Origin of the sequence: Halorhodospira halochloris (assembly GCF_002356555.2) — a bacterium.
GTDB lineage: Bacteria > Pseudomonadota > Gammaproteobacteria > Nitrococcales > Halorhodospiraceae > Halorhodospira > Halorhodospira halochloris.
The window spans coordinates 1,496,519-1,554,189 of record NZ_AP017372.2; the positions used below are offsets into that span (position 1 = coordinate 1,496,519).

The 57,671-nt window shown below is 52.8% G+C and carries 53 protein-coding genes and 3 pseudogenes; 26 read left to right on the plus strand and 30 right to left on the minus strand.

Going from position 1 to position 57,671, the window contains the following annotated elements; genetic code table 11:
• Positions 1-10 precede the first annotated feature (10 nt).
• From HH1059_RS06835 to HH1059_RS06860, 5 genes are all read right to left on the minus strand, one after another.
• Positions 11-1,969 (minus strand): diguanylate cyclase domain-containing protein, encoded by a 1,959-nt coding sequence (locus tag HH1059_RS06835; RefSeq protein WP_096409471.1) that lies wholly within the window; start codon positions 1,967-1,969, stop codon positions 11-13.
• A gap of 263 nt (positions 1,970-2,232) precedes the next feature.
• Positions 2,233-2,637, minus strand: coding sequence for a type II toxin-antitoxin system VapC family toxin (gene vapC / locus HH1059_RS06840; protein WP_096409472.1), 405 nt, complete (start codon positions 2,635-2,637; stop codon positions 2,233-2,235).
• The gene (locus HH1059_RS06845; RefSeq protein WP_096409474.1) at positions 2,634-2,828 is read right to left on the minus strand and encodes a type II toxin-antitoxin system VapB family antitoxin; all 195 of its coding nucleotides are present in this window, start codon (positions 2,826-2,828) and stop codon (positions 2,634-2,636) included. Before HH1059_RS06845 ends, vapC begins: the two co-directional genes overlap by 4 nt.
• 364 nt (positions 2,829-3,192) lie before the next feature.
• A complete protein-coding gene (locus HH1059_RS06855) occupies positions 3,193-4,419 on the minus strand; it encodes a BaiN/RdsA family NAD(P)/FAD-dependent oxidoreductase (protein ID WP_096409475.1) in 1,227 nt (408 codons plus the stop codon).
• A gap of 431 nt (positions 4,420-4,850) precedes the next feature.
• Positions 4,851-4,955 carry an AbrB/MazE/SpoVT family DNA-binding domain-containing protein gene (locus HH1059_RS06860; RefSeq protein ID WP_231901896.1) on the minus strand — a complete coding sequence of 35 codons (105 nt, stop codon included), beginning with the start codon at positions 4,953-4,955 and terminating at the stop codon, positions 4,851-4,853.
• 937 nt (positions 4,956-5,892) lie between these two features.
• On the opposite strand from HH1059_RS06860, the gene HH1059_RS14145 reads away from it, so the two are divergent.
• Together HH1059_RS14145 and HH1059_RS06875 are read left to right on the plus strand one after the other, a co-directional pair.
• Positions 5,893-6,513 (plus strand): hypothetical protein, encoded by a 621-nt coding sequence (locus tag HH1059_RS14145; RefSeq protein WP_096409478.1) that lies wholly within the window; start codon positions 5,893-5,895, stop codon positions 6,511-6,513.
• A gap of 26 nt (positions 6,514-6,539) precedes the next feature.
• Positions 6,540-7,307 (plus strand): hypothetical protein, encoded by a 768-nt coding sequence (locus HH1059_RS06875; protein WP_162549416.1) that lies wholly within the window; start codon positions 6,540-6,542, stop codon positions 7,305-7,307.
• Between the two features lie 341 nt (positions 7,308-7,648).
• Here the strand turns inward: HH1059_RS06875 and HH1059_RS06880 are convergent, their stop codons facing one another.
• The 7 genes from HH1059_RS06880 to HH1059_RS06905 all read right to left on the minus strand — a co-directional run bounded on the left by HH1059_RS06880 (position 7,649) and on the right by HH1059_RS06905 (position 14,959).
• Positions 7,649-9,781: a WD40 repeat domain-containing protein gene (locus HH1059_RS06880; RefSeq protein ID WP_162549417.1), complete on the minus strand. Its 2,133-nt coding sequence runs from the start codon at positions 9,779-9,781 to the stop codon at positions 7,649-7,651.
• 622 nt (positions 9,782-10,403) lie between these two features.
• Positions 10,404-12,530 carry a WD40 repeat domain-containing protein gene (locus HH1059_RS06885; protein WP_162549418.1) on the minus strand — a complete coding sequence of 709 codons (2,127 nt, stop codon included), beginning with the start codon at positions 12,528-12,530 and terminating at the stop codon, positions 10,404-10,406.
• Positions 12,531-12,682: 152 nt separating this feature from the next.
• Positions 12,683-12,976, minus strand: coding sequence for a CRISPR-associated endonuclease Cas1 (locus HH1059_RS06890; protein WP_096409485.1), 294 nt, complete (start codon positions 12,974-12,976; stop codon positions 12,683-12,685).
• Positions 12,977-13,006: 30 nt separating this feature from the next.
• Complete coding sequence (locus HH1059_RS06895) at positions 13,007-13,759, minus strand: SapC family protein (protein ID WP_096409486.1); 753 nt, start codon at positions 13,757-13,759, stop codon at positions 13,007-13,009.
• A 130-nt stretch (positions 13,760-13,889) separates the two neighbouring features.
• Positions 13,890-14,102: a DUF6447 family protein gene (locus tag HH1059_RS06900; protein WP_096409488.1), complete on the minus strand. Its 213-nt coding sequence runs from the start codon at positions 14,100-14,102 to the stop codon at positions 13,890-13,892.
• Positions 14,103-14,191: 89 nt separating this feature from the next.
• Positions 14,192-14,344: a hypothetical protein gene (locus HH1059_RS13300; protein ID WP_162549248.1), complete on the minus strand. Its 153-nt coding sequence runs from the start codon at positions 14,342-14,344 to the stop codon at positions 14,192-14,194.
• Positions 14,345-14,500: 156 nt separating this feature from the next.
• Positions 14,501-14,959: a helix-turn-helix transcriptional regulator gene (locus HH1059_RS06905; protein WP_162549419.1), complete on the minus strand. Its 459-nt coding sequence runs from the start codon at positions 14,957-14,959 to the stop codon at positions 14,501-14,503.
• Between the two features lie 293 nt (positions 14,960-15,252).
• Here HH1059_RS06905 and HH1059_RS14095 point away from each other — a divergent pair, with 293 nt between their 5' ends.
• The 4 genes from HH1059_RS14095 to HH1059_RS06925 all read left to right on the plus strand — a co-directional run bounded on the left by HH1059_RS14095 (position 15,253) and on the right by HH1059_RS06925 (position 17,803).
• A complete protein-coding gene (locus HH1059_RS14095) occupies positions 15,253-15,447 on the plus strand; it encodes a DUF4224 domain-containing protein (RefSeq protein WP_162549420.1) in 195 nt (64 codons plus the stop codon).
• On the plus strand, positions 15,404-15,697 hold the full coding sequence (locus HH1059_RS06915) for a tyrosine-type recombinase/integrase (RefSeq protein ID WP_096409492.1): 294 nt from the start codon (positions 15,404-15,406) through the stop codon (positions 15,695-15,697). The genes HH1059_RS14095 and HH1059_RS06915 overlap by 44 nt, the downstream gene beginning before the upstream one ends.
• Before the next feature lie 598 nt (positions 15,698-16,295).
• The gene (locus tag HH1059_RS13810) at positions 16,296-16,868 is read left to right on the plus strand and encodes a DUF6932 family protein (RefSeq protein WP_096409494.1); all 573 of its coding nucleotides are present in this window, start codon (positions 16,296-16,298) and stop codon (positions 16,866-16,868) included.
• The gene (locus HH1059_RS06925; protein WP_096409495.1) at positions 16,868-17,803 is read left to right on the plus strand and encodes a hypothetical protein; all 936 of its coding nucleotides are present in this window, start codon (positions 16,868-16,870) and stop codon (positions 17,801-17,803) included. The genes HH1059_RS13810 and HH1059_RS06925 overlap by 1 nt, the downstream gene beginning before the upstream one ends.
• A gap of 707 nt (positions 17,804-18,510) precedes the next feature.
• Here HH1059_RS06925 and HH1059_RS14100 read toward each other — a convergent pair.
• Positions 18,511-18,762 (minus strand): annotated as a pseudogene (locus HH1059_RS14100) (hypothetical protein); the annotation flags it as partial.
• Positions 18,763-18,865: 103 nt separating this feature from the next.
• Here HH1059_RS14100 and HH1059_RS06935 point away from each other — a divergent pair.
• Positions 18,866-20,236 (plus strand): IS1380 family transposase, encoded by a 1,371-nt coding sequence (locus HH1059_RS06935; protein ID WP_096409498.1) that lies wholly within the window; start codon positions 18,866-18,868, stop codon positions 20,234-20,236.
• 1,174 nt (positions 20,237-21,410) lie between these two features.
• Here HH1059_RS06935 and HH1059_RS13950 read toward each other — a convergent pair.
• Complete coding sequence (locus HH1059_RS13950; RefSeq protein WP_276309268.1) at positions 21,411-21,542, minus strand: hypothetical protein; 132 nt, start codon at positions 21,540-21,542, stop codon at positions 21,411-21,413.
• Between the two features lie 142 nt (positions 21,543-21,684).
• Here HH1059_RS13950 and HH1059_RS06940 point away from each other — a divergent pair, with 142 nt between their 5' ends.
• The 3 genes from HH1059_RS06940 (at position 21,685) to HH1059_RS13305 (ending at position 22,613) form a co-directional block, all read left to right on the plus strand.
• Positions 21,685-21,969, plus strand: coding sequence for a hypothetical protein (locus HH1059_RS06940; RefSeq protein ID WP_096409500.1), 285 nt, complete (start codon positions 21,685-21,687; stop codon positions 21,967-21,969).
• A 161-nt stretch (positions 21,970-22,130) separates the two neighbouring features.
• Positions 22,131-22,262: a hypothetical protein gene (locus HH1059_RS13955; RefSeq protein ID WP_275951856.1), complete on the plus strand. Its 132-nt coding sequence runs from the start codon at positions 22,131-22,133 to the stop codon at positions 22,260-22,262.
• A gap of 24 nt (positions 22,263-22,286) precedes the next feature.
• Positions 22,287-22,613, plus strand: coding sequence for a hypothetical protein (locus tag HH1059_RS13305; protein WP_162549421.1), 327 nt, complete (start codon positions 22,287-22,289; stop codon positions 22,611-22,613).
• Here HH1059_RS13305 and HH1059_RS06945 read toward each other — a convergent pair.
• Positions 22,540-22,848 (minus strand): annotated as a pseudogene (locus HH1059_RS06945) (integrase core domain-containing protein); the annotation flags it as partial. The gene HH1059_RS13305 and the pseudogene HH1059_RS06945 sit on opposite strands and share 74 nt — an antisense overlap.
• Before the next feature lie 239 nt (positions 22,849-23,087).
• On the opposite strand from HH1059_RS06945, the gene HH1059_RS06950 reads away from it, so the two are divergent.
• On the plus strand, positions 23,088-23,459 hold the full coding sequence (locus HH1059_RS06950; RefSeq protein WP_096409503.1) for a hypothetical protein: 372 nt from the start codon (positions 23,088-23,090) through the stop codon (positions 23,457-23,459).
• Positions 23,460-23,820: 361 nt separating this feature from the next.
• Here HH1059_RS06950 and HH1059_RS06955 read toward each other — a convergent pair whose 3' ends face one another.
• The 7 genes from HH1059_RS06955 to HH1059_RS13310 form a co-directional block, all read right to left on the minus strand.
• Positions 23,821-24,318 (minus strand): JAB domain-containing protein, encoded by a 498-nt coding sequence (locus HH1059_RS06955; RefSeq protein WP_096409505.1) that lies wholly within the window; start codon positions 24,316-24,318, stop codon positions 23,821-23,823.
• A gap of 122 nt (positions 24,319-24,440) precedes the next feature.
• A complete protein-coding gene (locus tag HH1059_RS06960) occupies positions 24,441-26,213 on the minus strand; it encodes a VWA domain-containing protein (protein WP_096409506.1) in 1,773 nt (590 codons plus the stop codon).
• Between the two features lie 89 nt (positions 26,214-26,302).
• Positions 26,303-27,310, minus strand: coding sequence for a DUF3150 domain-containing protein (locus HH1059_RS06965; protein WP_096409508.1), 1,008 nt, complete (start codon positions 27,308-27,310; stop codon positions 26,303-26,305).
• Between the two features lie 137 nt (positions 27,311-27,447).
• On the minus strand, positions 27,448-28,407 hold the full coding sequence (locus tag HH1059_RS06970) for an AAA family ATPase (RefSeq protein ID WP_096409509.1): 960 nt from the start codon (positions 28,405-28,407) through the stop codon (positions 27,448-27,450).
• A gap of 87 nt (positions 28,408-28,494) precedes the next feature.
• Positions 28,495-29,448, minus strand: a complete 954-nt coding sequence (locus HH1059_RS06975; protein WP_179948759.1) for a recombination directionality factor — start codon at positions 29,446-29,448, stop codon at positions 28,495-28,497.
• 97 nt (positions 29,449-29,545) lie between these two features.
• Positions 29,546-30,580 (minus strand): YqaJ viral recombinase family nuclease, encoded by a 1,035-nt coding sequence (locus HH1059_RS06980; protein ID WP_096409511.1) that lies wholly within the window; start codon positions 30,578-30,580, stop codon positions 29,546-29,548.
• Entirely contained in the window at positions 30,564-30,923 is a 360-nt protein-coding gene (locus HH1059_RS13310; RefSeq protein WP_162549422.1) for a hypothetical protein, read from the minus strand. The genes HH1059_RS06980 and HH1059_RS13310 overlap by 17 nt, the downstream gene beginning before the upstream one ends.
• Positions 30,924-31,688: 765 nt before the next feature.
• Between HH1059_RS13310 and HH1059_RS06985 the strand changes: the two genes are divergently transcribed.
• Entirely contained in the window at positions 31,689-32,402 is a 714-nt protein-coding gene (locus HH1059_RS06985; protein ID WP_162549423.1) for a YagK/YfjJ domain-containing protein, read from the plus strand.
• 812 nt (positions 32,403-33,214) lie between these two features.
• Here the strand turns inward: HH1059_RS06985 and HH1059_RS06990 are convergent.
• Entirely contained in the window at positions 33,215-34,141 is a 927-nt protein-coding gene (locus tag HH1059_RS06990) for a phospholipase D-like domain-containing protein (protein ID WP_096409514.1), read from the minus strand.
• Between the two features lie 979 nt (positions 34,142-35,120).
• Here HH1059_RS06990 and HH1059_RS06995 point away from each other — a divergent pair.
• The 3 genes from HH1059_RS06995 to HH1059_RS07005 all read left to right on the plus strand — a co-directional run bounded on the left by HH1059_RS06995 (position 35,121) and on the right by HH1059_RS07005 (position 38,670).
• Positions 35,121-35,804 (plus strand): YagK/YfjJ domain-containing protein, encoded by a 684-nt coding sequence (locus HH1059_RS06995; protein ID WP_162549425.1) that lies wholly within the window; start codon positions 35,121-35,123, stop codon positions 35,802-35,804.
• A gap of 214 nt (positions 35,805-36,018) precedes the next feature.
• On the plus strand, positions 36,019-36,426 hold the full coding sequence (locus HH1059_RS07000; protein WP_197710719.1) for a helix-turn-helix domain-containing protein: 408 nt from the start codon (positions 36,019-36,021) through the stop codon (positions 36,424-36,426).
• 885 nt (positions 36,427-37,311) lie between these two features.
• Entirely contained in the window at positions 37,312-38,670 is a 1,359-nt protein-coding gene (locus tag HH1059_RS07005; RefSeq protein WP_096409517.1) for a hypothetical protein, read from the plus strand.
• A gap of 88 nt (positions 38,671-38,758) precedes the next feature.
• Here HH1059_RS07005 and HH1059_RS07010 read toward each other — a convergent pair whose 3' ends face one another.
• The 3 genes from HH1059_RS07010 to HH1059_RS07020 form a co-directional block, all read right to left on the minus strand.
• The gene (locus tag HH1059_RS07010) at positions 38,759-39,016 is read right to left on the minus strand and encodes a hypothetical protein (protein WP_096409518.1); all 258 of its coding nucleotides are present in this window, start codon (positions 39,014-39,016) and stop codon (positions 38,759-38,761) included.
• A 248-nt stretch (positions 39,017-39,264) separates the two neighbouring features.
• Positions 39,265-39,858, minus strand: coding sequence for a type I secretion system permease/ATPase (locus tag HH1059_RS07015; protein WP_096409520.1), 594 nt, complete (start codon positions 39,856-39,858; stop codon positions 39,265-39,267).
• Between the two features lie 160 nt (positions 39,859-40,018).
• The gene (locus HH1059_RS07020) at positions 40,019-40,387 is read right to left on the minus strand and encodes a hypothetical protein (protein WP_096409522.1); all 369 of its coding nucleotides are present in this window, start codon (positions 40,385-40,387) and stop codon (positions 40,019-40,021) included.
• An 821-nt stretch (positions 40,388-41,208) separates the two neighbouring features.
• Here HH1059_RS07020 and HH1059_RS07025 point away from each other — a divergent pair.
• From HH1059_RS07025 to HH1059_RS07040, 4 genes are all read left to right on the plus strand, one after another.
• Positions 41,209-41,970, plus strand: a complete 762-nt coding sequence (locus tag HH1059_RS07025) for an outer membrane protein (RefSeq protein ID WP_162549427.1) — start codon at positions 41,209-41,211, stop codon at positions 41,968-41,970.
• Between the two features lie 261 nt (positions 41,971-42,231).
• Positions 42,232-42,603, plus strand: coding sequence for a hypothetical protein (locus tag HH1059_RS07030; RefSeq protein ID WP_096409525.1), 372 nt, complete (start codon positions 42,232-42,234; stop codon positions 42,601-42,603).
• A gap of 164 nt (positions 42,604-42,767) precedes the next feature.
• Positions 42,768-43,844 (plus strand): IS3 family transposase, encoded by a 1,077-nt coding sequence (locus tag HH1059_RS07035; protein WP_096409526.1) that lies wholly within the window; start codon positions 42,768-42,770, stop codon positions 43,842-43,844.
• A gap of 204 nt (positions 43,845-44,048) precedes the next feature.
• Entirely contained in the window at positions 44,049-44,345 is a 297-nt protein-coding gene (locus tag HH1059_RS07040; protein ID WP_096409527.1) for a WGR domain-containing protein, read from the plus strand.
• On the opposite strand, the gene HH1059_RS07045 is transcribed toward HH1059_RS07040, so the two are convergent.
• The 3 genes from HH1059_RS07045 to HH1059_RS07050 form a co-directional block, all read right to left on the minus strand.
• A complete protein-coding gene (locus tag HH1059_RS07045) occupies positions 44,342-44,542 on the minus strand; it encodes a DUF6447 family protein (protein ID WP_096409528.1) in 201 nt (66 codons plus the stop codon). The two genes, HH1059_RS07040 and HH1059_RS07045, sit on opposite strands and share 4 nt — an antisense overlap.
• An 89-nt stretch (positions 44,543-44,631) precedes the next feature.
• Positions 44,632-44,784, minus strand: coding sequence for a hypothetical protein (locus tag HH1059_RS13315; protein ID WP_162549248.1), 153 nt, complete (start codon positions 44,782-44,784; stop codon positions 44,632-44,634).
• Positions 44,785-44,940: 156 nt separating this feature from the next.
• Positions 44,941-45,399, minus strand: a complete 459-nt coding sequence (locus HH1059_RS07050; protein ID WP_162549419.1) for a helix-turn-helix transcriptional regulator — start codon at positions 45,397-45,399, stop codon at positions 44,941-44,943.
• A 293-nt stretch (positions 45,400-45,692) separates the two neighbouring features.
• On the opposite strand from HH1059_RS07050, the gene HH1059_RS14105 reads away from it, so the two are divergent.
• From HH1059_RS14105 to HH1059_RS07070, 5 genes and pseudogenes are all read left to right on the plus strand, one after another.
• Positions 45,693-45,887 (plus strand): DUF4224 domain-containing protein, encoded by a 195-nt coding sequence (locus HH1059_RS14105; RefSeq protein ID WP_162549420.1) that lies wholly within the window; start codon positions 45,693-45,695, stop codon positions 45,885-45,887.
• Positions 45,844-46,137: a tyrosine-type recombinase/integrase gene (locus tag HH1059_RS07060; RefSeq protein WP_096409492.1), complete on the plus strand. Its 294-nt coding sequence runs from the start codon at positions 45,844-45,846 to the stop codon at positions 46,135-46,137. Before HH1059_RS14105 ends, HH1059_RS07060 begins: the two co-directional genes overlap by 44 nt.
• A 598-nt stretch (positions 46,138-46,735) precedes the next feature.
• Positions 46,736-47,095: a DUF6932 family protein gene (locus HH1059_RS13815; RefSeq protein WP_096409529.1), complete on the plus strand. Its 360-nt coding sequence runs from the start codon at positions 46,736-46,738 to the stop codon at positions 47,093-47,095.
• Between the two features lie 44 nt (positions 47,096-47,139).
• Positions 47,140-47,307, plus strand: a pseudogene (locus HH1059_RS14110) (hypothetical protein); the annotation flags it as partial.
• Positions 47,307-48,242 (plus strand): hypothetical protein, encoded by a 936-nt coding sequence (locus HH1059_RS07070; protein ID WP_096409530.1) that lies wholly within the window; start codon positions 47,307-47,309, stop codon positions 48,240-48,242. The pseudogene HH1059_RS14110 and the gene HH1059_RS07070, both read left to right, overlap by 1 nt.
• Positions 48,243-48,949: 707 nt before the next feature.
• On the opposite strand, the gene HH1059_RS07080 is transcribed toward HH1059_RS07070, so the two are convergent.
• Positions 48,950-52,042: a TrlF family AAA-like ATPase gene (locus tag HH1059_RS07080; RefSeq protein ID WP_096409531.1), complete on the minus strand. Its 3,093-nt coding sequence runs from the start codon at positions 52,040-52,042 to the stop codon at positions 48,950-48,952.
• Between the two features lie 845 nt (positions 52,043-52,887).
• On the opposite strand from HH1059_RS07080, the gene HH1059_RS07090 reads away from it, so the two are divergent.
• Positions 52,888-56,361 (plus strand): class I SAM-dependent DNA methyltransferase, encoded by a 3,474-nt coding sequence (locus HH1059_RS07090; protein WP_096409533.1) that lies wholly within the window; start codon positions 52,888-52,890, stop codon positions 56,359-56,361.
• A gap of 42 nt (positions 56,362-56,403) precedes the next feature.
• Positions 56,404-56,700 (plus strand): winged helix-turn-helix domain-containing protein, encoded by a 297-nt coding sequence (locus HH1059_RS07095; RefSeq protein ID WP_096409534.1) that lies wholly within the window; start codon positions 56,404-56,406, stop codon positions 56,698-56,700.
• Positions 56,701-57,671 lie beyond the last annotated feature (971 nt).

Genomic DNA, 57,671 nt, shown 5'->3' on the forward strand with positions numbered 1-57,671 from the left:
CAATAAACCATCACCCCTCACGCGCCGCAGAGGGGTGCATCAAATCCGGCATTTCCAAGCTAAAAAGCTGAATCCGCTGCGAATTGCTTTGCTTGGCGTAATACATGGCAATATCAGCATTTTGGGTTAATTCCGCGCCATCCTTGCCATGATCAGGATAAATGGCAATACCGATACTGGATGACACATGTAGCTTTAGTCCATCGGTATGGAATGGTTTATCCAATGAATGCTGAATAATCCCAGCTAACCTTTCGGCGTTTTCTACTCGACTGATCTCGGGAAGCACAACCACGAACTCATCACCACCGATCCTAGCCACGGTGTCGGTGTCGCGCAAACACCCTAGCAAGCGCTGGGCTGTCTGCTGCAGCACCAGATCACCTACACCATGGCCATGAGTGTCATTGATCGGCTTGAACTGGTCTAGATCGATAAACATCAAAGCCAGCATCTTACCATTGGCACTTGCAGTGGCCATGGCCTGATCTAGACGATCCATCAGCAGCGCCCTATTGGGCAATTGGGTCAACCCATCGTGATGGGCCATGTGCATGAATTGAGTCTCCGCACGCTTGCGCGTAGTAATATCGTGGGCGATACCCAGCATACCCATGATACTGTTGTCGTTATCGAGCAAGGGCGAGGCGTTAGTTACGTGCCACTGCCAGCCGTATCTTTTGTGTTGTACCCTGTATTCAAGCCCGCTCGCCTTACTGCGAGTGGTCAAAACACCCTGGAGAAAAGTCTCACAGTGAGGGACATCATCGGGATGGACTATTGCCGAGAAGTGGCTACCTTGGATCTCATTCGGATCCTGACCGAGTATATCACTGATATTGGGTGAAATATATTGGAAGGTGCCATCCAGGTTGAGGGCGTAGATTATATCATTGGCGTCTTCGACGAAGGTCCGAAACTTCTGCTCGTTGATGCGCAACTGGTTTTCGATAGCCTTACGCTGGGTGATATCCTTCCAGGCAACGTGCAGGATGGGATGTTCTTCATAGTGAATGGCTGTTAGTACCAGCATCGCATCAAAGGGCTGTCCATTCGGGCGAATGCACTGCCATTCGCACTCATATCCTCCACACCTCAGCGTCTGCTGGCACATATCCTCGGCGTATTCACTCGAAGAGCGCCCGTCAGCCTGTTGCTGCGGTGCAAAATCGGTCAGAGGCCTACCTATTAGCGAGTCGGGCCCAGGCAGTTGAAACTGCTCGAGGGCAGCCGGATTGGCCGCGGTAAAATAGCCTTGCTGATCCATCAGGGTAAGTGGCTGACGGGATTCCTCAAACAGCATTCGGAAACGTTTTTCACTGGCTGCGAGGATTTGCCCTGCTCGCTCCTGAGTCATGACAATGACCCCTAGGGCGAGGAGAATGTAGAACAGCAGGCTACCATTAAAGGTGACTATTTGAGTGATATTCTCCTGCAAGATGCTGGTTGTGGCATCCATGCCCCCCAAGCTGGCCATTGTGAAGCGATAGCCAACAAGCAGCAGCAAAGCCGACAGACCGATACTTACAATTACCCGACCTCGCCCGGGAGTATCTGCCCAGTTACGAAACAACATGAACAGAATCATTGCCAATTGGCCGAATAAAATCGCCGAGACCACGACTACCCTAGCCTGCATATTATCCAGAATAGGCAATAGACTGATGGCCATCACGGGTAGCGGAGCCCATAACAACCAGCGTGGCAAACGGTATTGCTGAATAAGGCGAAACCCCTCAGCTATCAGGGCTAGCCAGCAGCTGAGCATGAGGTTGGAGATCACCAGCAGGGCTGGATGCGGCGTATTGGCGTGCCACATGAACCCCAGGTGGCCAAGGGTATTAACCAGCGCCGCGAGTGACCACAGCCACATGGGGCTGTGGCCTGGACGATCCGCCATGGAGAGCATTGCCGCCCCAAGCAGCAAATTGGTCAACGCGATGATCAGGAATAAGGTCGGGATGTCCACGCCATGCCACTCGCGGTTGCTATCTCTAATCTAGTGGGGCCTTGGCATAGCACGCCGTATCAAGGGATTAATTCACGGCGCCATCCACACCGTGGCGACATAATTTGGCTTGGGGTAGATTCAGAGGCTCCTTAGCCACCAGACTCCAGTGCAGGATAAACCCACTTTGTAAGCAGGGGCAACAATACTTTCGATAGCCATTGGAGTAATAGCTGTGATTGATCTTTAGCTTGAAGCCATAATTTTTGGTATTATTTGGTTTGTCAAGGGTTTAAGCGTAGAGCTGGTGCTAGGCCTAAGTGCTCAACGAAGGGTTTGAAGTCGCGATCCAGAAAAAGTAATGGAAAGTCGTTCTCTATACAGAAGGTCGCGATGATGATATCCGCGTTTTTTCTTATCGTAATGCCTTTTTTTCGGAGTGCCCGATAGTTGTCGGCGCATTTTCCGGCCATCTTTCTGCTAAACAGTTCATGCTGATCCAGCGTCAATAGGCTTTGTTTGGTCTGACGGTACTCCCTGTCAGTGCGAATCCCTTGCAGGATCTCCAGGAATATGAGGTCGCCAATCGCGACAGACCCCTCGACTATAGAGGAATCCAGCAAATCAGTATGTGGGTTCTCGATGCCGTTGAAATAGTCGATCCAGACGCTGGTATCAACCAGCATCATTTAGCACTCCGCATTTCATCCAGATCGCCTTCCCATTTGATCTTGCCGCGCAAATTGCGAATCTGCTGCTGCTTGCTTCTTTGCACAAGGAGCCTTAGCCCTTGCTCAACTGCCTCTTTTTTGGTTTCACAACCGGAGGCCTTGAGGGCTTCGTCCATCAATTGATCGTCAATGACTATATTAGTTCTGATATCGCACCTATGTGTATTGCTGAGTTATTTTATACACATATTAACACCCCGTGGAGGACATAGCAATCGGCTACACGGCGACCGGTTCTCCGCCGCTTCGCGGCTCCAAACCGGCGTGGGAGCCAGGGGTTGGGCGATAACGAGGGGATGTGGCTCTGTGGTTAACCTATGCGCAATCACATTCGAACATGCAAGCCAGCGTACCGATGTGAGCTAACTCATTGTAGAAGGTACTGCGGCATAGTCAGCCCATACAGCCAACACCAAAAAGCGACGCGCTTGGGTACACCATCCGGACTTGTGAATGATCTTTGGTTTGCAGCTATATGCCAACAAGCAGGAATTAGGAAAGGTTCCCGATTTGCTAAGGATATCCAGGAGCAGACGCGCCAGTGGCCAGTGCCCAGCCCGCAGCATGGCCGGATGCCCAGGCCCATTGCAAATTAAAACCTCCTAAGTGGCCGGTCACATCCACCACCTCTCCAATGAAGTACAGCCCCGGAAAGGCCCGACATTCAAGGGTCTTGGAGGACAGGGCATCCGTATCCACCCCGCCCACAGTTACCTCAGCAACCCGATACCCCTCGGTGCCAGAGGGCCAGACCTGCCATGACTGGCAGGCCTGCTCCACCCGGTCAATATCCGTGTCGCTGAGCTGGCCCAGGGGCTGGCTCTTCACCCCAAGATCGCACCAGCGTTGCGCTACCCGCCGGGTGAGCCGTTCTCCTAGCAGGGTCTTCAATTCCATCTTCGGGCGCTGCTGGCGCACGCTACGGATATGATCGCCTAGATTCACATCCGGGAACAGATCAATCTCCACCGACTGCCCCGGCTCCCAGTAGGACGACACCTGCAACACCGCCGGGCCACTCAGCCCTCGATGGGTAAACAGCAGATTCTCCCGAAAGCTCTTGCCATTTACATTCGCCGTGGCGTCCAGGGCGATACCGCTCAGGCCTTCCAGGCGCTTGAGGGCCTTCTTGCCCAGCGTGAGAGGCACCAGGCCTGGACGCGTAGAGCGCACAGGAATATCCAGAGACTGAGCCAAATCAAAACCAAACCCGCTGGCCCCAATAGACGGAACAGAGTAACCCCCGGTGGCTATGACCAGGGCATCGGCCTGTACGGTCCCCGTGGGGGTATCCACCTGATGCGGCGGGCCGACGCGGACATCCTTGATAGGGGCGCGGGTGCGGATCTCCACATTCGCCCTCTCGCATTCCGCCAAGAGCATGTTGAGGATATCCTTAGCGGAGCGGTCGCAGAAGAGTTGCCCGTGATCTCGTTCGTGATAGGGAATGCCGTAACGTTCCACCAGGGCGATGAAGTCCCAAGGCGTGAAACGGCTCAGGGCTGATTTGGCAAAGTGCGGGTTGGCGCAGATGAAATCCTCGGCCGTGCAGTGCAGGTTAGTGAAGTTGCAGCGCCCGCCGCCGGACATGAGGATCTTCTTACCGGGCTTGTTGGCATGATCCAGTACCAGTATGCGATGACCCCCGCCCTGTTGCCCAGCCACCCCGGCACACATGAGGCCTGCGGCACCGGCGCCGATGATTATGATGTCGTAGTAATGGGGGTCGATGGTCTGCATATTAATAACGAATACCTTCACACTCAAAGCCGGCTATCTGTCGCTGCAAGTTATGCACAAGGCTCAATGCTTGCAATTTGGACGAATAATCAGCCTATGATAATGCGCAAGTTCCACTTTGTGGTCTGGATGCCAGCCATAAGCCACTGATTTTAATGTTCCTACTGCCTGCCTGAACAAAAACTGACCAGTTCCGCCAAATGCCCGTTATGATTAGGTAGATAGAAACTCTCCACAGAGTTTTCCACAGCTTTTGTGGACAACTGCAGAGGCAGAGATACGCTGGCACCAAACAAAGTGTATCAGGCTGCTAGCGACCTAAAACGATGAGCAAAAGGCAACATCCTATGCTCGCAGCATGCGGCAGCGATGGTCGCGATGAATCCTTCATTGAGGGGTGAACAGCTTGCAGCGCGCCACAGAAGGCACAGTTAAACCAGCAGATCACCGGGGCCGACCTGCAGCGCGGCACGGATATCAGCAGGTATGGTGGTCTGGCCCTTAGCGGTAATCTTGGCGACGACGATCATCGGCATGCTCCCCTTACTGTAAGGTTCCTTTAATTCTAAGCTGCCGTAGTAGCCTTAGCCAGAAGTTCGTCCAGATCATGGATACAAAAGCGAGTTAAACTTAGGCTCGAAATATCAACGTTCTCTCCCGGAATCCCGTCAATTAGCGGCAGCATTTGCTGAAACAGAACAAGATGTCCGTTGCCGTTGAATTACAACACATGTTGATGTAGACCATGCAGTTCTGGATCAGGTGCAGCGCGAGCATACTGATCTCGTGACCCTCACGACGGTTACTCATCATCTGGCATAATCAAGATCCTGGATTTCCTTTTTTATGATGTCATGTGTCGTTGTCATGCTTAACCTCGGATCTGTTGGGTTCCTCTAAAAACCTCCCCGGCGCCATTATCTGCCCCGGTGTGGAGGACGCCGTGAATCCATCCCTGGAGGCTTCATGGCGCCATCCCTGGCGCCAAGACCTCCACACCGAGGCAAATAATGGCGCCGGGGAGGTTTTTAGAGGTTCCCTTAGCAGAAATGGGCCGATGCTTACCGTTCGGATCGGCTGCTGAGCCCCTGCAGGATTCACAGCGCTCGTGTGTTACGCGCCATCTTCAGGCGGCCGCATCCAGACCGGAAACAATCTGGACAGTGGATGCCCGGCTTCCGTAATCAAGATAGCGGCTGGTGACACAACTTTTGGGTCTACCCCCAGGTAAGCGGCGATTGGCGAGTAGCCGTAAAAGCCAGCGTAGGTCTGTGAGACGCCCCCCTTACGCGTGTTCGAGTTGTCCATGGTGAAGACATCGATATCCAGCGCCACATGGCCAGTGTCCGGCTCCTAAATCGGCGCCTGGAGCCGGCTAGCAGATCAACGTTTCGATCAACTGCGCCAAGAACGCGACACAGCCCACCAAGAGACCACTACCCTTCGCCAAGAAAGGATGCCGAAATCCGCACAATGGCGGCCGAGCATGAACAGACCCGCCTTGGCCTGGAGCAACGCCTTAGCGAGAGTCAGCAGGCCTTGGAGAACCTGCAAGCTCAGGTAGAGCGCGAGCGCAAATACTGGAAGGGACAAGAACTGCAGTACATAAAACGCTTCAACGAAATCAGCAACGAACGTGACAACTACCAGCAGCGCGCCGAGAAGCTCGAAGATCAGCTCAAGCAGGAAACGAAAATGCTGCAAAGAAAGCTAGACAGCGCCCATCAGGAGCGTAGCGTAGTAAACATCGCTCAGCGTGCCCGCCAGAGCCGCATTGTGTCGTCGAATGAGCCCGTGACAAACCGTTCTCCGTCTGGACTAAACTCGACTGAGTTTACAAGGCCCAGCGGGATGGCCCCAATACCAGAACTGGGAGACTCCAGGCGCGTCTCGACTTGCGAAGACGTGTTGAACTCGGCTGTCATAACCGGTAGCTTTTACACCTATGGTACGATGTCTCTTTTAGTTACTTTATTGTTTAACGCGCTGATTATGAAGGACATAAGGCACTACGCCAACCTCTTCGGTCTTTTTTCTTGCATTAGCCTGGAGTCATTCCCTGCAACTTTCAGTCTACCCAAACAAAAAGTATGACCTTTAGCGGCTAAAGAGGATAAAACATGAAACAAAAAACGACGATCTTAGTGGCAGCGTTGTGCATAACTGGTTGCGCGTCTATGCAGGATGATGAGTTTTCTAGTGAGGAGGTCGGTGAAGCCGAACACCTAGCTTATAATGTCGTCCCTGAAGAAGAAGAAAAAACAAAAGAGGTTGAAGATGTTGAAGTTTCTGTAAAAGCAGAGGGCGGACGCTTCGAGCCCAGTCAACGCTATAAGATAGAGGTAATTGAATATGATCAGCCATTTTTGGACAGCATAGGAGCTTCTATGAATGGTGGATCTGAAGACTACTATAGAGCAGAGTATCGCGCCGTGCCTCTAAATGTGACCTACGGGTCTTCGCATATTAGGGCAATATTTGAAATCAAAAACAACTCTGAAACAGTGATACGGCAAGACGACATTGGTTATGCCGTTTTTGTCGATGATGAACATATCGAATATGGCGAAGAGTCCACGGAGGATCTGCAACCCGAGGGTGGAAAATATGGATTTCTAATTGAAACTACAATTGATGATTTTGAGGGTGCTGAAAAAATACGCGTTGTTTTCTATGACGTAGTCGTAGCAGTGGATGAAAGAGGGCAGCCAAAGCGCCTTCAAAATTTCGACGTTAACTTTGAAGTGAGATCCTGGCAAGTGACCATGCAAGAAAATAACTTTTATGCAACTAAGACCGTTACCGATTCTGAGTTGCGTCGTTTAGATGGTACCGAGGTTAATGAGTCCGACGTCGAGGATAGATTTTTTCCAGGAGCCCTTGATTAGGATAGGTGCCAATTGCTGACCTTCTCGCAGATAAAGCCAATACCCAGAGGAGACGTACTTTTATTTGCCCGGATATCGGCCCCTTTCTGGTCAGTGTTGGTGGCACTAGAGGCCTGTCAAGGAAAGGGCGATTATCTCAAGCATGGTTTGGTATTTTTTGCTTTTTGCCTGAATCGGTTGTGCCTCCGGCACCCTCTTCTCGAAAACTTCGGGGTGGCCGTGTAAAAGAGTTGCGGCCCGTGGAATTCAGCTGAACCCCCCGAAGCAATCCCAAACATTTGAGTTTCCGCATCTAACATATAAGCATAATGAAACCCTTGAAGAGCATGTAAAACTGTTCTTCAGAAAGAGATTCTGGGAACTATTTTCAGTATTCCTGTTTCGGCATCGATGGCGCGCACGGTACCATCGGCGCCTGCGCTGTAGACGGTATCACCCTCCACCGCGACACCGAAGAACGAGCGGTCATGCCCATCGAAGACCCATTTCTGTAAGCCGGTATAAACATCGATGGCGCGCACGGTGTCATCATCGCCGGCGCTGTAGACGGTACTGCCCTCCACCGCGACACTGTAAACATCATCGTCATGCCCATCGAAGACCCACTGCTCCTCGCCGGTCTCAGCATCGAGGGCGCGCACGGTTTCATCACGGACATCGCCAGCGCTATAGACGGTATCGCCTTCCACCGCGACGTCGTGGACCCACCGGTCATGCCCATCGAAAGCCCACTGCTCCTCGCCGGTCTCGGCATCGATGGCGCGGACGGTCTCATCGGAGCTGGCGCTGTAGACGGTATCGCCCTCCACCGCGACGCCGCGGACCCTATCGGTATGCCCCTCAAAGACCCACGGCTCGCCATCGACCATGAAGGGTTCACCGGTTTCGGCATCGATGGCGCGGACGGTCTCATCGGAGCTGGCGCTGTAGACGGTATCGCCCTCCACCGCGACGCTCCTGACCGTGCTGGTATGCCCCTCAAAGACCCACGGCTCGCCATCGACCATGAAGGGTTCACCGGTTTCGGCATCGATGGCGCGCACGGTATCATCGCCGGAGGCGCTGTAGACGGTATCGCCCTCTACCGCAACATCCCGGACACGGGCCGCCGTGCCCTCATGCCCCTCAAATACCCATTTCTGTAAGCCGGTATGAACATCGATGGCGCGCACGTTGTTATGCTGGCAGGCGCCGTAGACGGTATCGCCCTCCACCGCGACGTTGTAGAACCGGCCGGGCCCCTCGAAGACCCACTTCCAATCACCAGTTAAGGCCCAGATCCATCCCTCATCATCTCCCGCGGCGAAGAGAGCATCATCCGTCACAGCGATGTCAGCTATCCATGTTGCTCCTGACTCAGTATATTCTGCATGTTCCGCATAGCCCCATAAATACTCCCCGGTTTTAGCATCAATAGCTTGTATTTCTCCGTTACTTCCTCCTATATACGCGGTTCCATTATTTGTTTCGACCGCTCGAATTGATGCACCATACCCGGCATACTTCCATTTTTCCTCGGCTGTATTAGCATCAACGGCGCGGACGGTCTCATCGGCGCTGGCGCTGTAGACGGTACCACCCTCCACAGAGACGCTATAAACATCATCGTCATGCCCCTCAAAGACCCACGGCTCGCCATCGACCATGAAGGGTTCACCGGTTTCGGCATCGATGGCGCGGATAGTGTTATCGGTACTCCCCACGTAGACGGTGTCCCCTTGTGCTGCAACGCTCCTGATGCGGCCGGTTTCGGGTTCGTAAACCCAGGCGTCATCACCCGTTCTTACTGCCGTGCCCGAAGAAGCATCTATGGCACGGACCGTTTCTCGGCAGGCGCTATAAACGGTGTCATCGATAACAGCTATATCTCGCAAGATACCATCGGTATGGCTTTCGTGTTTGGATCCGTCCCCTGATTTAATATCTATGGCATAGATGTTGTCATTTTTATCGATACTGTATACGGTGTCTTGCTTGACTGTTACTCCTGTTACCTCTGCGTCGTGTCCATCAAACACCCACCCTCTTTCACTGCCTGTAATGTCATTTGCATGGACATCCTGGTCACTGAAGCTATACGCAACACCATCCTCTAGCACATCATCCTGAAAGTCATCGGGTATTCCTCCGAAAACCCAAGCTTCTTCTCCTGTTTCTGCATCGATCGCCCGTATAGTTTGATCATGACCCGCAGTAAATACAAGGTCACTTGTTGCTGCGACAGCTGCGATCTGGGTCCCATCCTCATGTCCCCGAAAAACCCACTTACCAGCTCCTGTTTTGGTATCGATTGCGCGAACGGTACCATCATCACCGGAAGTATAGACCCTATCACCCTTGACTGTAACACCATAAACAGTTGATTTATGTGCCCATTCGGCACTCCATTTTGCGCTTGGCACTGCGCTAGCATAAAGGTGTGAGTTAAACGAGAGCATCAAAAAAGCAGCTAAACATATTGCCTTGTTTCTCATAACCCCCCCTGAACCCGGATAATTCAAGAAAAAAAGACCGAAGAGGTTGGCGTAATGCCTTAAGTGCTTCATAATCAGCGCGTTAAACAATAAAGTAACTAAAAGAGACATCGTACCATAGGTGTAAAAGCTACCGGTTATGACAGCCGAGTTCAACACGTCTTCGCAAGTCGAGACGCGCCTGGAGTCTCCCAGTTCTGATGTTGGGCCATCCTCCAGTGGAGCTTTACGGCCAGGGCCCGGGCGCGGCGCATCGAAGAAATGGCGCTGGTCTTCCAGAAGGTCCGGGTGACGGCACTCGGGATCAGGCGCACTCCCTAATATTGTCCAGAGAAGATGAGGGGTGTCGGAGGGGCAAGACGTGGACCTTCTTTTTGATGCAGGACACTAGAGCACTGTCAGGGTAAGAGCGGTTATCTCACGCATGGCTTAGTATTTTTGCTTTTTGCCTGAATCGGTTGTGCCTCCGGCACCCTCTTCTCGAAAACTTCGGGGTGGCCGTGTAAAAGAGTTGCGGCCCGTGGAATTCAGCTGAACCCCCCGAAGCAATCCCAAACATTTGAGTTTCCGCATCTAACATATAAGCATAATGAAACCCTTGAAGAGCATGTAAAACTGTTCTTCAGAACGAGATTCTGGGAACTATTTTCAGTATTCCTGTTTCGGCATCGATGGCGCGCACGGTACCATCGGCGCTTGCGCTGTAGACGGTATCACCCTCCACCGCGACACTGGAAACATCATCGTCATGCCCCTCGAATACCCATCTCTGTAAACCGGTATAAACATCGATGGCGCGCACGGTGTCATCATCGCCGGCGCTATAGACGATATCGCCCTCCACCACGACGTGGCGCATGCCCCGGCTGTCATGCCCATCGAAAACCCACTCCCGGCTGTCATGCCCATCGAAAACCCTCTCCTGGTCGCCGGTCTCAGCATCGATGGCGCGCACGGTGCCATCCCAGCTGGCGCTATAGACAGTATCGCCCTCCACCGCGACGTCGTAGACCCGGCTGTCATGCCCCTCGAAGACCCACTGCTCCTCGCCGGTCTCAGCATCGATGGCGCGCACATTTTTATCTGGGCCTAGAGATGGCGCCACGCTGGCGCTGTAGACGGTATCGCCCTCCACCGCGACACCGTAGACCCGGCGCTCATGCCCATCGAAAACCCACTGCTCCTCGCCGGTCTCAGCATCGATGGCGCGCACGGTGTCATCATCGCCGCCACTGTAGACGGTGCTCCCCTCAACCGCGACGCCGCGGACACTATCGGTATGCCCCTCGAAGACCCACTGCTCCTCGCCGGTCTCAGCATCGATGGCGCGCACGGTGTCATCATCGCCGCCACTGTAGACGGTATTCCCCTCAACCGCGACAGCCCAGACGCCGCTGCGCGAGCGGTCATGCCCCTCAAAGACCCATTTCTGTAAGCCGGTATAAACATCGATGGCGCGGAGAGTGTTATCGGCGCTGGCGCTGTAGACGGTATCGCCCTCCACCGCGACGCCGCGGACCCTATCGGTATGCCCCTCGAAGACCCACTCCCAATCACCAGTTAAGGCCCAGATCCATCCGTCGTCATCTCCCGCGGCGAAGAGAGCATCATCCGTCACAGCGATGTCAGTTATCCATGTTACTCCTGACTCAGTATATTCTGCATGTTCCGCGTAGCCCCATAAATACTCCCCGGTTTTAGCATCAATAGCTTGTATTTCTCCGTTACTTCCTCCTATATACGCGGTTCCATTGTTTGTTTCGACCGCCCGAATTGATGCACCATACCCGGCATATTTCCATTTTTCCTCGGCTGTATTAGCATCAACGGCACGGACGGTCTCATCGGAGCTGGCGCTGTAGACGGTATCACCCTCCACTGTGATGTCCCGGACAGCCCCGAAATGCTCCTCGAAGACCCACTGCTCGGCTCCTGTCTCGGCATCGATGGCGCGGAGAGTGTTATCGGTACTCCCCACGTAGACGGTGTCCCCCTGTGCTGCAACGCTCCTGATGCGGCCGGTTTCGGGTTCGTAAACCCATGCGTCATCACCCGTTCTTACTGCCGTGCCCGAAGAAGCATCTATGGCACGGACCGTTTCTCGGCAGGCGCTATAAACGGTGTCATCGATAACAGCTATATCTCGCAAGATACCATCGGTATGGCTTTCGTGTTTGGATCCGTCCCCTGATTTAATATCTATGGCATAGATGTTGTCATTTTTATCGATACTGTATACGGTGTCTTGCTTGACTGTTACTCCTGTTACCTCTGCGTCGTGTCCATCAAACACCCACCCTCTTTCACTGCCTGTAATGTCATTTGCATGGACATCCTGGTCACTGAAGCTATACGCAACACCATCCTCTAGCACATCATCCTGAAAGTCATCGGGTATTCCTCCGAAAACCCAAGCTTCTTCTCCTGTTTCTGCATCGATCACCCGTATAGTCTGATCATGACCCGCAGTAAATACAAGGTCACTTGTTGCTGCGACAGCTGCGATCTGGGTCCCATCCTCATGTCCCCGAAAAACCCACTTTTCAGCTCCTGTTTTGGTATCGATTGCGCGAACGGTACCATCATCACCGGAAGTATAGACCCTATCACCCTTGACTGTAACACTATAAACAGTTGATTTATGTGCCCATTCGGCACTCCATTTTGCGCTTGGTACTGCGCTAGCATAAAGGTGTGAGTTAAACGAGAGCATCAAAAAAGCAGCTAAACAAATTGCCTTGTTTCTCATAACCCCCCCTGAACCCGGATAATTCAAGAAAAAAAGACCGAAGAGGTTGGCGTAGTGCCTTAAGTGCTTCATAATCAGCGCGTTAAACAATAAAGTAACTAAAAGAGACATCGTACCATAGGTGTAAAAGCTACCGGTTATGACAGCCGAGTTCAACACGTCTTCGCAAGTCGAGACGCGCCTGGAGTCTCCCAGTTCTGATGTTGGGCCATCCCGCTGCCCCTCTTCGCCCGCGCGAAATCTCCATAGCCCACGGTTCGCGCTGCAATCCCAAAGAGTTCCTTGGTGAGCCGGGCCTCCAGGGTCAGCAGATCGGAATTGGTGTTGACCGTGTCCACCGCGTTGCGGTTTGCATCTATGAGATGGGTCAGGTTCTCACCCGCGACCTCGAACCCGGAATCCAGCAGGGCACGGTTCTCCAGCCAGTTCGTCCGGATTCGCTCCAAGCGAGCCTTCTGGAAACGCCGAGCGCAGGCTCATGCATAATGGCACGGCTTGCTCTCAATGTTTAGCCAGAACGGATTAGCTCTGTATTTGTAGTAGAGTCGACTGCGGTGGGGGTGTCGGACATAATAGATCCCCTTAGATGATGCCAACGCCCCAGTGTCACGCAATACCTGCAAAGCCGCGCCTTCGAGGCCATGCAATTGCTTCTCACTGACTCTATACAAGCCGCTAAACCGCCGTGGCTGATTACCGATGTCAAGTTCCAAAGGCCATGGCTCCAAAATTCCAGCCTCGTCCAAACTACGACAAGCCCTATCAGTTAGCGCCCGGTTGCGCGCTACCTGGCCAAGAAAATCAATAACCTTCTGCAACTGCGGTGTAGGCTTATCATCTGCCGTAAACAGCGGCTGACCGATATAGGCGTCCGCCTGTAATGCCGCGGATGCCTCATCCACGGCCACTACGTGCTTATCTTGCGCAGTTTCTACCAAGTAGAACGGATAGGCTCCCAGGTAGGCAGGAACATAACCCCCCCGCCAACGTCCGCGCGAATCGACAAAGGCTGAACGGCCAGATTCCACCCCTAGCAAAGCCTGTAAAATCGGGCCTGATTTCTGATAAGTGATCACCAGAGGAAAAGCACCTACCGCACGGGGCAATTCCCGACTGGTAACAGGAACGAGGTGATTCTCTGCGGCGTGGAAATAGCCTCGGGCCCGCTGCCAATAAGTATCGCGGAGCCTGTTTGATGATAACGGCTTTAATGATGATTTTTGAGTCATGCTTGCAGCGAAGGTTTTGTTTTTTGATCGCCGTTTAGGCTACGAATTCAATCTTAACGACCGATACCCCCCAAGTCTCGTAGCCAATCGCTGACCACTGAGACTTCGGAGTAACTAACTTGCCACAAGCTTATTGTGATTCGCCCAATTCACCTTGCAGCGCACGGGCGTAAGCCTGGCGTGCGGTGCGGGTAATCGCCAGCTGGCGGTTAAGCCGCTCGATCTCCTGATCTGCCACACGCAGGTTGATTAGCTGCTGACGGGCGTTTTCACTCATCTCATCAATCTTGTACTCGGTACCATCTATGGTGACAGTACGCTGCTGCGTCTCTTCTTCAGCCATCGTTTCCTCCTAGTTGAATGTCCGGTCTAACTCTGTGGCTCACGATTGTAACGGCTGTTGATTATAGTTCCTGATAAGGTGGCAGTACATCACTCATCAAAGGCTGCAAGATCAATTACCGCTGCCGCTTGAACTGCATACTCTACGAAGAGCTTCTCACAGGCGCGATGGTTCTGGCGCATAACCAATTCCGACTTGACTTGCAGGCCCGACGGCGCATTTACTCGCTCACGCTGGGACAACTGATCCCGCGTTATTCATGAGAAGCCGAGTTTAACCCTTAGAAGAGATGTTGCTTGAACAGGCTGAACAAGAGAGATTTGCCCCCAAAACCACTGACACAAAAGCGCCATTCCAGACTACCCTTAGGTACACCGGATTCACGATCGTTCAACTCTTCACTCCTCCGACTCCTTCGACCGGGAGCCTTTGCTCGAGTACTTCAACTTCCTAATTTCTTCCTGGGTCAGCGCGGGAGGGTCCCCGAGCCTGATATTTCTATTCAGTTCGACCATCAGAGCCACGATATCCTCTTTATCTGCCTGACTCCTACCTGACTTAATCGCCGTCATCAGGCTCTCCATTGGTAGCGAGAGAACCAACCCGCCCTCATCGAGCTGGACCTGGACACCAAGGCGGCGGAAAACCGCCAGCAATGCTTCCAGTGTGCTTGTCCTAACCTTGTCGACATCTCTAAGCGTCTCGACCCTATTGATGGTTGGTCGCGAAACCTGCGAAGCCTTGGCTAGGTCCGATTGGCTCATATTGAAAAGCGCGCGGAGAGTCCGAAGCACCACCGAAACCTGTTCAGCGTAACTTGGCAGATGCTCTTGACCTTTTCTGTCCTTGTGATTCATGATGAATATCATTACTTGCTTATGAATTTTGATGAACCATTTTAGCACCTCATGAAACACATTATGCCACCAATCGGGCTCGTTACAAACATGCTCACGGGGCTTACCGCGATTGAGGAAGCGTCGTCATCACCATGAGTTGACCCAACAGCAGACATGAAGAGCTTGCCACCACTCAAAATGATGCGTGAACGGAGCCGCAAAGATACGCCACACGCAAAGCGCGAGATGAAGTGCTCAAGGCTCTGTGCAAACAGAACGAGCATCGTATGGAGTTTGTGCCGGAGGATGAAATGCTATTAACTGACAGAGAAATCAGACAGCTCACCGGGCGGAAGCGGTTCGCCGCACAGTGCCGCGCCCTTGGCAGGATGGGACTGCCACATGATAGAGACCCGGATGGCCGTCCGCTAGTATTGCGGGAGGTAGTTATGGAAAGATTAGGTGGAGAGAAGCCATCGCAAGAGTGGGAGCCTGGAAGATGCTGAGCTTGAAGCCCTGCGCAGGGTGGCTAATGTAAGAATCAAGGCAATCATTGATATCGCTTACCTGACTGCTCTACGCAAAGGCGATCTGCTTAACCTGCGCTTATCGGATCTGTACGACGATTGGATTCAATGCCGAGTCGGCAAGACAGGTCAGGAGGTCAGGATTGGTTGGAGTGACGCGTTGCGAGAAGCTGTTAGCCGAGCTCGTAAATTGGCGCGCCGGGGAGGATTCGAACCCCCAACCTTCTGATCCGTAGTCAGAGCCTTAAACAGCCCTTAAACTTCTGATAAAACACAGGTTATGCCTTTCTGATATCTACAAAAGAAACACTCAAAACCCTACGTAAGCCTTTGATAAATAGGAGCCTGGTTGCATTTTTGTAGACAAGTTATCACGCTTCATGCTCGTATAGCTTATCCATGATCAAGTTTGCGGCCTGTGCTAAGGAGCCAAAGCAATGTCTTAAGCGCACAGCACGATCAGTAGTCTAGGAAGGTTTCACTTTCTTTGCGGTTTTGTTTATTAGGGCCACAGTAGCCGGAGCTATATATCTCCAATCCGGGCTCTGAGCGTCGTGTGCCACCTCTTCTGCGCCAGGCTCCCCTATTTGCCAGAGAGTTACCGCACCCCAGCACGTGTTGACCAGCGACCACCTTGGCCGGATAATTCAACTACTCAATCAATGAGAGTGTCCAGAATCTGCTCAGCAGGACGGGATGAGACAGGCTAATTCACCCCACCGCCACCTCTAATTGGGCTCTGAGGTGGTAACTTGCTTGAAGAGACGACGGAATGAAGGCTGTTCCCGGATACATTCTCGTCCCGCAAGTACGGTAGTATAGTAGGCATGACGATCCCGAACTGGAACCATCAGGGGGTCCTCCCCCCTTACGTAGGGAGTCAGACTGGTTCCGATGGCCGCTCTCCCTATCCGACGACACTTGTCGAAGTGTTAGAGCACTTTGGCACTTCCCCTGAGCGATGCAAAGTCCTTCGTGGGTTTCTCGACTATCGGCAGGAGCTGTACAGCATCGGGGTTAAGCAGGGATTCCAGTGGGTGAACGGAAGCTTCGCGGAGAATGTGGAGATTCTCGAGGAGCGCCCCCCAGAGGACGTGGACGTAGTGACTTTTTTTGCGGTGCCTTCGGGAGAGAGCCAGCAAACGCTCTTGGAAAAAAACGCGGACGTATTCCGTCCAGCCTCAGTAAAACGGCGGCATGGTGTCGATGGTTATCCAGTTCCTTGGGATGGCGGCGACTGGCAGAGGCTAGTGAAGCATGCGAGCTATTGGTACAGCCTTTGGTCTCATCGGCGTAACCACCTCTGGAAAGGATTCGTTCAGATCCCGTTGGAGCCTTCTGAAGAAGTCCCACGAGCGGTTTTGGATAACATCACGTCGGCTATCGGGGAGAATAAATAATGACGCGCCCTTCTGAACATGAGCAACTCTCTGCCGAGAAGGCGCAGCTCGAAAGTTTCCTCGCTGATGTTCCGCAGGAGAGTGCAATCGAGCGGATAGCACTAGAGGATCGCTTGGAAAGTGTTCGCGTTCGGCTCGAGGAGCTCGCCACCAATAGTAGCGAGGCAGCCCGGGTGAGTCTGACCTTCTCAGGCAAGCCCGTGCTGAACTCCGAGGGTATTTTGGCCGATTTCAGTGCAGCGGCTTTGCAGAAATTCGAACAGATGGTGGCAACGGTGGGTGCTTATCTACGCACAGGCGAACTTAGGTCCTCGGGGCCATTGCCAGCACGGCAAGAACACCGCCTTATGATCACAGGGACCACCGTGGGATCTTTTGGCTTTCATCTAGAAGAGAGGAGCGAACCTGAACAGCCGGAGATGGGGTTAGAAGATAGCTCGGTCCGAAAGGCTTTGGACCGAGTAACTCGTGTGATAGAAGGAGCTCTAGAGTCCGAAGAGGCACTAGCTGAGGAGGTCTCCGATCTTGATTCTCGCTCAGTGCGAAGTCTGCATGAATTTATGAACACAGTCGCAAGTCGTGATGCCTGGTTCCGGCTGGAGGCCGTCGGTCGTCGCGTGGAATTCCCCGACATGGAGCATCTAAGCCGTACTGTGGAGTGGCTTCAAGAGGACAATATCCATGAAGAAGAAGCGGAGCTGCGGGGCACTCTCGAAGGTTATTTGCCACACACGCGCACCTTCGAGCTTGCAGAAGACGAACTAGGCCTCGTGAAGGGTAAAATAGCTCCAGCGATTGACGATCCTCATGATTTACAGCCCTACCTGAAGAAGCGGGTTACTTTGAGCGTGCGGAAAACAGCTCTTGGAGGCGGTAAGCCCCGATTTGCTCTTGTATCCCCTCCCAGTTCGCCGGACGAGGATGCCGACGTGTAAACTAGCCGTCGTAGCCTTCTCTAGCTGAGCCAACGCTGCTCGGCATCTTCCACGCGGAGGCGGGTTTCCAGCGTGTATAGCTGGATGTCGAGCATGTCGAGCGGCTTGGCTTCCTCGCAGGGCGTACTTGGCGGCTTTGATCAGCGGATTTTTGGGTTCAAGTCCGAGTTGTTGCTATGGCTATTCATTGCGTTGGCTTCCTTCTCCCCACTTCATTGCACCCAGCCAGAGGAGCTTGCCTAATGCGGGTGCTGCTGTGGAACAAATGAAAACATACGCCGCAGGACTCCACCCAAACCAGTAGCAGATAAAGCCGGTCACGATGCTTACCACGGATAGCACGAACGCAGAGCTAAGAATAACTGGGACAAGAGAACTCCTGGGCGGACCTATTAAGAAGGCTGTCATAGCGACGACGAATAAAGAAAGGAGCAATGAGCGTACGAGAAGATCTATCAAGCTTTCGCCTTCAAACCACGGCAAGCCAATCGTATCAACTATAACTAGATTGCTAGACATAAGCGCAACGGCAAATACCCCGAGACTGCCCCCAAAACGCTCAGATAGATCACGAAGCGTATCTGGTGATATCAAACCCGACCTCCACTGTCATACCAGTTTATTCAAAAGACGCGATCTTTGCGCGTATTTTACTGATGCCGTATAACGTCATCCATAATCCCGTATTAGGACGCGATAGCATCATTTTACCTATGAAGCCCGTACTTCGATCCACGAACGTCAAACGCCGGCCAGGTACCTTCGAGGATATCAACAGATGAAGCCGCTATACTCACGCTCTCTATTGATCCCGACTTATAAACTACCGTGTTGTTTTGGTCTGTCACGATTTCTGCTACTATTATCTGATTCGCGTCACAAACAATCGCTAAATTCGGATTGTGGGTTACTATTATAACTTGCCGATGCTCTGCGGCAGATTTGATAGCACTCACAACCCGGATAATTCACGACAGGTAGGAAATAAAGGTTGGTGCGGCGCTTTATTTCCTTCATAATCAGAGCTGTACGAACACGGAAAACAAAAGGAAACGCCGCACCATGGGTGAAACGATACCTCTCTTCGAACCATCTTTCAATAAGTCTCTGCGGGTCGAGACTCGACCGGAACGCCTTAGCTCTGAGGCGGGAGTAATGCTCCAGCGCGAGGCTTTTGAGCGTACTGGAATCATCTCCTGGATGAGCGCACGACTAGAGGATTCCCGTGATCAAAGTCGTGTAAAGCATTCACTTAGCGAGCTGCTGCGCGATAGCTTAACCATGATGGGCCAAGGCTGGGATGACCAGCGTGATGCCAGCACCTTGGGCAACGATCCTATGCTCGCAGCATGCGGCAGCGATGGTCGTGGCGAATCCGTCATTGATCGGGGCCTTGCTTCGCAGCCAACTATCTCTCGGCTGTTAGACATGCTGGCGCACGAACATAACCTAGATGTGCTCAATAAGGCGCTTCTCAAGCTAGTCGAGCAGCGGATACGCTCCCGTAACAAAGGGCGCCGCGCGCGAACCATGACGATTGATGTCGATGGTGTCCCATTGCAGGCTCATGGTCAGCAGCCGGGCAGCGCTTTCAGCGGGCACACCGGACAACGTCAACATTACCCGCTGTTCGCTCTGTGTGCAGAGACCGGAGATATGATTGGAGTGCTGTTGCGCCCAGGTAATGCAGGCCCGGCGAGCGAGGCGGCGGCTTTGGTCCCGCGGCTAGTCGAGTACTTGCGCACTCATGTGGCTGAGCAAGTTCGGGTGCGACTGGATGCGGGGTTTGCCGACGCTAACACCCTCGCGGCTTTGGATGCGCACAAGATTGAGTTTATCGCCCGATTGCCTAGGAACCAGGCCCTTGAGCGCCACTTCGAACCACACCGCTACCGGTGTGGCCGCCCTTCAAAAAGAGAGCGTGAGTGGACTAGGGAGATCAGCTATCAAGCAGGCACCTGGGATCATCCCCGGCGTGTAGTCATGGTTATTCGAGAACGCCCTGGGGAACTATTCCGCGATGCTTTCTATCTGGTCACCAACGTTTGCGGCAGTCAGCGCTTTGTACGCAGCCACTATCAGCGGCGCGGCAAAGCAGAGGCACATTTTGGCGAGTTTAAAGATGTGGTTGGCGAGTCGCTTCCTTGCACCTGCCGGGGCAAGGCGACAGAACAACAGGTGTTAGCCCGCAGCCAGGCGCTTCTAGGGCTTAGAGCATTGGCTTACCAGCTGCTTCACATTCTACGCGAGAGCATGGAGCGTGCTACAGGTGATGGCTGGACCTTACGCCGACTGCGAGAACAAGTGCTCAAAAGCGCGGTTCGGGTGCTGCGTCATGCTCGCAAGTTGCAAGTCATTTTAGAGCGCCGCTGTGCTAAGCACTGGCGCGCTTTGCTGCGACGTCTGCCCAAAGAGTACCCAGCTCCCGGATAGATTTGATCCTTGAGCTTAAAATCAACTAGGCTCAAGCCGCTGGAAGCAACCCGGCGGGGGGTCGCTGTGTCTATAAAGCGCATTTTCGGCTCTTAGTAACCACTAGAGAGGGTCAAATCACGAGCAGTATAGCCACTTTACAGCCAAATATTGCTCGGGTTGCGGCTATTTTCTGTTCAGTGTTGATATATACCTACTCTTGTAGGGGGTAAACTCGGCTTCTCATGAATAACGCGGGTTTTATGTCAGATATCCTCCCCATACACTTGCAACTCTACTCCGTACCAATGACCATAGCAAATCCAACTGAGAGGGTGCGACAAGACGCGACACTTCCGCTAAGATTCTGAAAGGCAATGCGCCTTAGAGATTCAGTCACTCACCTCGAGCATCTCTTCGCTCACCCTGACTGTTCGAGTGGAGGCGCCGGTCACACGACGCCCCCTCACGGATCCCAGCGGGCGGATTTCCCGCACTGGGCTCCTCAGGTGAATCTCATGAGGCCATTGCCACCGCGGCTCGTTTCTTCGTCTTGGCTCCCCCTAGGAGCAGCACCATGGCGCGGCACTCGGAAGTTCATCAGTTTGGTGTATAACTTATCGATTAGCGAAAGTGCCGCTTTCAAAAGTTTCGCTACACCGCTTCTTCGAGGCGCTGCATCTTCGGCTTCGGCACCTCCAGGTGCCTGATACAGCTATAAATCCCCCATTGAACACACTATACTATTGAAGCAAGTTAGCGAAAGCCCTACGCACGTACCACTACGGGCTGTGCACCCAATCTGAACCGTTGTCCGTTCAAAATCAAAGCCATATATGACGCGAGCAATTTGTTCAGCAAATGAACTGATGAACTTCCGGGCACTATGCGCCTCAGCCATGTGCTCGGTGAACCCCCGGCGGGCGCGTGTTCTCCTTGATCCGCACCACCTGCCCCACGCCGGCGCCCGGCTGTGCCCCGCCGTCAGGGCCCATACGTGGAACGCATTTATGATTCAGGACACTAGGGCTAGCTGACAAGAGTGCGAGGGCCAATAACCGTTCTGCATGAATTTGACGGGTTGGGGGAGGGTGATGTTAGCTTTTACACTCGGGGGTACTTATCAAGCGTTGCCTGTCAAGCGCGATAGCGATGGTATTGGGAAAAGAACTACGCATGCCGGCCCCCTAGCCCCCTAGGCAATAGAGGAGATGACAAATGACTGATCCCCCCCCCGCGCGCCACTAGCAAGCAGCGCATCAGTGCGGGCCTCCAGCCGCTCGACGAGATCTTGGATGCGGTCTCCTGCCCAGCGCGTCTTCCACATCCGAGGCGGCCCCCGGCTGCGGCAAGACAACGCTGGGCCTGCATTTCCTGACCGCCGAGACGGACGCCAGCGCCGTCCACACCCGGAACTCCTCAAAAAGCAAAACCTTTTAAATCCGAAAAAATTTCAGAAGAGGAAACTTATGAAGTTATTACCCCCTATTGCTCTTGCCATAATTGTCTTCATTCAAGGTTGCGGTGGTTCAAATTCAGAGGAATATGACTCAAAATTGATTTACAATTTTGTTGCTTCCTGCTCTCAGCAAGGACAGGCTTCCGTTGAGCAGTGTGGTTGTATGATGGACGAAATCAGAAAAAATGTTTCACAGGATAAATTCATGGAGTACGAAACAAACATGCTTTCTGGGGGCAAGATCCCAGATGAATTTAATAAAATCATCAGCAGCGCTAGGTCAGTTTGTAGGTGACCATCGCAGCAGCTGCTCCCGCTCTGTAGCGTTTCCAAGGGCTCTTGCTAGCGACATAGCGGGAGCAGCTGGTGGTGTGGGGCTGGTCTTTCTACACAACTCCGCTGGCGTCAGGGCGGAGCACGGCCTGAGCGCACGATTTTGAGCGTCAGGCAGAACGTGTGGGTGATGTCATCGAGCTTATCAGCGTCTACCTTAAGGACTCGGCCGAAAAACTAGAGGATATCCATAGCAGTTTCTGGGTCTACCGCCTCTCGGAATATAATGAGAAGGTCGAGAATGTGCGCGAGTGAACGATTTGATAAAGGAGAAAAACCATGGGTGCTGTAGCAACCGCAACCGTCGTTGTAGCTGCGCTGATCATCATCGCCGCCTGGGTGTGGTTCAATTATCACCTCCAGCAAGCATTCGAGCAAATCAGCGCGAATAGCCGTCATTTTTCGCCAGGTCTCGTTTGGCTCAACCTAATCCCGTTTTTCAACATCGCCTGGACGGCCGTTTTGGTGGTGATGCTCGATCGCGGCTATCGAAAAGAGTATCCCAGTCAGGCCCATGAGGTCCTCGGTCACATCATCTGTCAAGACCTGACTGGTCATATACCAGCTTACGAAATAACTCGGGGTGCTCCTCGTACCACCGCTTGAGCTTTTGGACGGGGGTGATGTGCCCGAGTGCGCGCTGGGGAATGTGGTGATTGTAGAGCCGGCGATCGTGCCAGAGCATCGAGTCGAGATCGGCGGCCGAGTCGAAGTGGGTCGTGCGCAGGATCTCGTTGACCCGGCCGTTGAAGCGCTCCACCAGCCCGTTGGTCTGGGGGCGGCGCGGCGGCGTGAGGCGGTGCTCGATGTCGTAGCGGGCGCACAGCGCGTCGAGGACATGGCCCAGGTCTTCCAGAAGGTCCGAGCGCCGCCGCTCGGGGTCAGGCGACCCCCCTGATCACGTCCAGACGAGTTGTGGGGAGTCGCCAGAGCATGGGTGGGCATTTACAAAACCCCTCTACGACATATACGTTTACCTTGTGTGCCCTCCCCCCAGGCCATACTAAATACCGGTGCAGGATTAATCCCGGATTATCTTGATTGATAGCCTTAGTAACCGTTAAAGGAGCACCCTAAGTCATGACAGCCAATCAGCTTGTAGTCCGGACAACCGTCATCAGCTGCTTCCTTTTTATTGGTGGATGTGGCCAACAACTCCCAACGTGTGATAGCAATGATACAATTGAAATAATTACGGACCTTATAAGTGAGGATGTGGCCTCTGGCAGAGCTGGAGTAGGTCCCACGGATGTTAACGTTCGAATAGATGATATCGAGCTGATAGATGACGGCGAAACGCGCCGCCGTTGCGAAGTCACATATCTAGCTTCAAATATTCCCATAGAGGAGGTTGACGAGTCACACAGCAGGATCATGACCTATGATATTTATCAGGAAGGTGATGATAATATTTGGGAAGTTGTTGATATCAGTTATGAAAGGTTCAAGTAAAAAGCAGAACCAGAATAACAAGTCACCACAAATGCCATCACGGTGCTGTGACGAGCGTGGCGACCCCCGTGATCACGTCCAGGCGAGTTGTGGGGAGTCGCCAGGCTTGTTCTGGCCAAACGATTCCTAACACCAATTTTAACCAACCGTACCTTCTCTCATCTCTGCCAAGCCAGGCCTACCGATCCCTTATGGCTACGACTCCACCACCTCATACGCCGCCATCTGCACAAACATCCGCGTCGCTATCTCAAACGCCTGCCCCTCATCAATACAATTTAGGCATATCGACAACAAAAAATAATCCAGCTGGATGACTAGCTCTGGCGGCCCCTTGGGGGGTCACCAGAGCGTCTGCCAATTACAAACCACCCCTTTCAGCTAGACTGGTATAGCCTTCGGCGGAGACGATGATGTGATCAATAAGCCTGACATCGATAAGCTCGAGTGCCTGACGAAGCCTCTCAGTGATCCTCTCATCCGCAACCGAGGGCTCCAGATGGCCGCTCGGGTGATTGTGGACTAGGATTACGGCAGCAGCTTGACGTCTTAGGGCCTCTTTGAGCACTTCGCGTGGATGTATTGTGGCCCCGTCAATAGTGCCCCGGAAAAGCTCCTCAACACCCAATATGCGGTGCTTGGTATCGAGATATACAACGCCGAAGACCTCATGATCTTTACCAAGAAGCTGGGTTTGCAGGGCCTGGTAAGCGGAACTCGGACAGCTCAGAGATCGACCCTTAGCCAGTCTACGACGGGCAATTCTCTGCGCTATCTCGAGAAGCTCATCGCCTGTCACTGGCTCAGATACAACGTAAGTGCCGCTCTTCTCCCCGGTTTGGAGCTTGGCGTGGATCATAGCAAGTTTCTCCTTTGCGTAGTGCCACATCACGGGCAAAGGCACACATCGGCCCTTACAGGGCTAAGTGCCTGCCCGGCCATTGGCGGTTAGGATTAAGGTGTAGCGAAGGTAGGAGGGACTTAGTGGCTAAGCAGTTGCCCCGTTACATCGAAGAGCGAGTTCTTTAATTCACTTAGCTGATCGATGCGTATAGCTTGCGGGAAAAGGTGATCGACGCGGTGCTGGATACCGATTCCGATCATCTCAAGCTGTGCCGATTGGGCACGGCTGATCATCGACAGTGTGCTATCCGTATCGTTCGGCTCACCGTCGGTTAGAACCAGAACCACCTTACGAGGCTCAGAACGTGCGAGCAGATCTGCCGCTGCAAACCACAGCGCCCCTGTCATCGGAGTGCTGCCACGCGCCTTTTGCACGAAGGCTCCAGTTCTAGTGCTTACCCTGTCATCGTGGGCAAGCACTTGAGTGACATAGCTGCTTTGCCCCCTTAGTCCTGGGAATACCGAGACCGCCCTAGAGACACCGTTTATAGACTCTAGCGCCAGGGCTAGAGACATAGCCGCATCTAGGGCCAAGCGATCCGGCCCACCCTGCATCGAGAGCGAGAGATCGATGAGAAGATGCAGTGCGGTGTTAGGGGCAGGTTGCGCTCTGCTTGTCCTGAATATCCGGCTATCCGCAACACCCGCCCGGTGCAGATGTTTCGCACTTAAACGCCGGCCAGAGCGTGCGGTACGTGAACGGGTCAATCGTTGAGACTGAACCAGCCCTTGCAGCTGCGCATTTAGGTGCGCTGAATGGACCTTGACCCGCTCCAAGGCCTCCTTGCCTAGCTCTGCATCGCCCTGATAGGACTGCACTGTTGGCAGCAGCTGAGTGTCATCGCTAGAGTGGCTTTGCAGGATGTTGCCAACCGCCTCGAATAGATCCTCCGGCAGAGCATCCTTATCGGCTTGCAGTGCTGCCTGTGCGGCTTGAGCTGCCAGACTTGAGTCTTGCTCTGAAGAGCAACCTTGCTGCGATGTCGAGCCTTGCTGTAACGTGCTGTCGGCCGGCTGCTCATGATGACCCTCATCACCAGAGTCGGCATCAGTAGCGGCACTAGCTTCGGCATCAGCACCCTCATCTGCAGACGCACCGGCGCAATCCTCACCACTTGCCAGCTGCCCCTCTTGGGAGTCATCCTTCCCTGATGCCTGATCATCCGCTGCGTGATCATCGGCGGGTTGATTATCAGGCTGATCAGCCGCGTTAGCTTGCTCAGGTGATTGTCCCTGTGAGAGAGACTCAAGCAGGGAGATAATCCGCTGCGCTAAAGCCATCGTCTCGGCTGTACAGGTGAGTCCCGGAATCTCGGCTAGAAGCCCGTGTAACTGCCTCACGAACTGCTGACCGAATACCTGTGAGAGCACCTCTTCTGATTGCTGAGAGTGCATCTGCAATGCGCTTTGCCGACGATAGTGATAACGGCCAATCAACAGTACCGCGTTTCCAAGCACCTGCCCCGGTGGATCTTGATCACTGGGAGGTTGCATCCGACCTGCTTCAATCAAATGCTCCAGCACCGCATCGAGGGTCTTCCTCGTCCCTGGATAAGTGGTAATCATCGCCGCCTCAATGCGGATATCCTCGATCACTCCCTCCAGAAGCTTCCCTAAGGGCTGGGGATGACGCGCCTGAGTGAAGTCGGTGAAGCGCACATGACCGGCTTCATGGGCCAAGAACCCATAAGCCAACGTCCTGCTCTGCGCCTCTTCGGATAGACCCGGGATGTTAATGCTCTGCCCGTCAGTGAACGCATTCTGACCGCCAACCCGAACCTTGACGCCAAACTTACGCCCATAGGCGGCAGCCACTATCGGTAGAGCATCGTTGAGTGTACTAAGTCGCATAATCGCCTCCTAAAAACGAAAAAGGCGCAGCAGCCGGGCTAACCGGCCACTGCGCCGTGGTAGAGGTTGAGCTGATTGGTATCGGCTCGCTAGAAAAAGAAGCTTGGCACCGGCTGAGGGTCGGTTATTACCGGCCTGTGCGAGGGAGTGCTATCGCCGCTGTTCTCGCCCTCTTGCTCAGGCGTTGTGTCGGCCCCACTATCCTCAAGACCGGCATCCGATGAATCGATCTGCTCAGCGCTTTTGTCCGTTGGCAGTGTGGGCAGTGGCAAGCTGAGTGCATCGATCTGACCGGCACCATGACGGGCCATGCGCTCGGCATCGGATAGCAACAGGGCTAGGCCCATCCCTTCGTTGAAAAGGGAGCCCTGGATAGGGGCTGTAGCCGGCAACCGGTGCAGCCATTGATCGACGCTACCGAGTACTGGCTCGATACGCCTGTCGATAAAGCTCAGACAGGCCAGCTTGTTACGGATCTTTCTGAAGGTGCCTAAGGCACGGCGGTTGAGCTTATCCTTGCCCTCGAAGCTATCAGTTAAATCCCGGGCCATTTGCTCGACCTCGCCAAAGACACCGTCACCGAGTTCGGCTACCTCCTCGTCTAAGGTGCCAGGCACGATAGCCGGCTTTATCTCAACGAGCTGATAGCCAAATCGCAGCCGTGCAGCCACACTACTTGCTGGCTCCACGGCCCGGCGAATCGCCGTCTCGAAACCAGGCAGAGTTTGAATCCAATCCTCTAGGTCCCGGTCGTAAGTGGACAGAAAGTTATCACGCTCGGCATCGAACTGAGCCTTAATCTGATCGAGCTCCTCAGCCAGAGCGGTGGTCTGCTCCTTAGCAACGGCAAATCCGCCGAGAAAGCGGGTGCCAACCCGCAGACAGGAGCGTTCTGCCGATTGCTTAAGCCGATGGAAGGCCTTGAGCTGTTCCGGGTCACAGACGCGCTTGGAACCGAGAGATACCAAATCTTCGGGCGGTATCTCCCCATCATCCAAGTGTAGATCCTCTGCGCGCAGCTTCTTACGCCCTGACCAGATCCGTATATCCAGCACTACCAAAGTTAGCTGATCGGTGATTTCAGTGATGTTAATCATCGTCGACCTCCATAGAGAGTAGATCGCCGCACAGCACGACACACCAACTCGCGGGGTGACGAGCTGGTGTGTTGTGGCAGCGGTATCGGCGAATGTGGGTGAGTAAGACGGGGGTATAGGTGAATGGGTGGAACGGCTCAGCAATTGCTGCTTTGCCAGTAGTCGCCGAACACATCGGCAGCTATCCGGTGAATGGCCTCGCGCTGCTCGGCCTCTGCACGTGCTGTCAGTGCCTGGTTTAACGAGTACTCGAAAACGTTAGGCGCCCCCTTAAACGTGGCGGCTAAGGTTGCCCAGCGCACCAGAGTCCTTGTGCTCATGGTCACCGTCAGCTGACCAGCCTCACTATCTGAGCCCATGAACAAGCGCCTTACCTCACCGGCGACACTTAGCATCCTGCTGACTATCTCCTCGGGCAGGCTCGGCACGGCAGCTTGGAGCATCTCCTTCTCAGCTTCCGGATCCGGGTACTCAACGTGGATAACCCGAAAGCGGTCCATGAATGCCACATTTTGGCGTAGAACGCCCTGATACAGCCCGGTGGTATCGCCAGAGCCGAGCGAGTTGCCGGTGGCAATGAGGCGAAACTGCGGATGGGGATGGATCACCTCACCACCATTCTCAGCAATCACAAGCGGTTGCCCCTCTATGATGTCATTAAGCCCGGCCAATTCCGCAGGATCCATCATGTCGAGCTCGTTTAGTATGAGGATGTGACCGTCACGGGCTGCGACTGCCAGCGGCCCGTGAACAAAGTCGGTTGAGCCCTTAACCAGCACGAACTGCCCTATCAGTGACTGAAACTCCAAGCGGCCATGGCATGTTACCGATTGGACGGGCCAGTTAAGTCGGGCAGCTATTTGGCTGATCAAGGTGCTCTTACCTGAGCCGGTCGGACCGCAGAGGAAAAGCCCATCACCGGCGCTGTGATGCAGAAAGGCGAGCACATCGCCTAATAGCCGGTGGCGAAATACATAGCTAGATTTCAGTGGGGGGATGTTCGGATGTGTCGGATCCGAATAGCCTGGCACTTCAAGTCCTGGATGTGCGGGGACATTGAAGGTTTGGGACACGTTAAATTGCGTTAAAGCAGACATGGAATTCTCCTTTGTCATCAGTAAAGTAGACAAGAGCACCACCACTACCCCAATGGCTGGGGCAGTGGCGGCAGGGTTGATTCAGGGTTAAGAAGACGGTGGCTGTGAGCCGTTACCACCTTGCTTAGCGGATGCTGGGCGGTTTTGCTCATTAAGGCTTGCAGGCTGTGGCTGTGGGATTTTTGAGAGCTGCTCTGAGAGTGAATTACTCTCTTGTGGCTGAGTAGCTGAGGATTGAGCTGAGTAGAACTCCTCGGCTATAGCACTACCCTCCTCTGGGGACTCCTCGAAAGCGCCATTGGCCAGGCACTGCTTCGCAGCCCGATCCAATGCTTTTTGATCAAAGCCCATGGCCTCACGCTCTTGTTGAAGGCGATCGGCTTCAGCTAGGGTCTCTTCCAGTGTCCACCCTTCTCGCAGGGTGAGGTCGACGTAGAAAACCGGTCTGCCAAAGGACTGCCTAGTCGATTTGCCCCTTAGGCGCAGCTCAAGGGGAAGGTAGGCCAATCGATTGCAGGATATCGCCTGGAAATAGCTCAATCGGGCCTCTAATGTCCTGATGGAGTTAAATCCGGTTGTCCTAAAGATAAAGCTACCGAGTGGGTCTTCCTGCTCGCCGATGAGCACACTAAGCCGGGCAAAAGGCTTACAACGCCCTCCTGCGGCCAACTCACAGCCATCCGGTGATGGGCAGGGCAACTCAACTAGCCCCTCTTTGGTCCGTCGACGACAGGTCTCCCCATCCCCCATGCAAAGGGGGCGACCCTGGTCTCGATCGAACAGGGCGTATGAGGCACGCAGGTTGAGATTCGGCTCACTGAAGAGCATGCGCACCGGCAAACGGCGCAGCTTCGCCTCGCCCTGCTGCTCGCGCAGCTGAGTATCGAGTGGGTGGATTATCCAGTCCCCGGCAGACTGGATCTGGGAGGTGATGGTGAACTGATCATCCATCTGCGGCAATCGCTTACCATCGCGCTCGACTACCCGACCGATGGTGATCCGCCCGAGTACCGGTGGAGTTATAGCTAAGCCTTTGATCATCTTGGATCTCCTCTAAACGAAAAAACCCGCCTTAGCACGTACCCCGTAATCAGGGGGTACGTGCTAGACGGGTCTGATGGTGGTAATTTAAGTTGAACTAATCGCGGATCGTGAACCGCCTCGAGCCCGGCACCTGCTGTTTGTAGCGTGCTACCAGCTCAGGATAGTCGGCCTCAAGAGCCTTGGTATCGACTCTATTGCTCGGGGCGGATTGCTTCCAGGTCACGGTACCGGTGGGAAAGATAGCCTTCTCCGCCTCGCCCATTGCCGCCTGGATGCTCTGCTTTAGCACATCCTCACGGCGCCGACGTTCAGCTATCTCTTCACGCACTCGCTGCAACTGAGCAAAGCTGCGGCCAAGCTCAGCATCCTCCTGAAAGTCAACAACTGTCCCTGTATGGCTCTCCTGGTAAAGCTCGCGTAGGGCTTGAGCCGAACTTTCGGAACCATCGGGCCGTGGCGGAGTATCCGCCTCGACACAGGACCAGAAGGCTTGCTCCAGGGCGATCAACCGCTCTATCACATCCTCATCGCGCTCGATGCGGTGTATTTCCAAGTTCTGACCACCGATAAGAACAGCAACGTCAGCCGCCCTTTGCCCAGTCACCGCTAACTGGTGCTGAACCTGCAGCTGCACGTGTTGCGGTACTCCATTGCGCCAACGCCTCGCCTCCATTACACCCGTGGTCTTGATCTCCAAGATTTGGATATCAGGATCACCGACCACCTCACGGTCTAAGTTACATAGCATCCAAGGATGCTCGGGGTGCTGGAGGATGGCGTTGACGCGCCGCACCTTACGCCCGGTGACCTGGGCGTAAGCATCGGCTACGGTCGGCTCAAGGAGCTGCCCCCACCAGGCAGGATTTTGCGGATCGACTGACTCTGCCGATTGCTCGACCTGCCGTCCGCTCTTATCAAGCCAAACCTCCAGTGGCGAGGAGTACGGATGCATGCCAATTACAGCCGCTGCCTCAGATGCCCCAATTCCACCACGACGGATCGACAACCACGTCGCACGATCTAGATCCCTTGTCTCGACCAGACGATGCGCCTGACCCCAGTGCTCCGGAGCACGGCTACGCTGGCCACGGCTTTCAAGACACACAACGCCTTCAGTGGCTACCGTCATGGCGCACCTCCTCCCCACCGGCGCTAGAGCGAATCGGCAGCGTGAATCGATATCCACAGGCCATGCAGATGTGTGTATCGAGGACCGGACCGTCGAGTTGAGCGCCGATTCTCGCCCCACTGAGCCCACCTGCTACACCACCTAACAGACCTCCAATCAAAGCTCCCGAAGCAGTGCCCGTCGGGCCACCTGCCGCAGCCGCTGTAGCTCCCATCCTGCTGCCATGTATAGCACCAGTTATGCCGGAAGCTAATCCGGCACTTGCACCTGTGACTGCTCCTACAGTCTGACCGAGACGACGTTCTTCGACGTCTCTCGACCAGCATTTTGGACACGAATACATACGTCACCTCCACTTTGCTTTAGAAACCGCAAACCCCTCTGGCTTGCACGGAGATGATGTATATTTTAAATTTTGATGAGTCCAAGGTTTGAGTTAGGTCGACGTGAGTTAGGTTTTTGTCTTGCTAGGGTTACCCGGATGATTTAATTAGGCTGCACTTGAGTTACGTTATTATATAGACTTTTCTTATAATTTCATCAACCTAAACATAACCTTAGGCTATTCATGGCGAGTGTTTAAAAGAGATTCTAATTTAGGTAAATGTTAAGATCTATATATAGAACAGCTGATACGGCTGACACAGCTATTACAGCTGATACAGCGATCACAGAGGATACTACAGTTACAGCTGACACAGCTGATACAGCTAATGCAGCGGATACAGATACGCATCCATACACACAGTGCACGATATATCTAAAAAAACTAAGAACATAATCAGCATTTCTGCTATATAATTAAACTTCAGCCTAGTAGGCCAACTAAAACTCACTAAGATTCCCCTCCCCAAAGGGGAATCGATTCTTATCGATTACGACGAATGATTACACCCCACGAAGAGTAGATCCAGCAATAGCACAATCAACTCAGATACTTGCGCACTAAAAAAAGCAAGCATCTGGATCTGATACATGCTGTATCCAGATGCTTGCTTTCATGCGTCCTATCGTGCCTTACAACCCTCTTAGCAACCAAGCCTCAAAGATCGGCTCTTTTAAGATAGCCGATCTATTTGTTAACCACAAACCGCAAAAGGTGAAGACAATGAAAACCCAACCCAGATACCATCCACTAAACCGAAACTGGCGCCTTCACTACGAACCTACCTACCAAGGACTACCTGTGATGTGTGAGAGGCATGATCACAGCCCTCTAGTCGAGAATTTTTTAGAGAAAACGCTCACACTCTTTCAACGCACAAGAGAACAACACCCAAGAACTTTCGCACTAAGATTCGATCTCTACTTTCCAGCCGACTTCGACCTAGCAGCGATTAACCATGGCAGTGACATCATGAAAACCTTTTGGCGCTACCTAGACTCGCAATTTAATACCGCCTCTTTAGCGCATTCACCGAAAACCGAGTACATCTGGGTGCGTGAAATAGGCCCACAATCAGACAAACCCCACTTTCACGTACTTCTAATGCTCGATGCTAACGCCATCTTAAACCTTGGCAATCCAGCGCCTAGTCCTGATGGCACTTACTCCGACAACACACTCGCTCATCGGATTATCCGCGCCTGGCTGGGCGCTTTAGCTTATCCTGCTCTAGATCCTCTAGGTTCGTTGGTATATTTCCAGAAAGATTCTCACACTGGAGAGTTTATACGCTGGCTTCTTGATAGATCTGACGATTATAACTGGACAAGACTATTCTATTTAACCAGCTATTTATTCAAGACATACTCCAAGCCTGTCGGCCAAGGTATTCGCGCGTTCGGCTCATCTCGTCTCTACCGAAGGACTCCAGCTTAGACTCATGTACTTGTCGCGTTTGATATTTTTTTAGTACTTAGATATTTACCTTTTTGACTGAATTGATAAACGGGGATAGCTGGATTTGGCATAAGGAGCTTAAGGCTATCCCCGATTTGTCTTTTGTAAAGCCACACCAAGCCTCTCACAGATTTTAAGAGTAAAGCACTACGTATGATTCATTTAGCCTATAAATCGCTCATATCGGCTATGCGTAGCTCTCACAGGCATTTATGTTTGCTCTTCTCGATGGTTATTTAAAACATGGACATGTTTCGATTATAACTAGATTGCGGTTTTACCTAGCCCGGTAATTAACGATTTGTTTAAAAAACTACACACTGACTCTCTAAGCGATTTCTTACATTCATCAGTAGAGTAGCATAGATGCATCCCACTCAAATGCTCACAGCAGCTGTGCGTAGCTCACAGAGGCATTTCTAACTGCTAGGTTCGATTATTATTCACTTGAAACAAGATTTACTTGAAACAAGATTTAGTGGCTTTTTTGATTGAATTTCCACTTGACTTTTTCATCACACCGCACAATATTAGCGATGCTTTGCGGCACTTGGCATACCAACGCAATGCCTGCTCGAAAGGTCATTTTCGAAACGCACGGATTATTTAAAAGCACTCGATCACGCTATCCTCAGACAATTCCATCACGAGTTGATGTTACGCCCAACAAGCTGTGACCCTTTTGGACACTGGCGTCACGAGCTCAGACAACTTCAACGGTATCATTAAAAATTATAAATGAGCGCACTAACAGCGGTTACTTAACCTTTTTTATAGCTGTATGGTTTTTTTCAAAAATTTAAAAACTCTCGCATCAGCGATTGATTATCGCGCAACCTCCAAACACCATTTTCTATTCCACGCAAACCCTCAAATTCTGGTTGATCTATAACCTCCCAGAAAGCATCAACGAAGACTTTATCTTTTGCATCAAAAGGTTCTTGTGGAACTGTTAGCGATGCACACTGGATACACATCATCTCATACTCCTCATCGTCACAGGCGTCGCTGAACACTTTATGAACGTAAACCCAATCCGGCTTAGTTCGCCGATCAGCATATCCCCTGGATGTTTGTTTCCATGTTAGTATCCACTGATTTGTAGGGCGCATGTCTGTTGGAGCTAAATGCACCTCTTTTTTAATATCATCTTGAACAGGCTGCGGAATGGCATCAGTGTAGTCGAATTCACCATCTACGTACCAAGCAATATAAACCATCCCATCGTAGTCCGGATCATAATCGAAAATACTCTTTTTGGCTCTTATCAGAGGAACATGAATTAATTGATTAACTATGGCCTTTCTATGCTTTTCTCTCAGCTCCTCTAGACGGTCTCGCTTTGATCGCTCGTCCGGATATGATTTCTTCGCCTTTTGGAGGTACTCCCAAAAAAGACGGCTTGCTTCTTCAAGCAAAGACTCTTGGGAAAGGCGAACGCATAGCTCCTCATTCCCTGATAAGCTGAGCCCATTGTTAGATAAATTGGCACTCCCAACGATTACACTGCTGTCGCCAATGTAGAGTTTCGAGTGAAGACCATCCAAAAACCATAATTTTTCCCAGCCAATCTCTCTTGCAAGCTCCGCGATAGACTCTGGATTACTTCCGAGAGTTGGTGATACAATTACATACTCTAGCGCTCCTGGATCTACGAATTCTCTCCAGTTTGCACCTATATAAGCTACAGCGATTCGTTTAGGGGCAATCTTTTCCAGTTCTTTTTTATTTTAGGTGTACCAATCAGCATTCTTAATTCCAGTTGCAATTTGGTAGACGATGAATTTCAATAGACTGTATCATGTGAAAAGCTTTGGACATATTTGCAGCATTCCAAAAAACTTGCACCCTGGCTACGCATTGGACTTATGAGCGATGTTTACGATTTTGATACAGGTAAGCTTAATTAACCCTATACAGCCTCTCAAAATAGCTGTGCATGGCTTATAAGAGTATTTACGCTGCATGTTTTCAGTCTAAGCCTTGTTTGATTGATATATTGTGCCTTTAGTTATTCACCTGATTAACTAGACTGATTTTACCCCATGTTTAACGGTTATCTTGAACTTTGTCACCGATTAATCGATTTCTACTTCGCAGAGCGCCTGTGAGTGCTTTTGTTGTTTTTGATGCAGGTTGGCTTATTTTTGTTTGTCAAACCTCTCATAAAAGCTGTGCGTAGCTCACAGAGGTATTTTTAACTGATAAACTCGATACTTATCCACCCGAAACAAGACTTTAGCACAACCCCTTCACTAACCTACAGGATCGGACCTATCTGAAAACTAGAATCACTTCCCTCACTCTGTCACAGCACCACTCGATTGACTCTAACCACCTCTAGCCTCTCACCAGACAACCCATAGACACCCTTTAAGTCACCTAACCCTTCAGCACCCACACCTCTACTCATCACCCTTAAACGAACAGAGTAACAACCACTGCTTGGCCTACCCAGAGTCAGTCTAGCATCCCTCACCTGAGCGGATCAGCAGTGAGAACAAATTCGACTAAATCGCATGATCACACCCTCACCAAACCCATCAACTACGATCATCTACTACGGCACTGCTAATGGTATGAGCGAAACCCTTCTCCCTTGCCATTGCACTGACTCAAAACCCTAAAACGCTCAGGCAATGGCAGCACAGCCGGATCGCTCACTTTCACCTACATTTAACCATGAGGACAGAAACAATGTTAGCGTCTACCAAAGATCCTCTCCAGTATACTGCACTTCACTACGACAGTGAGTTCAACGGCTTGCCCGTAGACCAAGGTCAAGGGCCACTAATCGCCCGTCATCTCGGTCTACTCGAAGACTTACTCCAACGAGCTAGAAACGCGCACGATAACTCCCTAGCTGTGCGCTTCGACCTGCACTGCCCGAATACCATAGCCATCTCAGCGACTCTCAACCAAGGCAACGGTCTTGTCAGCCTTTTCTGGAGTAATCTCTACGAGCAACTCTTTAACGCTCAACCTGCAGCGCCCTTCGATCTGCACTTTGCCTGGACACGTGAGCACGATCCTCACACCGGACAACAGGCCACTTACAAATCCCTAATCTTACTAAACGCTCGCGCCTTTCATGGGCTCTACAGTAACGAGCAGGCGCAGGATATAGGCACAAGTGACAGTCTCGCCGGATGCATCCTGCGAGCCTGGGCTAAATCCTTACGTATCTCTGACCCACCACCGCCTGAGCTAGTCTCCTTTCCAACAGATCCGCTAAGCGGCAAGACCCAGGTCATGCTCTTGAACAGATACGATCATAACGCCTGGCGAGAGCTTTTCACTCAATCGAGCAGCCTATGCAAATACGAAGGTAAGCCGCTCGGTCGGGTCTTCTGCGCATTTAGAACTAGCAACCGCCAATAGCTCAAGCACAAAGATGCCTTGCGGCTCAACCAGCCTCTAATACAAGGGAGGAAAGTCGAGCGAGGTACTTTCCTCCCGCTCATGTTAAAGGCTTACCGGGTAAAGCGCTAAGCCATACATCATGACGATGAACTCGTTAAAAGCCACATCAACTCATCATCCTATGACAGCAGCGCCGTAGTCCTACCCACATCAAATCAAGGAGATCCCAACCATGACAGATAACGACCTGCTCGAGCGCATATACGCGCAGATGCACCAGCCTATCCCCACCACAGCAAAAGCACAGCCAAGCACCGGCTTCACAAACAAGCAGACCACAAACGATACCGCAGCACCAGGATCTACCCAAGATACGCCATACACACCGGCGCCGGTTCACACTGAACAACTACACAGCGCGAATCTCGCCAACTCACCCCACAACGACGATATCGATCCGACCACATTGATCCAGGCGGTTATAGAGCATCGCCAAATCCATCAACTCACCCAAGAACAACTCGCCACTGAGCTTGGGATCAATATAAGCACCCTCAGAGACTGGGAGCAGGGCCGACGCCAGCCCAAAGGACCATCCCAAGCCCTGTTACGTCTATTCATCACTTCATCTAGAAGCTAACCGAGCTAGAAATTTCTACTGGCTCAGCATCCAAACCAGATGCCCCTTCTCCCGTAACACCACACAACCGAGACCTCGATGATTGCGGCTGCCCCTGCATATGGGGCGCAGCCGCGACTGCCTGGAAACGCCTGTTCTTCCTAAAGAGCATCGCATAGGCCCGAAACCATGGCGACTCAACCGTTTTACGTTAACTAGAACAAAGGCACCAATATGCTATAGCCAAGAAGCGCTCACACTTTCGCATCAACTCCTCAAATTCCTTTCATCTTTGGAGAGCTCTCTAGCCAGCCCCCTGCTCGGTCCATTCCCAAGGACGGGGAATGGACCGGGGAACGGGGGGCTGGCTTTTTTACTTTCTGCTCAATCTCAAATACTCCACCTCGCGCCTGCCACTGCTAACACTCAGACGATCCCTTGAGCACTGCTTGAGGCTAGCACGTCGACTAAAGATCGTTCATCAATCCAAAACGCCAGACGACAGAGTACCGTGACTTAATTTCAGTTACCTAAGGAAGAGAGACAGGATCACTTCTAGTGCGAGCCGCCTGCACGCTACCTGATAGGATCACCCTGTGGGCATCTAGCCTGACGGTCCAGAGTATCGGCTGCGTGAACCGAGGAGGCGAAAATCACAATTCTCTGGTTCACTGATAATTACCACGCTCGTAGGCACTGTAGCACTCAACCCAAAACCGCACAGTGCCTTACCCCCCTAACATATTGGGGAACTTTTTTGGGAGAATTTGGGAACAATTTTGAGGTATTGGAGATCGATACACACATAGACTGAAAGGTTGAGCCTGATATGCTGCCACCGACATTGGCAAGCAACTAATCTCAGAGGAACTTTAGACAACCAAGGAGTATGTAGGAAAAGTACCAATGGCTCGCAAGCATCAACCGAGGTGGTATAAACGCGCCCGCAAGGTCATCCAGAACCAGCATTCCCGGTGGCAGCTGATCGATCCGCATCACCCCTCCGGACTAGAGTTTGACCCTTACAAAGTAGAGACCGCCCGCCTAATTGCCTTAGTTGACCTCGAGGAACTTGTACACAAGCTCCTCAAAATCCCCAATGATGGGAAATCAATCTGGGACGAATTCCAGCCAAGCAGCGCAGCCAGTTCCTCCAAAGGCTTACCATTCATGCCCCATGAGGATAGCCTAATTGCTCAGGCACAGCGCATCTTCAAAGCGCTATACCAGCCGACTATCTGGGGCATAGAACCTCTCCTGCAAGAGTGGAAACCCCTAAATATCAACCCTCTCATTATGAAAGCTGATGACGAGCTCAGACCCCATACACAGCACCACGCTACAATGCAGAACCAGCGTGGCCGTTGGTTCCCCTCATCCAAGGAGAGTGTATCGGAACTGCTAGAACGCCTCCAAAAGAGCAGCCATAGCCTACGCAAGTTTGCCGAGGACCCGTCAATACGCAACCGGTTACGCAGTGCGCGCAAGCGCAGTAAGAAAATCGACGAATACCTCCGAGATTGCTTTCGCTGCAACCCCAAGCCGCGGCTCATGATACGGGTCGACTTAGGAGCGCATGAACTCCGTCCTCACCATTTCACCCCTGAGGGCCGAATCTGGTTAAACCCAGACAATCTGCAGCTCCATGCCGAGACTCTTGAAGAGCTGATCATGAGAAGAATTCTCGCGCGCCACAAGCCGCAACGAGATTGGCTCAACCGGTGGACAGGCTACCTCGTAAAGCGTCAATACGATTTTGACAAGGGGTATTATTGGCACCTAATTATGTTCTTCGACCCCAATACCGTAGGTAGTCACCCTGCGACCATGGAAAACGATCTGAGCGAGGCGTGGAAAGAAGTTACCCGCGAGCAAGATCTCACAGGATTGTGCTGGGGAGCCAATCGCGATATTAAAGCGCGCACCCCGGAAAGAGGCAGCCTATTGCTGCCGAAGAGCAAAAACCTTCCTATAAGGGAACTCGCTTTCTATCTCGGTGATCTCGACTACATCGCCCACGTCCACCGATGGGACAATCGCCATAACCTGCGCCATCCTCAATCCCCATCCAAAAAGTCTGCCCCCAAGCGCAGCCGCTCAACTGTTAAGAACTCCGCGAAACAGCCGAAAAAAACTCTGATAGAAATGGGCTCCGAGCGCTTATCGCCGCTTGACACCGGTAACGAGCAAAGCCAAGGGCAGGGCTTCGAGACAGGCTCTGAAAAGGGTGACGATTCCCCGCAGGATCCACCCGGTAACGCTTAGCTCTCCCCTCGCGACCATGCCTCCCAACTACAGTATTCATTATGCATATCCCTCACCGCCTCTCGCCAACTCTCGAATACGCGCTCTCTCATACCTGGTGATTAGGAATATCCGCATCTCTAATATCTATATTCCGCCTTTCCTCAACACAGTCCAAAGCCTGATCGCTTCCCGTGTAGCTGCGAACTAGCGCATCGATTACCTCGCTTCGGCTGCCAAGACCGAGTTCTTCCTTGAAATTATCCAAACTATCCCGGATCGCGGCATCCACCGTCAGCTCAAGCCGCACCTGGCCCTGCTGTTGCCTCTTTTTACGCAGCCGCTGTTGACGTTCGCTCTGACTCATGCCCACCTTCTCAATTGCGCTGATCTTCTAGCCAGAACCTAAAGAAGAAGTCGCCTATTGTCGGCCGGTGACGCCTTAAACCTCCATCCCGCGTAACAGGAGACGCACCTGCAGCGCTATTCAAGTGACCGGTGACGAAACAAAACGCGCTTTGAGCGAGCAACAACGCCGAGCGCCCCTGTAAGCAGTGGGCAGCTGACAGCGCCGCTGGGCGACCCAGTCGAATATACATCGAAGGTTTGCAGCGGCTAGCCGAGATAGCTGCCGGGGGCTTCGTACCTCGTCATGAATTCAATATCGCAGCCAAAAGATACGCCATTAGCCCTAAGCCAATGTGGAACAGCGATGAGCGCAAGACCATGCGCGGTATCAAGGTGAGGTTTCAGAACGTAACTACACGGCGCGTCGAAAAAGGCGAAAACGCCCTGCCCAGTCATGAATTGGCGCAAGGTGGTCAAATCTTGCAGCGGTTGCGCCGTAGCACTATCTGGGCGGCGCAAGGCGCGCAGAAAAGTGGCATCAAACAGCCGTGAACTCAGCATTTGATCAAGCCGGCCTCCAGCGCGAACCAAAACCCGATTCCGCGAAAACTCCAACAACCCCAAGACTATCAGCAATCCGACCGCGACTATCAGCAGCATAACCAGGGTCTCGACGCTCCCGCTCGAGAGCACCCGATCAAACATCTGTAGCATGAACAGCGGCGGGACCAGCATCAGCAGGTTGATAAAGAAGCTGAATGCGGCCACCGCGATTATGGATTGTTTGAATTGGCCGAGGCACTCGCGCAACTCGCCCTTGGCCTTAGCGCCGGCTCCTTGAATACTCTGAGGATTGGCCATGAGCCTCTCTATTTGTAGGGATAATTGGAACTTGCTTGGTAACTTGGCTTAACCTGGACCTTAACGGTTCAGTTTTTAAAAAGGCGAGCAGCAGTTTAACTACAAGATTATCTTGTGGCTAGTGCTTAGGCTTATCAGTGCTTAATCTAGCGCCTGATAATCAGGCTTTTGACAGAAGACGGCGCATCCAGTTCAAGGAACGCGGCAATCCCCAACGCGCTGCTTTTGCCTGTTCTCCCAGCATCCGCAGAACTTCATGCGCCTGGGTGCGCGAAAGAGCTAAACCTGCAACAGGCTCAGAAGCTTCATAGGATCCTGGCTCTGCTGGCAACTGATACCCAAGCAGACCCAGTCGCAGCTGATCACCATCGACTTGAATACGTATATCACTAATCAAATACGAAGCTGCCCTGCTGCTCACACAATCATGCCTTTCTTCTTTTTTCTGCTCCTCAGACCCCTCACTGCCAGAAATCTGTTGCCGATGGCCAGCTATCTCAGAGCGTGCAGCTATGTGCTCAAGAGCCATTACCGTGTCATCAGCTGGCGCGCCTTCTCCGGCCGGATGGCTTGCCACGCTCGTTGGTCGTTGTGGCCTTAATCATTCGTTGGGCTACTTGGTCCGCCGCGAAGCCCAGGACAGCGGTCGCCGGCAGACACGGAGAGCTGGCTCTCCCTCAACCGAGGCGCATGGCCCCTGGTGACAAAGCTGTTGGATCTACCCCCAATCGGCGCTCAACGCGTATCGAATAGGGTACGGCCAACACAAATGCCAGCGGATGTGGCTATTTAACGTAAAGGCGGGATTATACGTACTACTGAGTGAGCATCAGCACCAGGAGGCGAGCCGCTGCAGTCAGGCTCACCAGTGGATTGACCCCGGAAGTGTGCATCTTGGGAAGGTCAGAGGTCATCGCGAGCCCCATCGGGATCAGGGCACAAAAGTCTCAATCGAGGCGAAAGAGTCTCGGCGGGAGGTGCCCCAATTAGGACCCGCGATGACCCGAGATCACACTAACACCATACAAAGGTGAGTGAAACCCTGGTAATAGCCATTTGAACACATCAGTAAGGCCGTCCAATCAAACGTTATTGCGACGCAATAGATTTGTGAAGCCGTTCAGTTAACGCTGAGAGGTGGTAATGTCCGGTAATTAGCATTACGGCAATTTATGCCTATGCGCCGTACCGCATATAGGTTCACGGTGGCTAATACCTTGCCTGCACTCCCGCACCGGGCCAGGGTGGGCGGATTTACCGCATTCCTTGATTCAGGTTGTGTTGTTCAAAATTAAATCAGTGAGACTGCTAGCCTAGATGTGTCTCCCTTCTAAAAGACTGGAGGTCTCTATGCCCCAGCTAAGACGCCTTTATCCAGCAGCCATAGCACTCTCGAGCGCCGTGTGCACGGGCTCCCTGTCCGCTGCGGAGCGGTTCACCGGAGGATATATCGGTGTAGAAGGGGACTTGTTATCTTCCGTTACCTTTGAGCGGGACTTCGATGATGGTTTCGCCGGGGAAGTAGTTGAAGATTTTGTAGAATATGAAGATCCAACAGATTTCTTAGAAAATGATGATCAGCAGGAAGGGTTCGCAAGTGCTCTTATGTACACATCGCATGAAGCTGGAATTGAGGAGGTAGTTCCCGGAGGAAGTGTAATCTTAGGCGGCGGAATGCAGCAGGATGGCTTTTATTCTGGCATCGAGGCCCGTTACCACTTCGGCGGCGTGGATGAAGAATTTGAAGATGATCTGGAAGAGAGCCTTGAGTTTGAGGATGGCTATTCGATCTCTGCTCGATTTGGGACTCTGCTACGCGAAGGTAATGTAATGCTCTATGGAAGCTTGGGGTACGCAACTAGGGAGGTGACTTACGAAGTTTTTGAGGACGATGAAAATAGCGATAGTAACGATCATTCTGGCTTTCGTGCAGGCATTGGTCTTGAATATCGGCCCGATTATCCGCCGATCTTTGTTCGCCTTGAGACTTCGCGAACTGATTTCGGGGATGAAACTTATGAAGACGAGGATGATGGTAACGAGTTTGATTTTGCCGATATCGATGACTTGGTCGAGCACGCCGCGCACCTCGGGGTAGGATATCGATTCTAGGATTTAATTTGAGTTCAACGTATAAACTTCTCGCCTCATCTGTAATGATCGCAAGCCTAGCTTGCTGATCTAAATCAGCGGCGGAGACTCGTCAAGGAATGCCTTATGAGACCCGCCAATCCCAGAACTCCTCCCGTTTGCAGTGGCAGTATAGGGCAGCCAGCTCGAGCACCTAGCCTATTTTAATGCGCCGGTAAGCGTGGGACGAAGTGTGTCAGGATGATGCCTGTGTTGTAAGTAAAGGCGGAAAAGAGACTAGCCATGTACTCTGCTCGCGAGGATATTCTCTCATGCATTGACCAAGCACTCTTCTTTCGCCAGCGCAAGGCGACGGAGTATCCCAACGACTGTCGGAACCAACTTTCAGTCGCTGAACTCCAGCGCCTTAGGGTCTACGTCTCAGAGCTACCCGAAGCGCACGACTTGTTCATCAAGTGGGATACCGCTTGGGCTAAGGTCGAGGATGAAGCGATCTACTTCTTCGAGGAAGTCCTTGAATCAACTGGTGAACGGACGGACATTTTCGCCCGCTACGGCTTCCATGGAAGGGAGGACCCGGAATCTTTTTGTGAGAGGCTTGCAGCACGCTTAGACGATTTTGCTCTACGCGGAGAGGAAGGCGGCACCGCATAAGCCCAAAAGGAGCAGCAGCAAGATCAGATCCGCAAGGAGCGTAAGCGTGCTAAAGAACTTGAGAGCGAGCTTCGACGCAAGGAACAGGCGCTTGCTGAGACAGCGGCTCTATTAGCGCTGCGAAAAAAAGCCAATGCGATCTGGGGAACGGAAGACGAGGACGCATGATCAGTGCCTCAGATCGCGAAACTGCTGTGAAGCTGATCGACGAAGCGCGTGCGAACGGGGCTCGGCTCGAGCCGGCCTGTCGGGAGCTAGGTATAACGCCGCGCACTTACCAGCGCTGGAAGCGTGTCGACGAAGGAAGCGGCGTCAAGGCCGACCAAAGGCCATTGACGCCGCGGCCGACGCCTCCCAATGCGCTGACCACAGAGGAGAAAGCGGCGATACTTGAAGCTTGTCATAGGCCGGAGCACGCCGACTTGCCGCCGGCACAGATCGTAGCCCGACTAGCCGATGAAGAGGGGATCTATATAGCCTCAGAATCAAGCTTCTATCGCGTACTACGCGCCAACGCGGAGCAGCGCCATCGCGGTCGCGCAAAAGCGCCGATACGGCGTAAGCGTCCGACCAGCTACCGAGCCGATCAACCCAACACGGTTTGGTCGTGGGATATCACATGGATACCCGGCCCAGCAAAAGGTATCTTCTTGTATTTGTTCATGATTATCGACATTTACTCGCGTAAGATAGTCGGTTGGGAGGTGCATGAAAACGAGACCGGAGCTGCGGCGGCAGCCCTGCTTGAGCAGACCGTGCTAGCCGAGGGGTGTTTAACGCGCCCCTTGGTATTGCACTCGGATAACGGTTCACCGCTTAAGGGAGCCACTATGCTAGAGACCATGCGGCGGCTGCAAATTGAGACCTCATTCAGTCGTCCGCGCGTATCCAACGACAACCCCTACTCAGAGGCACTGTTCAGGACATGCAAGTACGTCCCTAGCTTCCCTTCTCGTGGTTTCTCTGGGCTCAAGGATGCCCGCACGTGGGTAGCCAATTTCGTGCAATGGTACAACCATCACCACCGCCACAGCAGCATAAAGTACGTCACACCGCAGCAGCGCCACCTGGGACTTGATCAAGAGATCTTAGAAGAGCGCCAAAAGCTCTATGAGAAAGCCAAGGAACGCAACCCTCAGCGCTGGAGCGGAGAAACTCGGGATTGGAGTCCCGTCGGCCCCGCCTGGTTGAACCCTGAACTTGACAGCCAGGGGGTCCAGGATAAGGAGCTTTCCAAATAATGATTGAGGCGACAACTACCTTGACAAACGCCGCTCCTGATAGGCCAAGGTTTCTGCACAGTGCCCAAGTTCACCGAGGCCTCCCCTGCCCCAATGCAAGGGCGCATCAATGCTCTATGGCAATTATATCCCAGGTTTACGATCTCAGAAGACAGCGTTACCCTGTAACGATAATAGAGCTGCTTACCTAAACGGGGTTTAAATGTGATCGGCTATCACCACCGTAACCCTTACCAAGGCTACCCGCTTCTTGAGCAACAGGATGATGTAGAGCTAGTGCGTATTGACCCTGAGAAGAACGTGTGGCGATTTTACTATCTCTGGCTAGCACCAGATTTTTTCTGCTCAGTAAGACTGGTGCGCTTCTGGGGAAGAATCAGCACTAGTGGAGGACAGCACCGGGTAGAACCATTTGATGATATCGAGCAGGCGCGCGATGCCCTCGCAAAGATCGTTAATCAGAAGCTGCGCCGGGGATATAGATACAAAGGTGCGCTTTAGAGAGATCCTTGAAGCGCACGGGCGTAAGCCTGGCGTGCGGTGCGGGTAATCGCCAGCTGGCGGTTAAGCCGCTCGATCTCCTGATCTGCCACACGCAGGTTGATTAGCTGCTGACGGGCGTTTTCACTCATCTCATCAATCTTGTACTCGGTACCATCTATGGTGACAGTACGCTGCTGCGTCTCTTCTTCAGCCATCGTTTCCTCCTAGTTGAATGTCCGGTCTAACTCTGTGGCTCACGATTGTAACGGCTGTTGATTATAGTTCCTGATAAGGTGGCAGTACATCACTCATCAAAGGCTGCAAGATCAATTACCGCTGCCGCTTGAACTGCATACTCTACGAAGAGCTTCTCACAGGCGCGATGGTTCTGGCGCATAACCAATTCCGACTTGACTTGCAGGCCCGACGGCGCATTTACTCGCTCACGCTGGGACAACTGATCCCGCGTTATTCATGAGAAGCCGAGTTTAACCCTTAGAAGAGATGTTGCTTGAACAGGCTGAACAAGAGAGATTTGCCCCCAAAACCACTGACACAAAAGCGCCATTCCAGACTACCCTTAGGTACACCGGATTCACGATCGTTCAACTCTTCACTCCTCCGACTCCTTCGACCGGGAGCCTTTGCTCGAGTACTTCAACTTCCTAATTTCTTCCTGGGTCAGCGCGGGAGGGTCCCCGAGCCTGATATTTCTATTCAGTTCGACCATCAGAGCCACGATATCCTCTTTATCTGCCTGACTCCTACCTGACTTAATCGCCGTCATCAGGCTCTCCATTGGTAGCGAGAGAACCAACCCGCCCTCATCGAGCTGGACCTGGACACCAAGGCGGCGGAAAACCGCCAGCAATGCTTCCAGTGTGCTTGTCCTAACCTTGTCGACATCTCTAAGCGTCTCGACCCTATTGATGGTTGGTCGCGAAACCTGCGAAGCCTTGGCTAGGTCCGATTGGCTCATATTGAAAAGCGCGCGGAGAGTCCGAAGCACCACCGAAACCTGTTCAGCGTAACTTGGCAGATGCTCTTGACCTTTTCTGTCCTTGTGATTCATGATGAATATCATTACTTGCTTATGAATTTTGATGAACCATTTTAGCACCTCATGAAACACATTATGCCACCAATCGGGCTCGTTACAAACATGCTCACGGGGCTTACCGCGATTGAGGAAGCGTCGTCATCACCATGAGTTGACCCAACAGCAGACATGAAGAGCTTGCCACCACTCAAAATGATGCGTGAACGGAGCCGCAAAGATACGCCACACGCAAAGCGCGAGATGAAGTGCTCAAGGCTCTGTGCAAACAGAACGAGCATCGTATGGAGTTTGTGCCGGAGGATGAAATGCTATTAACTGACAGAGAAATCAGACAGCTCACCGGGCGGAAGCGGTTCGCCGCACAGTGCCGCGCCCTTGGCAGGATGGGACTGCCACATGATAGAGACCCGGATGGCCGTCCGCTAGTATTGCGGGAGGTAGTTATGGAAAGATTAGGTGGAGAGAAGCCATCGCAAGAGTGGGAGCCTGGAAGATGCTGAGCTTGAAGCCCTGCGCAGGGTGGCTAATGTAAGAATCAAGGCAATCATTGATATCGCTTACCTGACTGCTCTACGCAAAGGCGATCTGCTTAACCTGCGCTTATCGGATCTGTACGACGATTGGATTCAATGCCGAGTCGGCAAGACAGGTCAGGAGGTCAGGATTGGTTGGAGTGACGCGTTGCGAGAAGCTGTTAGCCGAGCTCGTAAATTGGCGCGCCGGGGAGGATTCGAACCCCCAACCTTCTGATCCGTAGTCAGAGCCTTAAACAGCCCTTAAACTTCTGATAAAACACAGGTTATGCCTTTCTGATATCTACAAAAGAAACACTCAAAACCCTACGTAAGCCTTTGATAAATAGGAGCCTGGTTGCATTTTTGTAGACAAGTTATCACGCTTCATGCTCGTATAGCTTATCCATGATCAAGTTTGCGGCCTGTGCTAAGGAGCCAAAGCAATGTCTTAAGCGCACAGCACGATCAGTAGTCTAGGAAGGTTTCACTTTCTTTGCGGTTTTGTTTATTAGGGCCACAGTAGCCGGAGCTATATATCTCCAATCCGGGCTCTGAGCGTCGTGTGCCACCTCTTCTGCGCCAGGCTCCCCTATTTGCCAGAGAGTTACCGCACCCCAGCACGTGTTGACCAGCGACCACCTTGGCCGGATAATTCAACTACTCAATCAATGAGAGTGTCCAGAATCTGCTCAGCAGGACGGGATGAGACAGGCTAATTCACCCCACCGCCACCTCTAATTGGGCTCTGAGGTGGTAACTTGCTTGAAGAGACGACGGAATGAAGGCTGTTCCCGGATACATTCTCGTCCCGCAAGTACGGTAGTATAGTAGGCATGACGATCCCGAACTGGAACCATCAGGGGGTCCTCCCCCCTTACGTAGGGAGTCAGACTGGTTCCGATGGCCGCTCTCCCTATCCGACGACACTTGTCGAAGTGTTAGAGCACTTTGGCACTTCCCCTGAGCGATGCAAAGTCCTTCGTGGGTTTCTCGACTATCGGCAGGAGCTGTACAGCATCGGGGTTAAGCAGGGATTCCAGTGGGTGAACGGCAGCTTCGCGGAGAATGTGGAGATTCTCGAGGAGCGCCCCCCAGAGGACGTGGACGTAGTGACTTTTTTTGCGGTGCCTTCGGGAGAGAGCCAGCAAACGCTCTTGGAAAAAACGCGGACGTATTCCATCCAGCCTCAGTAAAACGGCGGCATGGTGTCGATGGTTATCCAGTTCCTTGGGATGGCGGCGACTGGCAGAGGCTAGTGAAGCATGCGAGCTACTGGTACAGCCTTTGGTCTCATCGGCGTAACCACCTCTGGAAAGGATTCGTTCAGATCCCGTTGGAGCCTTCTGAAGAAGTCCCACGAGCGGTTTTGGATAACATCACGTCGGCTATCGGGGAGAATAAATAATGACGCGCCCTTCTGAACATGAGCAACTCTCTGCCGAGAAGGCGCAGCTCGAAAGTTTCCTCGCTGATGTTCCGCAGGAGAGTGCAATCGAGCGGATAGCACTAGAGGATCGCTTGGAAAGTGTTCGCGTTCGGCTCGAGGAGCTCGCCACCAATAGTAGCGAGGCAGCCCGGGTGAGTCTGACCTTCTCAGGCCAGCCCGTGCTGAACTCCGAGGGTATTTTGGCCGATTTCGGTGCAGCGGCTTTGCAGAAATTCGAACAGATGGTGGCAACGGTGGGTGCTTATCTACGCACAGGCGAACTTAGGTCCTCGGGGCCATTGCCAGCACGGCAAGAACACCGCCTTATGATCACAGGGACCACCGTGGGATCTTTTGGCTTTCATCTAGAAGAGAGGAGCGAACCTGAACAGCCGGAGATGGGGTTAGAAGATAGCTCGGTCCGAAAGGCTTTGGACCGAGTAACTCGTGTGATAGAAGGAGCTCTAGAGTCCGAAGAGGCACTAGCTGAGGAGGTCTCCGATCTTGATTCTCGCTCAGTGCGAAGTCTGCATGAATTTATGAACACAGTCGCAAGTCGTGATGCCTGGTTCCGGCTGGAGGCCGTCGGTCGTCGCGTGGAATTCCCCGACATGGAGCATCTAAGCCGTACTGTGGAGTGGCTTCAAGAGGACAATATCCATGAAGAAGAAGCGGAGCTGCGGGGCACTCTCGAAGGTTATTTGCCACACACGCGCACCTTCGAGCTTGCAGAAGACGAACTAGGCCTCGTGAAGGGTAAAATAGCTCCAGCGATTGACGATCCTCATGATTTACAGCCCTACCTGAAGAAGCGGGTTACTTTGAGCGTGCGGAAAACAGCTCTTGGAGGCGGTAAGCCCCGATTTGCTCTTGTATCCCCTCCCAGTTCGCCGGACGAGGATGCCGACGTGTAAACTAGCCGTCGTAGCCTTCTCTAGCTGAGCCAACGCTGCTCGGCATCTTCCACGCGGAGGCGGGTTTCCAGCGTGTATAGCTGGATGTCGAGCATGTCGAGCGGCTTGGCTTCCTCGCAGGGCGTACTTGGCGGCTTTGATCAGCGGATTTTTGGGTTCAAGTCCGAGTTGTTGCTATGGCTATTCATTGCGTTGGCTTCCTTCTCCCCACTTCATTGCACCCAGCCAGAGGAGCTTGCCTAATGCGGGTGCTGCTGTGGAACAAATGAAAACATACGCCGCAGGACTCCACCCAAACCAGTAGCAGATAAAGCCGGTCACGATGCTTACCACGGATAGCACGAACGCAGAGCTAAGAATAACTGGGACAAGAGAACTCCTGGGCGGACCTATTAAGAAGGCTGTCATAGCGACGACGAATAAAGAAAGGAGCAATGAGCGTACGAGAAGATCTATCAAGCTTTCGCCTTCAAACCACGGCAAGCCAATCGTATCAACTATAACTAGATTGCTAGACATAAGCGCAACGGCAAATACCCCGAGACTGCCCCCAAAACGCTCAGATAGATCACGAAGCGTATCTGGTGATATCAAACCCGACCTCCACTGTCATACCAGTTTATTCAAAAGACGCGATCTTTGCGCGTATTTTACTGATGCCGTATAACGTCATCCATAATCCCGTATTAGGACGCGATAGCATCATTTTACCTATGAAGCCCGTACTTCGATCCACGAACGTCAAACGCCGGCCAGGTACCTTCGAGGATATCAACAGATGAAGCCGCTATACTCACGCTCTCTATTGATCCCGACTTATAAACTACCGTGTTGTTTTGGTCTGTCACGATTTCTGCTACTATTATCTGATTCGCGTCACAAACAATCGCTAAATTCGGATTGTGGGTTACTATTATAACTTGCCGATGCTCTGCGGCAGATTTGATAGCACTCACAAGAGTGTTGTAAATTGTTTCGTTGTCTAGGTTGCCCTCGGGCTGGTCTATTAAAAGAGGCGTGCCCTCAGGGCTCAGAACGAGGTGAAACACTAAGAGCAAAACGCCTCTTTCACCTGGCGATAACCTTTCAATTCTCTTTTCTCCCCATCGAATCTCATATATTGCGGCGAACTTTTCGAGCCCGTACAAGAAATTATACAGCTCATGGCGGGATGCGCTTCCTTTGATTTGGTCGTCTGGGTTGCGCGTTGGCTGGTGACCTTCATCCTCTCGCAAATCAGCTCGAAGTGCTTGTTCTAGCGCCTCCGCTACTTTTGTTAACGTTCCGGCTGTATTATCAAAACACTCTTCAACTAGACCACTAGCCTTCTGTCGCCCTTCTTCGGATCCTGAAAATGTTCCGCGGCGCCCTTGATTGATATAGGAAAGGAACCCGTCAACTAATCCGACGTCTATGATTGATGCTGCAAAATTCAGTGGTACCTCGTCTACACTCAGCTCCTCTTGCCACAACCGCTGCGCAACAGGCTGATATAATTCCTCCAGCTCCTTTCGCTCATTCTCGATGGCCTCAGCAATGCGCTGGGTAATGCGGGCACGTTCCCGTCGTGCGTCTTCAAGGCGCTGGTCTAGAGTTCCATCCTGTATAACAGAGATTTCCCGTCTTAGCTTCCGCAAGCCAGACTCTTCGTCATTTAGCAGACCCCAAACTCGTTTCTTCCAGCGCGCTCTATTTGCAAGCTCGCTATCGAACTCACGCTCTATGGCGCTCTGATCCCTTTGTAGCGCTTGCAGCTCCTCGTTGCAACGTGCGCACCACGCTAACAGCCCCTCCCCTTTTTCGCTGCCCAAAATAACATGCACTCGTTCCAGAGCTCTGTTCGCTTGCTCCTGTTTATCCCAGGTTTTGTCCCATTGAATTGATAGGGAAATAAAACTTTCCGGGTCCAGATCGACAGAATAAAAATCCTCACAGTATTTCTGAATCGTGTTTTCAATATGAGCTTTTACGTTCTCACCTACGCGGCTAAGGCGAATCGCACTTTCGCTGTATTGTCTCCATGCTTTCTCAATTCGGCGCACTCTTTTTAGCCTTGCGTCGAGATCTCTAGCTCGTTTCCTTAGGCGTGCTGCGTGTTCCTCGACCTGCTTATCAGTCGCATTTATCGCTGCGCGTGACTTCACGGACAACCTAGGCTTTCCTTGCCAAGCCTCCCGTAATTCCTCTAGTCTCTGGTTCTCAAGATACTTGAGCCGCGCTATCCATTCGCTCGAAAGACGATCCTCGAGATCGACAATCTTTTCGTTTACTACTTTTAGCTCACTACGGGCCTGCTCTGCACGGTCGCGAAACGGCCGAACACTCTCCGAGACTAGCTCTCGAAAGTTATTAGCTTTCTGCCGCTTATCTTCTGGCAGGTGTCGAAAAACTACTTGCTCAAGTTCGCGCGAGAACCTCACCGGTCCTTCATCGCTGATCTCAGTGCAAATATTTTCTATATAACTTTGAGGGAGATACTCGACCTTCCTAGGTTTACTATGGTCAGTCTTTTCATCTAGGCCGATAGAAATAACCTCTCCAGAGGCCCAGGTTACTTCTGTTTCAAATTTCGAGGCAAGGTTTTGCGGTCGTTTGCAAAATCGATCCCGATTTAGAAAAGAAAACTCTTCCTCCGCGTGCGAGTTGCCAGCCAGAGCCGCACAGTCTAAAAGAGCGCTTTTGCCAGATCCCTTGTTACCAATGATAGCTACAAGGCCAGGGTTAACAGGGAGTTCGACATCAAACCATCCCGCATTTTCAGTGCTGGACTTCGGGCGAATAGCGATTTGATCAATGTAACGTGATGGGTTGCTTGCTAGGTCCTGAAGCTTGGGTGGCGTTGTACCGACGTACGAGCGAGCGGAAGGCTCATTGACACACTGACGAAGACCAGAAAATGTGAGCTCGCAGCACAGCCATGCGTCTCGTCCGAGAGGAAACTGGAAAAGATCCTCGGTCTTGTGAGAATCAGACGTAGGAATGCATAATTTGAGATCACGGAACTCTTCTCGGAATTGTTCTTTGCTTGGGGATTTTTCCCCAATTGCCCACCGGCGGGTGTTCTCATTGCTACTAAAAAGAAGGTGTGACGCTTGAAGAAGACGCTTCCGAGTAGAGTGCGCCTGCCCATGCCAGCTAAGTCTCGAAAGATCCTCGTCAGGTGGTACTGCGATTAGGTATCGTCCCGAAAAGATGCTGGGGCTTTGTTGGAGAGCGCTCTGGACGTCACTTAAAGCGACGCTTGCCTGTTGCATTCCAATTTTGAGGGCGTCTTCCTTCGAGAAGGTCTCATGTTGGCTTTGTAGTAATTCGCCGTACTGGGCCAACATTTTCTTTTTTAAGGGCCAGCGCTCGGTTGGTGACTCGGGACCTGTTTCTACGTCAAATTTTAGTTGGTTAAGGAAGCGGTCCTCGATGTCATCCTCACAAACTTCTTCAGAAAAAATGACATGCAGATTGATACGCCTGCCTTCAATTAACTGGTCTAGTCGAAGCTCAACGTTGGGCAGCAGCAGAAGCTCGCACCCGTAAACAATGTATTCTTCGGCGCAAATGTCTGCAAGCGGAGTAGGGTCGTTTTGAAGACGCTTCAGTTTCCTAAAGCCTTCAATCGTAAAGTAGTCGGTGACGCCAATTACAGAAACTTTATTGTGATATGCTTTCTCAAAGAGTGCTGCAGCGTAAGCAATAAAATCTGTCCCAAACTGGTTATTAAGGTAAGAAAATGGGGTGTGAACTTGGAGGTCCCATTTGTGCCATTGAGAGCCGCGTCCTTTGCTGCTAGCGCGAATATCTGACATCGTTTCTACCTGTATTTTTTCCTACGATCTTACTGGAACAGCCCACCTTATGATGTCCCCGACTGTCGAGTCGGCCCGAGGAACCTCCCCCCCGAGACGCTTCAAGAAACGTGCGTGACATTCTCGCATCAAACGGCTCAGATCATCGATCCACTCGGCCAGCATACCTGTAAAATGGCTTTGTCGTACTCACTGGATCCTCCTGATGTACGCTTGTCGCAGTGCCCACGACCCGATGACGTGACCCCTTCGCTCCACGGCCATTACAGCCGCCTCGTCACTACTACGGATCACTCCGCCCCTGCGCCTCGCATCGGTACTCGAGACCTCGGGATGATTGTCCCTCGGTCGGCTCCCTTGGCATCGAGAAAACAGGTTACCACGTTCTATAACCAAGCCTGGAAAACCGTCACGCCGCATATACACCGGACGCCGCGCCCAGCCAATCATCAGGCACTCGCTGGGCTCGTCCTGGGCCCTTGACACGGCCACGGTACTTATATCCTTTAGATGCCTCATCAGCGGTTCACTCTCGTTCGTCTCGGTGATCCACACCTGACAGGTCGAGCCTGCCTTTTCCCCAACGCTCACCACCACTACTCTTAACCGCAGCAGCTTGGGGTGGTTTGTGCATCCTCCTGAAAGGCGGCACCGAGGGGCCTACCCTCATCTTGGATACAGCATGCAGCCGTCACGTCCCTGCCCACGGCTGCTTCGTGGCACACGTCAAGCGGTGTTTATCAAAATGGTTATCGCCTCAAGCGATTTCAGCCGCCTTGAGATGGCACGCATCCCAGCGTACCATGCGGTCGAATGCCGGAACAGGGTGCGAGGTGCCGAAGGGGATGACTCAACAGGATACACTGGATGTCGCCGAGTCAATCGAGGCATTTCTTGCGCGCTGGCAGGGCGTGACCGGCACTGAGCAGGCCAACTCCCAACTTTTTCTCACCGAGCTCTGCCACGTCTTGGGCCTACCTACCCCGGAGCCTGCTGGGGATGATCCGCAGCTCAACGCCTATGTCTTCGAGCGCCGGCTCCATGAGCACGCCCCGGATGGTTCGACGCGTACTCGGCGGATTGATCTCTACCGACGCGGCTGTTTTGTTCTTGAGTCTAAAAAACTGCGCCAGGGTGAGCACACTGCCGGCTGGGACAAAGCACTTACTCGAGCCTTTCAGCAAGCCGAGGGCTATGCCCGAGCCTTACCAGCATGGGAGGGACGACCACCTTTCTTGTTAATAGTAGATGTGGGTCGGGTGCTCGAGTTTTATTCCGAGTTTTCCCGCAGTGGCGGTAACTATGTACCGTATCCGAATCCCAATCAGCACAGAATACGTCTAGAGGATCTTCGAGATCCGGAGATACGAGAGCGTCTTCGTCTCGTTTGGCTCGATCCAGACGCCTTAGACCTATCCAAACATGCGGCGCGTGTTACCCAGCGAATTAGTGGCGACTTGGCAAAGCTCGCCCGTTCTTTGGAGAAGGAAGGGTATGAGGTTGAAAGAGTCTCTAGGTTCCTGATGCGGGCGATGTTCACCATGTTCGCTGAGGACATTGGCCTCATACCTAATGGCCGCTATCAGGAAATGCTTAGGGAGGTGCGTCAAAGGCCTGAGGTGTTCCCGGATGCGATGCGCGCTTTGTGGGAACGTATGCGTGATGGTGGCTTTGAATCTCGCTGGTTGGTACGTATTCCGCAGTTCAACGGGAATCTTTTTGATGAGATCAATCCCATACCTCTAAATGAAGAGCAAATCGACTTACTAATCAAAGCGGCCGCCCACGATTGGACCGAGGTGGAACCGGCGATATTCGGCACATTGCTGGAGCGAGCTTTAGATCCAAAGGAGAGGCACAAGCTCGGGGCACATTACACACCTCGCTCTTATGTCGAACGCCTGGTAATGCCGACCGTCATAGAACCGTTGCGTGAAGAGTGGGCCGATGTGCAGGCGCAGGCTGCGATGCTCATCTCTCAGGGCAAAGAAAAGGACGCCCTTGCGGCTGTGGAACGCTTCTTCGGTAGGCTTCTAGAGGTCCGAGTTCTTGATCCGGCATGCGGCTCGGGCAACTTCCTTTATGTCAGCATGGAGGCCCTTAAGCGTCTTGAGGGTGAGGTCTTAGAGATGCTCTCCGAGCTTCGAGGTGGGCAAGCCTGGTTTGATGTCGAAGGTATGACAGTAGACCCTCACCAATTCCTCGGCCTCGAGATAAATCCATGGGCAGCACATATTACAGAAATGGTGCTCTGGATCGGCTATGTGCAGTGGCACTACCGCATACATGGCCGTGTGGACAACCTACCTGAACCCATTCTGCGCCGGTTTCACAACATCGAGCACCGAGATGCGCTGATCGAGTACGACGATGTGGAGCCCATGCTCGATGAACACGGTGAGCCGGTCACGATCTGGGACGGCAGCACCAGACCCTCGCCGGTTACGGGTGAGCCGATTCCCGACGAGACCTGCCGCAGAGCAGTCTACCGCTATATCAATCCCCGTCGCGCTGCATGGCCGGAGGCTGACTATATCGTCGGCAACCCGCCGTTCATTGGCGCTTCGACCATGCGCCGTGCCTTAGGAGATGGCTACGTGGATGCTGTACGTGTTGTCTACAAAGGTGAGGTGCCGGAGTCAGCGGATTTCGTCATGTACTGGTGGCACCTAGCAGCTGGAAAAGTGCGACAGGGGCAGGCTCAGAGATTCGGCTTTATCACCACTAACAGCTTGCGGCAGACTTTCAACCGGCGTGTGTTGGAACCGCACTTGAATGACGCCAAAAGGCCCCTGTCCCTGCTATTTGCCATTCCTGATCACCCTTGGGTCGATAGCAGTGATGGAGCGGCGGTAAGGATCGCCATGACCGTTGGTGCAGCTGGTGAGCAGGCCGGGGTGCTGCGGCAGGTGACGCAAGAGCAGGAAGCCGATGATGAGGCCCGGAACGTGAATCTGTCCCGCAGGGAAGGCCGCGTGTTTGCAGATCTAACCATTGGGGCGAATGTGGCGGGGGCAGTATTGTTGCACGCCAATCGCAACGTGAGCCAAAGGGGATTCGAACTGGGCAACTCAGGCTTTATTGTTACACCTGAAGAAGCCAAATCATTGCAATACGACGACCATTTACCTATCGCAGAAATCATCCGTGCATATCGAAATGGTCGAGATCTCACTCAAAGCCCACGCGGGGTCATGGTTATCGACCTGTTTGGGTGGTCTCTCGATGAAGTCCGTAAACGATACCCCGGTGTGTATCAATGGATATTGGAGCGGGTTAAACCCGAACGTGAGCACAATCGTGATCCGAGGCTCAGAGAGCGGTGGTGGTTGCATCGTCGTTTGCGTGAGGATTTGAGAATCATGCTGAGCGGCGTTAACCGCTACATCGCAACTGTCGAAACCACCAAGCACCGCGTTTTCACGTTCCTAGATGCCAACATCCTGCCGGATAACATGTTGATAAATATTGCCATTGATGACGCTTGGTGCCTTGGTATTCTTTCCTCTCGGCTGCATGTGACATGGACGCTTGCTGCAGGAGGAACCCTAGAAGATCGTCCCCGTTACAATAAAACCCGCTGCTTTGAAACCTTCCCATTCCCCGATGCGAAATCGGGGGGCAGCGCTAATATCCGCGACTTGGCAGAACGCCTAGATGGCCACCGCAAACGCCAACAGGCAGAGCATCCTGACATTACCCTGACCGGCATATACAACGTCATGGAGAAGGTTCGCGCCGGAGAGAAGCTGACCAAGAAGGAGCGCACGATACACGAGCAGGGTTTGGTCTCCGTGCTCGCAGAGCTTCACGAAGAGCTTGACCGAGCGGTATTTGCCGCCTATGGCTGGGATGATCTTGCGGACTCTCTCATTGGCCGCCCAGGTGCAACTACGCCGCGCTCGGACAAGCCCGAGGATCAGGAAAAGGCTGAGCAGGAGCTTTTGCAGCGCCTCGTGGATCTCAATGCGAAGCGGGCTGCTGAGGAGGCGCGCGGGCATGTGCGCTGGCTGCGCCCCGAGTTCCAAGCGCCGGACGAGGCGCATAAGGAGACGAGCGAGGTCGATCATAAGCCGGGTCAGGCTGAGGTAGTCGCTGAGCCTGTTGCGGAAACCAGCGGCAAAAAACATTCCTTCCCCAAAGACACCGGCAGGCGTATAAGAGCAGTTCGCAATGCCCTCGCCGAAGGACCTCAGACCACGGAGAGCATCGCTGCACGCTACAGCCACCGCCCGCGCAAGGCAGTCCGGGCGGCACTCGAAGCGCTCGAGGCCATTGGCATGGCAAGCCACGAGGGAGAGTTGTGGTGGGAAACATAGGCTTGACATTTGCTTGGAAGTAAAGAGGATTTATAAATCACCATGGCAGTACCCGACTACCAAAGCATTATGCTCCCATTGCTGCGCCTAGCAGAAGATGGACAAGAGCACTCCTTGCGGGCAGCTATTCAGTCCCTTGCCGATAACTTCGAGCTTCAGGATTCGGAACGCAAGGAACTTCTACCGAGCGGGCGGCAGTTCAAATTTGACAACCGTGTTGGCTGGGCACGCACGTATTTGAAAAAAGCAGGACTCTTGGATGTTGTTGGCTGCCAAAATCCGTACATATTTGGCGGAGGATTCAAGAACACGCATAACTACTGGGTAGCTAAAAGCTAAGACTAACTACCACGCTCTGTGTCGATTTCTGCTTTCGCTTGTCCCTTCTTTTCCTTATAAACCAGTAGCTGGCTCTGTGGGCCCTGTGGGCGAGAGCCCTGAGAGTGTGGGCAGGCGGTGGGCAACCCGCAGGGTTGTCCACGGGCTGTCCACACGGCCCGTAGGGCTCAGGGCGGCGCGAAGCGCTCGTCCACAAGTCCACAGAGCTATTGCTTAAGCAGCTAAAAGTACTGGAGATTTGCTTATAAGAGGGTGAGAATCGGTAGGCAAGTAGTAAGGGCGACGCGACATCAGGTAACCAGAGGCTGACAACCCTCCTGATGCCGCGCCCACCGCGTCCTGCGACACGGCACTTATCAGTATCCTCGGGTTTAGCGCCGTTGTCCAGTGTTTGCAATTTACCTGGATAAGCGCCCCGATGAGCCAGCCTAAAGCATTGACCCGCCGACTTTTCTTTTGCGATTGCTGCAATCGACAGGTCATGATCTGCAGTCAATGTGATCGCGGCAATCGCTACTGTAGCCAGCAATGCGCAACTGCTGCCCGCCGCCAGTCCCTGCGCGAGGCGGGTAGGCGTTATCAAGACTCTAGGCGAGGCAAAGCCAAGCATGCAGAGCGCCAGAGTCGTTATCGAGCCAGGGCCCGGACTCGACCCCTATCCCTATCCCTAAGCCGAGACAAAAAAGTGACGCATCAGGGTTCCACACCTGTTGATAGTGATGCTTCACTTAAGCTCTCGCAGCCAGATAACCAAGCTCGAGCACGGCCTGTTCAGCGGCCCGATTATCAGCAAGCGCGCCGACTCACAGAGAGCGCCCCGCGCTGTGACTTCTGCGCTCGCCCGTGCTCGGTATTTGTCCGCACAAATACCCTGCGCCGCTATTCTCGCCGCGAGCCGTTGCGCCCCTCGGGTCCCTGAGATCCGGCGAGAATTGCCTTGCGCTAAGCCCGAGGCGCATGTTTCTGCGCTC

Excerpts from the sequence above, each read along its gene's own strand:
- HH1059_RS06860 (WP_231901896.1), bottom strand. The coding sequence starts at position 4,955 with ATGCCGATGATCGTCGTCGCCAAGATTACCGCTAAGGGCCAGACCACC.
- HH1059_RS06925 (WP_096409495.1), top strand. The coding sequence starts at position 16,868 with ATGACGCGCCCTTCTGAACATGAGCAACTCTCTGCCGAGAAGGCGCAG.
- HH1059_RS06970 (WP_096409509.1), bottom strand. The coding sequence starts at position 28,407 with ATGTCTGCTTTAACGCAATTTAACGTGTCCCAAACCTTCAATGTCCCC.
- vapC (WP_096409472.1), bottom strand. The coding sequence starts at position 2,637 with ATGATGCTGGTTGATACCAGCGTCTGGATCGACTATTTCAACGGCATC.
- HH1059_RS07095 (WP_096409534.1), top strand. The coding sequence starts at position 56,404 with ATGGCAGTACCCGACTACCAAAGCATTATGCTCCCATTGCTGCGCCTA.
- HH1059_RS14145 (WP_096409478.1), top strand. The coding sequence starts at position 5,893 with ATGGCGGCCGAGCATGAACAGACCCGCCTTGGCCTGGAGCAACGCCTT.
- HH1059_RS07005 (WP_096409517.1), top strand. The coding sequence starts at position 37,312 with ATGGCTCGCAAGCATCAACCGAGGTGGTATAAACGCGCCCGCAAGGTC.
- HH1059_RS06960 (WP_096409506.1), bottom strand. The coding sequence starts at position 26,213 with ATGCGACTTAGTACACTCAACGATGCTCTACCGATAGTGGCTGCCGCC.
- HH1059_RS06875 (WP_162549416.1), top strand. The coding sequence starts at position 6,540 with ATGAAACAAAAAACGACGATCTTAGTGGCAGCGTTGTGCATAACTGGT.
- HH1059_RS07015 (WP_096409520.1), bottom strand. The coding sequence starts at position 39,858 with ATGGCCAATCCTCAGAGTATTCAAGGAGCCGGCGCTAAGGCCAAGGGC.
- HH1059_RS06975 (WP_179948759.1), bottom strand. The coding sequence starts at position 29,448 with ATGATCAAAGGCTTAGCTATAACTCCACCGGTACTCGGGCGGATCACC.
- HH1059_RS07035 (WP_096409526.1), top strand. The coding sequence starts at position 42,768 with ATGATCAGTGCCTCAGATCGCGAAACTGCTGTGAAGCTGATCGACGAA.
- HH1059_RS13950 (WP_276309268.1), bottom strand. The coding sequence starts at position 21,542 with ATGTGGAAGACGCGCTGGGCAGGAGACCGCATCCAAGATCTCGTCGAG.
- HH1059_RS06950 (WP_096409503.1), top strand. The coding sequence starts at position 23,088 with ATGACAGCCAATCAGCTTGTAGTCCGGACAACCGTCATCAGCTGCTTC.
- HH1059_RS07070 (WP_096409530.1), top strand. The coding sequence starts at position 47,307 with ATGACGCGCCCTTCTGAACATGAGCAACTCTCTGCCGAGAAGGCGCAG.
- HH1059_RS14105 (WP_162549420.1), top strand. The coding sequence starts at position 45,693 with ATGCTATTAACTGACAGAGAAATCAGACAGCTCACCGGGCGGAAGCGG.
- HH1059_RS06855 (WP_096409475.1), bottom strand. The coding sequence starts at position 4,419 with ATGCAGACCATCGACCCCCATTACTACGACATCATAATCATCGGCGCC.
- HH1059_RS07025 (WP_162549427.1), top strand. The coding sequence starts at position 41,209 with ATGCCCCAGCTAAGACGCCTTTATCCAGCAGCCATAGCACTCTCGAGC.
- HH1059_RS07045 (WP_096409528.1), bottom strand. The coding sequence starts at position 44,542 with ATGGCTGAAGAAGAGACGCAGCAGCGTACTGTCACCATAGATGGTACC.
- HH1059_RS13310 (WP_162549422.1), bottom strand. The coding sequence starts at position 30,923 with ATGTATTCGTGTCCAAAATGCTGGTCGAGAGACGTCGAAGAACGTCGT.
- HH1059_RS06900 (WP_096409488.1), bottom strand. The coding sequence starts at position 14,102 with ATGGCTGAAGAAGAGACGCAGCAGCGTACTGTCACCATAGATGGTACC.
- HH1059_RS06885 (WP_162549418.1), bottom strand. The coding sequence starts at position 12,530 with ATGAGAAACAAGGCAATTTGTTTAGCTGCTTTTTTGATGCTCTCGTTT.
- HH1059_RS07080 (WP_096409531.1), bottom strand. The coding sequence starts at position 52,042 with ATGTCAGATATTCGCGCTAGCAGCAAAGGACGCGGCTCTCAATGGCAC.
- HH1059_RS07050 (WP_162549419.1), bottom strand. The coding sequence starts at position 45,399 with ATGAATCACAAGGACAGAAAAGGTCAAGAGCATCTGCCAAGTTACGCT.
- HH1059_RS07030 (WP_096409525.1), top strand. The coding sequence starts at position 42,232 with ATGTACTCTGCTCGCGAGGATATTCTCTCATGCATTGACCAAGCACTC.
- HH1059_RS06995 (WP_162549425.1), top strand. The coding sequence starts at position 35,121 with ATGTTAGCGTCTACCAAAGATCCTCTCCAGTATACTGCACTTCACTAC.
- HH1059_RS07020 (WP_096409522.1), bottom strand. The coding sequence starts at position 40,387 with ATGGCTCTTGAGCACATAGCTGCACGCTCTGAGATAGCTGGCCATCGG.
- HH1059_RS06965 (WP_096409508.1), bottom strand. The coding sequence starts at position 27,310 with ATGATTAACATCACTGAAATCACCGATCAGCTAACTTTGGTAGTGCTG.
- HH1059_RS06955 (WP_096409505.1), bottom strand. The coding sequence starts at position 24,318 with ATGATCCACGCCAAGCTCCAAACCGGGGAGAAGAGCGGCACTTACGTT.
- HH1059_RS13815 (WP_096409529.1), top strand. The coding sequence starts at position 46,736 with ATGACGATCCCGAACTGGAACCATCAGGGGGTCCTCCCCCCTTACGTA.
- HH1059_RS14095 (WP_162549420.1), top strand. The coding sequence starts at position 15,253 with ATGCTATTAACTGACAGAGAAATCAGACAGCTCACCGGGCGGAAGCGG.
- HH1059_RS06895 (WP_096409486.1), bottom strand. The coding sequence starts at position 13,759 with ATGACTCAAAAATCATCATTAAAGCCGTTATCATCAAACAGGCTCCGC.
- HH1059_RS06905 (WP_162549419.1), bottom strand. The coding sequence starts at position 14,959 with ATGAATCACAAGGACAGAAAAGGTCAAGAGCATCTGCCAAGTTACGCT.
- HH1059_RS06880 (WP_162549417.1), bottom strand. The coding sequence starts at position 9,781 with ATGAGAAACAAGGCAATATGTTTAGCTGCTTTTTTGATGCTCTCGTTT.
- HH1059_RS07000 (WP_197710719.1), top strand. The coding sequence starts at position 36,019 with ATGACAGATAACGACCTGCTCGAGCGCATATACGCGCAGATGCACCAG.
- HH1059_RS13305 (WP_162549421.1), top strand. The coding sequence starts at position 22,287 with ATGGGTGCTGTAGCAACCGCAACCGTCGTTGTAGCTGCGCTGATCATC.
- HH1059_RS06935 (WP_096409498.1), top strand. The coding sequence starts at position 18,866 with ATGGGTGAAACGATACCTCTCTTCGAACCATCTTTCAATAAGTCTCTG.
- HH1059_RS07010 (WP_096409518.1), bottom strand. The coding sequence starts at position 39,016 with ATGAGTCAGAGCGAACGTCAACAGCGGCTGCGTAAAAAGAGGCAACAG.
- HH1059_RS06940 (WP_096409500.1), top strand. The coding sequence starts at position 21,685 with ATGAAGTTATTACCCCCTATTGCTCTTGCCATAATTGTCTTCATTCAA.
- HH1059_RS06985 (WP_162549423.1), top strand. The coding sequence starts at position 31,689 with ATGAAAACCCAACCCAGATACCATCCACTAAACCGAAACTGGCGCCTT.
- HH1059_RS06980 (WP_096409511.1), bottom strand. The coding sequence starts at position 30,580 with ATGACGGTAGCCACTGAAGGCGTTGTGTGTCTTGAAAGCCGTGGCCAG.
- HH1059_RS13810 (WP_096409494.1), top strand. The coding sequence starts at position 16,296 with ATGACGATCCCGAACTGGAACCATCAGGGGGTCCTCCCCCCTTACGTA.
- HH1059_RS07090 (WP_096409533.1), top strand. The coding sequence starts at position 52,888 with ATGACTCAACAGGATACACTGGATGTCGCCGAGTCAATCGAGGCATTT.